Genomic DNA, 57671 nt, shown 5'->3' with positions numbered 1-57671 from the left:
ACAACAAATCATCACTAAACTTAGTTCTTATACCACATTCACTGTATGGGTGCCACCAGTGCATAACATCTCCTTCTTCAAACTGATATGAAGCTGAATAAAGTATTTGATTTTTAGTAATAGACTTATCGAAATATATAATTGACATAACATCTTGTAGCTGATCTCTAAACCCAAAAGCACCTCCACATTGATAAAATGCAGTTCTAGCCCAAATTCTACAACCTAGACTTTGATATAAAAGCCACCCATTTACCATTATGTCTAAACTTCTATCTTCTGTTTTCACTTGTGTTAGTTCTAATTTATCACTCCAATATTTTTTGGACCTTTCTAATTCAATATCTACATTTTCTAACTTTCTAAAATATTTTATTCGCTTTTCTATATCTAATATAGTTTCTTCTGCCCCTAACATTATTGTTATAAATTTTTTTTCAGATTCATTTAATTCAATAGAAGTGATTCCTGCTAAACATGGATTTAACCCTTTTCCACAAGAACTTTCTAATGTAATATTTCTAAGTCCATCAGGTTCTTTAATGTCACCATTATATCCCAAAAAGTTATCCCTATGACCTGTTAATATAGTGTTTTTTTCACTAAACGCAAGATAACATTTGGTCTCCTTAAAATTCTCATTGTAAAAATTATCTGCTGTAATGTATCCATCTAAATTATTTATATTTGTTACTATAGTTCTATATGTTTTATCCCTTACATCACCTAAAACTAATTCACCATAATATCCTAACTTAAAACTTCTTTTCTTATTAGTTGTATTACACAATTTAATTTTTATTATTTTTATATTTTTATCCTGAGGCACAAAAAATGTAGATTCAGTATATATACCTCTATTTTCTTTTACAAATTTTGAAAATCCCATTCCGTGTTTAACAATAACTTCATCATCTTTATCTTCATAAGTTGGTCTAGTAATATTCCAAATCTCATCATTATCACATAAATAAATATTTTCTGCTGATTGGTCTATTACAGAATCATTATTCCATGATGTTAATTTATTTTCTCTACTGTTTTTATACCATGTATAACTAGAACCAACTTCTGATATTATGAACCCAAAATCTTTATTAGCTATAACATTTATCCATGGCATTGGAGTAGGATTACTATTTTTAATGACAATTGTATAGCTTTTTCCATTATCAGAAAAGCCGCCATATCCATTAAAAAATTCTAGGTCTTTTACCATTTTATTTCTAACTAAATTGAATCGTTTAGATTTTTCATATTTTTTTTCGCTTATAATTTTTAATAATATTTGAGGTGTAAGGTCTTTTTTAAATTTACTATGCTTAATTTGTTCAAAAACATCACCATTACCTCCATCAAAATACAATGCAGAAATAAATTTTATTAGATTAAAGTCTTCATCTGATATATTGGATATTATATGAATTCCTCCATCTTTATCTTTTAAATATTCAATTTCATTTTTTACTATTATATTATTTATAGTTTCCATTATAGGCATCTCATAGGAGCTACACTCTCTATTGACTATAACCAAATCTATTTTTAATTTATTTGTAGTAAGATACTTATGACAATCAATTATCTGTCTTAACAAATATAAATGTGATTCTTTATATATCTCTACAACCATTATAGGAATATCACCTGAAATTCCATATTTCCATAAATCTGCTTTTTTGCCTTGTGGTTTTACTATATTTTCAAATTTGTCTTTATTATCTTCTTGCGTTAATACTATATTAGTTAAAAAATCTTGATATAAATTTGCTTGTAAAGTTGTGATATTTAAATTTAAAAGTTGTTGTTGAATATGTTCTTTGCATAGAATTGGTGAACTTTTAATCTTATTAATATCTTTATATTTTTTTATTAAATCCACACATTTAGTTTTATCAAAACTTACAGCACTTATAAAATAGAATTCTATAGTATCCTTACTACCTATTTCAAATCTTCTTCTTAATGAAATTATAGGATCTAAAACTGCCCCAACCGAACTACTTAACTTTTCATTATCTATTAACGCTATTGGTTCTTTTTTATTTCTACATCTTCCTATAAACTTCTCCCTTGAAGTTTCAAATTCTAAGGCGCCTATATTTTCACTATCTCCAATTAAACATTGAGCTACATAAGGGCTTTTTTCTTTTTTGTTTCTAACTCTTCTATTTGCCACAACAATTTCATCATCTTCATAATAATTTGTTTTAATAAATAAATTACCAAAGGCGGGATGTGACAAATCCCCTTCATAACTTTGAAGTACAATTTCACAATAACTTGTTAATTCCAATACTTTCTTTTCATTACCCTTATTGTAAATTTTCACAGCTCTTACTTCCATATTTTCATCTTTATGAATAAAAACAGTTGTCTTTACTAGCATATCTTCATCATTTCTAAAAAATTCTGCTCTATCTAAATAAAAACAAGCACTATATCTTTCATAATCTTCTCTAATTGGTTCATAAGTTGTTGAAACATATCTATCTCTTTTTATTTCTTTTAAATAAAAGAAAACTCCACTACTATTTTCTGGCATAGTGTTTCTATATCTATTTACTAAAATTTCGTCAAACTTAGAGTATCCAAAGCCAGTGCTTGACATAACTAAAGAATAATTTTTATTTGACATAATAGTAAATTTCATTGGATCTTCTAATATATTTTTTACCGTTCTTGGTGGTATTTTCTCTATATGACTACTACTATTTAAAATATCAATATTACCTACATTATACTTATTATCATAGATGATTTTTTTACTTCTTTTTTCTTGAAGCAATAATTCATTAGCTTTAATAATAGGATTTTCATGAAAATATTTCTGTAATATATTTTCATTTAATACATTGTCTATAGCCATAATAGACATACCTAAATGATGTATCATATAACTTTTAACTATTTTTCCATTACTATTCTCTGTTTCAGCCCTATTTTTTGTGTAGTCTACAGCTTCATATAAACCATATTTTCCATATACATCATTTTCTATAAGAATATTTAAATTTTCTATTGCACATTTTTTATTTTCCATTAATGATAATATAGTTGCATAAGGTGCTATTACAACTTCTTTATCGTTATAATTTTTTAATGCTATTTTAGGTACACCAAAAGCTTTATACTGATAGTTTAAATCTTTGTCAAATTCATAATATGCACTTTCTGATATTCCAAAGGGTAGTTTTAGTTTTTTACCATAATCAATTTGATTTTTAAGAGCATATTTATAACTTTCGTCTATAAGCGTATTTTCATAATTTTTCATTACTAATCTTGGCATAAAATACTCAAACATTGTTCCTGACCAAGACATCAATCCTTTATTATTACTTTTTCCACCTAATAATCTTCCAAGACTAAACCAGCTTTCCACTGGTATATCTCTTTTACAAATAGCTATAAAATATGCATTTCTCGCTTCTGAAGCTAAAAGATCATAATAATTGTTAGTTAAACTTTCTTTTTCTAAATCAAATCCAATAGATAATAACCCTCTTTTACTATCATATAAAAATGAGAAATCCATATCTTCACACATTGTTATTATTTTTTCATTTAAACAATTGATTCTAGATATTATTTTATCAACACTAAAATTGGTTTTTAATAATATATCTATGCCTTCTTTACTTGATACTTCTTTTAAAGCTTCCTTAACTATATCTTTATAAGCAGTTATAGGAGAATTCACAAATCTCGTCGTAAGATTTGCTATGGTCATATTGTCATATAATTCTAATTCTTTTATAAATGGAAATACTTCATTTATATATTTAAGTTGCATTTTACAATGATTTATTAATTTATTGCACCAGTAGAACTTTCCTTCTTCATTCCTACCTTCATGTTCACTTAAAAGTTCTTCTGTATTGCAAATTATATTAGAAATCATAGTTTTAAATGTCAATAAATCTTTACACCTATTATTTAAATTATCTTTAACCATAAAATAAAAGTAATGATTACATTCTATATCTTTTATTTCCCCTATAGTTAAATTTAAAATATCTCTTAACCCTAAAATTATTTTTTCCATGATAGGTGTATTTAAATTTTCATTCAAACCTTCATAAGTAGTATACAAATAAGTTATTAAATTTCCACTATCAACTGTAGATACATATTTAGGATTTAAAGCTTTTTTATTTGAGCTATCATACCAATTAAATAAATGTCCTTTATATTTTTCTAATGTGTTTATATTTTCTATTGTTTTTTCTATTCTTTCAGTTGCTTGAATTATATTTATATATCCTAAATCTAAGGCTACTATATTGGAAATTATGCACATTCCTATATTAGTAGGTGATGTCCTATAAGCTAACTTTTTACCTGGGTCCTCCTGATAATTATCTACACCTATATAGTTACATCTTTCATCTATAAAATCCTCAAAATAAGCCCATGTTCTTCTTGAAATTGTTCTTATCAAAATTTCATCTTCATTATTTAAAATATATTTTTTTGTTTTCTTAGGAATACTTATTAAATACGCAATTAATGGAGCCATTATCCAAAGAGCTGTTACTAGTATTAATAAAATATTACTCTGATTTAGCAATACATTTATGAGCAAAATTCCTATTCCTATTAAAATTGATTGAAACATTGTATTTAAATATGTAGTAAAATTTCTTTTTGAAGTTCTCTCTACATAGTCAGAGGTTTGCCATTGTAATAAATTTTTATGAGAAAAATTCTTTCTATATATAGTTCTAATTATGGCATCTAAATTTAAATATGCTTCATAAGGTAAAAAAATCAATATTAATAAAGACCTAAAGAAACTTTCTCTCACTAAAATAAACTCTTCTTTTAAAATAGATCCTTTACTAACGTTTTTTACAAAATTAAATAAATTACTAGGGAATGAAGTAAATGGCCATAAAATAATTAGCATTAGCCAATAACCTACATTTCCTGGCAATATTTTAAACGTTATAAGTATTAAACTTAAAATTAAAAATATTGAAACTAAACTTCTTCTTAAGTTATCTAGTATTTTCCATTTGGAAAGTAAGTTTATATCATCACTGTATAACCAAGGTGTTAGTTGCCAATCTCCTCTAACCCATCTATGTTTTCTTTTAGAATTCGCATTGTAGAAACTTGGATAATCATCTATAAGTTCTACATCACTTACAAGTCCACATCTTAAATAACTTCCCTCTAAAAGGTCATGGCTTAAGACGGTATTTTCAGGAATTTTATTGTCTAAAGTTTTGCAAAATATATCTAAATCATATATGCCCTTTCCTGTAAATATACCCTCTTTAAATAAGTCTTGATATACATCTGAAACTGCTGTAGTGTAAATATCAATTCCACATTCTCCTGAAAATAATTTTGAAAAAATAGTTTTATTGCTACTAGCTAAACTGATACTTATTCTTGGTTGAAGTAATCCATATCCTCTTATAACTTTACCATTAGAACCAATGTATCCTTTATTTAAAGGGTGTGCCAATGTACCTATTAATTTTTTAGCTCCATTCATAGGTAATTTAGTATCACTATCTAGTGTTATTACATATTTAACCTTTCTTAGATTTTTTAAATCTCCACTTATTATTCTAAAAGTTGTTTCTTCATTTCCCATTAAAAGTTGATTAAATTCAACTATTTTACCTCTTTTTCTTTCGTACCCTATATATAAATTTTCACCCTCATTAAATACTCTATGTCTACATAAAAAAAAGAACTGTTCTTTTTTATTTTTACAGTATTTTAAATTTAATTTTTTTACTTCCTCTAATGTAAAATTTACTATGTCATCATCATCTTCTAAATTTAATTTTTTACTATCTTTCAAATCTCCTAAAAGAACAAAAAATATGTTTTCATCTTTATTTCCTAAATAATACTGTTCAATATTTTCTAAAAGTTCTTTTGCTCTTTTTTTATTATTTATTATTGTTGGTATTATGACTGATGTTGAATATTCATAGGGTATATTCTCTAAATTCAATTTAGGTAATGTATACGGCTTATTTATTCTCATAATAGTAAAATTCAACCCTCTTATAGCTACATCACTCATAGGTATAATTAAAAATATAGTTGCTAAAATAATTTTATAAGTATATTCAGTCTTACCTGGTATTGCATAAAGGAAAGTTATTATATTTATTGCTGTAAAAATAAATATAAGTAATAAATAACTTATAACTGCTTTACCTTTTATCATTCTTTTTATTTTTTCAAATCCACTATATTTTATTTTTAATATATCATTTAACTTATCTCTACCCTCATCTATTAAATAATAACCAATATGATTTTTAAATTCTTCCCTTTCGCTTACTTCCTTACACTTCATAGCCTTTTCAGCAATATAACTTTCTCTTATATCATTTTTTAAGGATATAAGAGAAATAATTCTTCTATACTGGTCTTTTGATTGAAAATCCATTTGATTATAAAAGTAATCTTTACTTAGTATTTTCTCTACATTAGAAACTTTTTCAAATACATATCTACAATTTAGCTTTGAAGTTTCTATTAGTGAATTTACTGAATTTGATAATAACATATTTCTTAAATTTTCTTTTTTATAAATATTTATTTCACTTAAAACTGAATTTACTTCTATAGATTTAACTAATTCTTTTAATTCTAATGTTATTTTTTCATCATCTTTACCTGTATCTTTTAAAATTGTTAATAATTTTAGTATAGTTTCTTTATCAACATCTTTATCTTTAATCAATGTATTTATATTCTTTTTTTCTAAGCTTTTATTATATATATCTAAAGCTTTTTCTAAACTGTTAATCTGAGAATAAATTTCTTCTGATAACTTATCTATATATTGTATTATTACTACTTTTATCATAATTGGAAAATACCAAATTTCATCCATTGTTAATTGATTTTCTTTTTCATACTCTTCAATAAACTCTGTGATTGTATTTTCATCAATATATGCTAATCTATCATTTATAAAATTTAAAGCTAAAACATACACTCTTGGAAATCCACTAAATATGCCATCTTTTATTCTTGGTAATTTTTTTAGGTTTTTTCTTTTTAAGCTTTGTTTTAAATTTTTATATTCTTTATGTATTATATATATATTATCAATAATCCATTGACTTCCACTAATAACAGACGCTCTAGGATTATTTTTTATTTTTTCATATACTTTTTTAATATTTTTATAATTTCTGTCCACAGTGACAGTTTTTATTTTTGAATTTAAAGAATAATCTACTGCTGAAGTCTCCAATGCTATCTCTTGAGCAATAATTGTAGCACTCTTACTACTTTTATTTATTTTTATACAATCTTTTAAAAATTTGTATTTATATACTAATTTATTATTAAAATATAAAATTATAAAGGTCAACACTACCAATAATGAAAAAAATATATATATCATAAACTCACTCCTTTATAAACACTATCTTAAAAAAATTATTGACATGTTATAAAGTAATTAATCATTTTCATACTATTCTCATTCGAACCAACTTCTTAATTCACGTATTTATAATAAATTCAACTTGAAATCCTATATTCAAATTAAAATTTGATTGTAATATGAATTAAGTTTATAATTATAATAAAATTTAATATGAAATAGGAGGTAAATAATGTCAAATATACTTGTTATAATTTTACTCTTATTAGCAGGACTACAATTTTTCTTTGCATTTTTCATGCCTTGGAAAAAACTAGCTGATACATTTGAATCTAGTGGAGCTAAAATAAAAAATAAAAATAAATTTATTATGACTCAAAAAATACTTCATTTTTTAGTAGGGGCTTGCGTTTTATTAATAACATATGTTTCCTATAAAAATGATTTTCAACTTAATAAAGTAACAATAACACTTATTATTTCTCTTATGATTTTAGCAATTCTTCCAACTTTAAATAAAAAAATCAATATAAAATTTTAAAAACAAAAAAGCTATCCCATAAGTTATATTTTACCTATTGGATAGCTTTCTATTTTACTAATTATAAATTATAAAACTCTAAAAATGATTTCATAACATAAGTGTGGTCATCCACTCCAGCTAACTCTCTTATAGAGTGCATTGCTAAAGTAGGGTTTCCAATATCAACTGAACGTATATTTATATGAGTTGAATTTATTGGTCCTATTGTTGATCCACCTCTCAAGTCTGAGCGATTAACAAATTTTTGAACTGGAACTCCAGCTTTTTTACAAACCATTTCATATACTGCATCTGAATCTGCATCAGTTGTATATGCTTGATTTGCATTTACTTTTATAACTGGTCCTTTATTTATAAGTGGTCTACTTGTTGGGTCATGCTTTCCTGGATCAGCTGGATGAATAGCATGAGCATTATCTGCTGATATTATAAATGATTTCGCTAATGCTCTAAAAAATTCTTCTCTTTCTTTTCCTAATGATAAAACTATTCTCTCTAAGATATTTGAAAGCATGTCAGAGTCTGCACCTTGTTTTGTTGAACTACCTATCTCTTCATTATCATAACAAACCATTACATTTGTTCCATTAGTTGTTTTAGCATTTATTAATGCTTCTATTCCTGCATGAATCATTTGTAAGTCGTCTAATCTTCCCATAGATATAAACTCGTCATTTAATCCAATTATACTTCCTTTTTCATACTCATATAAATATAAGTCAAAATCTATAATTTCTTCTTTATTAACGTTTAACTCATTAGCTAATACATTTAATAAATAATTTCCTTTTTCAAGTTCTTCATTTACTAATGAAAGTATTGGTAATGTATGCTGTTGAGCATTAATATCAAAACCTTTGTTTACATCCCTGTTCATATGTATTGCCATATTAGGAATTATTAATATAGGTTTTTTCACATTAACTAATTCTGATTTAGGAAAAAGTATATTATCACTTTTTAAAATTACCCTTCCTGCTATAGATAACGGCCTATCAAACCAAGTACTTAATATTGGTCCACCATAAACCTCAGTATTTAATCTAATATAAGAATCTTCAACTGTCATTTCACAGTTTGGTTTTATTCTAAATGTTGGAGAGTCAGTATGTGCTCCAACTAATTTAAATCCATGTTCTTCGATTTCGCCATTACCTACAGTAAAAGCTACTAATGCGGAATCATTTTTAGTTGTATAATACTTTCCACCTTTTTTTAAATCCCATTTAGAACTTTCTGACAATTCAACAAAACCTGATTTTTTTAATTTCCCTTTTACTGATTTAACTGCATGAAAAGCTGTTGGGCTTTCATATAAGAAATCTATAAGTTCTTTTGCAAATTTTATTGCCATAACACGAACACCTCCAAATTCAAATTTCAATTCTAGTATAACATATTAAAAATACCTAAGCATATGAAAAAAGTAATAGTTTAAAATTTAACTATATCCGATTCTTATACAGTTATTAAATGAGAAAATTTAAGGCTTAGTTTAGCTAATAGTTAAGAGATAATAGTTATTCCTTTAATATATCTAATATGTTATAATTTAGTATTGAAATTTTATGGGTATACTAATTTGGGAGGTGCTTTTTTTGTTTTCAGATTTTTTAATTAAAAAATTCGTAAAAAATTATGATGATGTAAAAAATAAAGAAGTAAGAGAAAGGTTTGGTTATCTAGGTGGTTTTATAGGTATCTTAGTAAATTTATTTCTATTTGTAATTAAACTATCTGTTGGACTTATAAGTAATAGTATAGCTGTTATCGCAGACGCCTTTAATAATTTATCTGATGTAGGCTCTTCTGTAATAACTATTTTTGGATTTAAACTTTCTAGTAAACCTGCAGATAAAGAGCATCCATTTGGACATGGACGTATAGAATATATTTCTGCTTTAATTGTAGCTTTTTTAGTTATGTTAGTAGGATTTCAATTTATTTTATCCTCTATAGATAGAATCAAAAACCCAACTACTATAACTTTTGCTTGGATGCCTTTTATATTAATACTAGTTTCTATTTTATTTAAATTATGGCTTAGCATATTTTATAAAAACCTTGGAAATAAAATTAATTCTTCTGCTTTAAAAGCAAGTTCCGTTGATGCTATAAGTGATGCAATTTCGTCTAGTACAGTTGCCTTATCTTTATTTTTATCTAAATTTATTTCTTTTCCTATAGATGGTTATATGGGAATTATAGTTTCTTTAATAATTCTTTATGCAGGATTTAATTTAGTAAAAGATACCTTAGATCCACTCCTTGGCTCTGCCCCTGATGCTGAGTTGGTTGAGAATATACAAAAAGAAGTTTTAAAATATAATGAAATTCATGGTGTTCATGATCTACTAGTGCATAACTACGGGCCAGGAAGGATAATGGCTTCAATCCATGCTGAAGTTCCTTGTGATATCTCTATTATCAAAATACATGAAATAATTGACGCAGCTGAAAAAGAAATTTCAGATAAATTGAATATATTTTTAGTTATACATATGGATCCAATTAACACCAATGATGAGGAAGTTTTAAAGGATAAACTTTTAGTTGAAAACTTATTATTAAAATTTCCTATAATTAAATCCATTCATGATTTTAGAGTGGTAGGTGAAGGCAATATTAAAAATATTATATTTGATGCTGTAATAAACTCTCATGAAAATTTTTCTAAAGATGATGAAAATAATTTAATTGAAAATCTTAATTATGAAATAAAAAAAACTCACTCACATTATAATCTATTAATAACAATTGATAGAGACTATTTGGGAATTTGATTTATTTCTTCATTACAGTCAAATTTATAAGTTTAAATGATAATATATTATAAAGTCATATAACAGTTACTATAACTATTTACTTTCATAATTTTTTTATATGAAAACTTCTCACTTAATAAAGATATAAGGTATATGAAAAGAAATCAGAAGTTTAAATATTAATTTTAAAAATCTGTAGATTTATAGAAATAACAGAAATTATATTTTAGTTTCTGTTATTTTTTTACCTAAAATTAATAATAGTTGTATTTATTTTACAATTAATGCATAAATTAATATAAGAAGAATAATTTAACTATATTGGGTTAACTTATATATATTTAGTGAATATTATATATATAGATAACAAATTTGGAGTGTGGTTTTATGTCAAAGAAACAAAAACATTACTTTTTAGGGGGAAATACCTCAGTAGGCTTTTACTCTCATTATGATTATATTCTTCCTCAAAATGAAGCTAGAAGAATAATATGTATAAAAGGTGGCCCTGGAACTGGTAAATCATCTTTAATGAAAAAAGTAGGAAACTTATTTATAGATAAAGGTTATACTGTAGAGTTTCACCACTGCTCCTCTGATAGCAATTCTTTAGACGGTGTTGTTATTAAAGGCTTAAATATAGCTTTACTAGATGGAACTTCTCCTCATGTTGTTGATCCGAAAAATCCTGGAGCAATTGATGAAATATTAAACATGGGACAGTGTTGGAATGAAGATGGTTTTAAAGAATATCGTGAGAATATATTGGATGTTCAAGATAAAATAAGTAAAAAATTTAAAAGAGCATATAGATTTTTAGCTGCAGCTAGAAATGTATATGAAGATTGGTATACTTTTAATAGAGAAACACTAGATTTTAATAAAGTTAATCATTTAAAGGAGAGCCTTAAAAATGAAATATTCTCAGATGAAATTTCTTCAGTAGGCTTTGATAGACACTTATTTTCAACTGCTTTTACTCCTGGTGGTGTTATAAGCTTTATTCCTAATCTAATAGAAGATGTGGAAAATGTTTATATATTAAAAGGTGCTCCTGGCGTTGGTAAAACTGAAGTATTAGCCTATTTAGCTGATGAAGCGGTAAAACGTGGTCACTATGTAGAAGTACTTCACACCCCATTAATGCCTGAAAAAATTGAGCACATCTTAATTCCTGATCTTAATATAGCTGTAGTTACATCTAATGAAATTAACAAATTAGCTACTCAAGGTATTGTATATGATATGAATAAATTTTTAGATGAAGCATTAATAAAAGCTAATAAAGATGAGATAGAATATGTAAAAAATACTTTCTATATTCTTCTTAACAAAGCATTATCTTGTATCCAACAAGCTAAACACCTTCATGATGATTTAGAAAGCTATTATATTCCTAATATGAATTTTGATAAGATAGATGCTGTATCTAATGAAATAATACAACGTCTACTTCAATATGAAAAAGAATATTTAACTGAAAAGCAATAAAAAAGTTGGTATACATATGGATTTTAAAACTTGAATTTTAATCCATATATTTACCAACGAAGATTTTTATAATAATTTAATATTATTAAGTTAGTGAACAGTGGTTTATAACTTAGGAAACTGACTTTCTGTTTCCTCTAAAACTCTCCACTGTTCACTTTTATTTTTCATGTCAAAACAGTGTTTCCCACTTTAAATTAAAGCTTTTTCTGCTTCCATAGTTGCATTATCGGTTATAACTTTAGGATACCCTAAATATTTTAAAAGTTTTATAGCATTACCTGATTTACATACTCCATTTTTAAGCTTATAATCAAACACTAACCCTTCTTGCTCATCTACATCTTCACAGAAATAGTAACACTCATATTTTTCTTTAGAGACTTCTGTTAGTTCAATATCATGAGTTGCTACTAATGGTATTGCATTTTTATCAATAATATATTTTATTATCTCTCTTGCTGATGCAATTCTTTCTATTGGGTTAGTTCCTCTAAATATTTCATCTACCATGCATAATCCAGTTATATCCTCATCTATACTATTTAAGATTCTAAGCAATGCTTCGCATTCACCTAAATAATAACTTGTTCCAGTATTAACATCGTCAGATACGCTTAAAGATGTTATAACCCTTAATAAACTAGCACTATATTCTTTTGCAACAACTGTATATATAGTTTGTGCAAAAAGCGCATTTATACCTAGCATTCTTAAAAATGTAGATTTACCTGCCATATTAGAACCAGTCAATATAACACCTTTTTTATCTAAAGAAAGTCCATTTGAAACAGCATCTTCTATTAAAGGATGTACACCCTCTACTATCGAAAGTTTCTTCTTTTCATCTACAAAATTAGGTTTGCAATAATATTCTAATCTTTCTCTATAACTAGCTATAGAAATAAGAGCATCTATTTCTCCAACTGTTTTATAAAGTTCTATCAACTTGTCTCTATTTTGTTGTATTGTATCTATTATATCGTAATATCCTCTTATTTTGGTTAAAAACAAGACATTTATATACTCTATAAATACATCTGCCCCTTCACTAGCCATTAAATATGTTGCCTTACGTTCTATAACATTAAAATACTTTATATTTTCTTTTAATATATTTTGATGTTCTAATAACGCACCATTACTCTTAACCTTATTTAACCCTTTTGCACAAGTTATAAGACTTGCAGCATAAGCTATTGAACTTACTTCATCTTCTATTTGTTTTTCAGATTTATAGTTTATAGAAGAGTTTAATGCAAAGCTTCCAAATAAAAATAATAATGCTTTAGCTCCTATAAAAAAGAACATAATTAATGCTACTATTGGAAGTAACGCTGCCAATTTATAAATATATTTCTTTGCTTGAACAATATTAGTTTTACTATTCAATAAACTTATAATGTTTCCTTTTCTTTGTTTTCCAAGTGATAATAATGCTACCTGACTTTCCTCTCTCAACGTATCATTTTCTCTAAATTCTTCAATAATTTTATCACGTTTTAAAAGTTCTTGCACTTTTGTTTTAGGTGTTCTTAATATGTAATACAGAATTTGTTGCCCTGCTGTTGTAATTGCAACATCAATTTTTGAAAATACATCTTTTAAGTCTAAATCACTAGCACTCTGATCATCTAATATGTAGTAATCTTTTTCTTTTAATTCTTCTGGGTGAAATTTTTCAAAGAAATTCTCAATTCTCTTAAAATCCCTTTTTTCATTCTCTCCATAAGGCCATTCTTCTTTTAGTTTTATCATTTTTTCTATTTTTTTATGTTTTCTATAGAAATACATAGTAATAGCTATAAATATAAGAACAACTATAAATCCTATACCATAATACATAGGAGACTTTTCTCTGCCTAAATAAAACGTTCCTACAACGGATCCAAAAGTTATTCCTAAAAAAAACATAAAAATAGTTTTAGCCATCATTAACTTACTATCCATTAATTCTCTCCCCTTCAGTTTTTTATTTCCATGTTCAAATAAACTTCTATTTTAAACTACATATAAATTTTAAAGCTCTTTAAACATCCTATATATCAAAATTAGTTTATACTCTAATTCTAAATTTTTCAAGAAAAAATTATATAAAGCTATTAGTAACTAATACTTTTATAAGGAAACAAGCTCGCATTTAAATTTATTCAATAGCTTCAAAATATTTTTATGCAAAATGTAGCGTTGAATTTGAAGTGATTCGGAGCATGTCTCACTATTTTGGGTATCCAAGTTTTGGAACGAGTAATTTTAAAAGTCAACTTGGAACCCTATACAACAATCAAATTTCGAAATCATATATTTTAAATTATTCAAACTGATTTCTTTGCTTTTTTGTAAAAATATAGATATATAAACTAAATTTAAAACTTGTGTCCCTATATATCATAGTGTATAATAATTTTTCTAATTAAGAAAACTATATATTCACAACCATATTTATAGTGAAATAATATTAACTTAGTCATATGAAAAGAAATAAGAGACCACATGTTCTAAGCATATTAGTCTATTATTTATTTGATTATAACTTATATTAAAGGAGATTTTTTTATGTTTGAAATAATTGAAAGAGATTTAGAGGATATTTTAAAAGAAAAAATTAAAAGTTGCAATTTTGCAATTGAAAATATTGATTCTTTAGAAAGTATAAAACATATGGATAAAGTATATTTATCTAGAGCACAATTTAGACTTACTCTAATTAAGGAATTTAATCATGATGATACCTATGAAGAAGTATTAAAAGATGTTGAGGAAGCCTTAAAGATAAACCCAAACAACTTAAATGGACAAAAGCTAAAAGTAGAAGTTGAAGAATTACTTAAAAATAGTTAAATAAAATTTATACGTTATATTAAACAAAATAACAGGACAAAGATTGCTAAGCATTTTTTTATGTTTTATAAAAAGTTAGAGCTTACTCATATCCGTCTATTAGTAGATTCTATTACTTATATTTAATGCTAAATTTATAATATAATTTTTTCTCATACATTATCTAAAAATAGCTAGTAAAATTTTTATTATTTTACTAGCTAAAATTTAATCAATATTTATTTTTTTATATCAAAACGATCTGCATTCATTACCTTATTCCATGTTGTTACAAAATCTTGTATGAACTTTTCTTTATTGTCATTAGATGCATAAACCTCTGCAACTGCACGCAATTGTGAATTTGAACCAAATATAAGGTCAACCCTTGTTGCCGTCCACTTCACATTTCCTGTTTTCCTATCATACCCTACAAACTTTTCTTTAACATTTGGTAAAGCCTTCCACATGGTATTAATATCAAGAAGATTTACAAAAAAATCATTTGTAAGACATTCTTCTCTATCGGTAAACACCCCCTCCTGTGACTGCTTATAATTAGTGTTCAACACACGCATACCACCAATTAATACTGTCATTTCTGGAATAGTTAATGATAATAGTTGTGCTTTATCTATTAACATTTCATCTGCTGTTACTTCATAGTTATCTTTCATATAGTTTCTAAATCCATCGGCCTTAGGTTCAAGTACATTAAATGACTTTATATCTGTTTCCTCTTGGGTTGCATCCGTACGTCCTGGAATAAAAGGAACAGTTATGTTATACCCTGCATTTTTTGCAGCTTTTTCTATGCCAACACATCCACCTAATACAATAATATCAGCTAAGGAAACCTTTTTATCCTTTGAATGTGCATTATTAAAACTACTTTGAATTTTTTCTAGTACTTTTAATATTTTGTTAAGCCTTTCTGGCTCATTAACTTCCCATTCTCTTTGTGGTTTTAATCGTATTCTTGCCCCATTTGCCCCTCCACGTTTATCTGACCCACGAAATGTTGATGCAGATTCCCATGCTGTTGTTACAAGGTCTGATATTGATAAGCCTGAATCTAAAATCTTTTTCTTAAGCTCTGAAATATTCTTTTTATTAATCAATCTATAGTTAGCTTTTGGGATTGGATCTTGCCAAATAAAGCTTTCTTTTGGAACTTCTGGTCCAAGATATCTTGATATTGGTCCCATGTCTCTATGAGTTAATTTGAACCAAGCACGAGCAAAATCTTCTTGAAACTTTTTAGGATTTTCTAAATAGTCCTTTGCTATTCCTCTATAAATAGGATCATAAATAAGGGCCAAATCTGCCGTGGTCATCATAGGTCTATGCTTTTTTAAAGGATCATAAGCATCAACTACCATATCCTCTTTATCAACATTTTTTGCTAACCATTGATAGGCTCCTGCTGGACTTTTAACTAATTCCCACTGATATTTAAATAATGTTTTTAAGTAGCCCATTGTCCACTTTGTTGGCTCAGCCTTCCATGCTCCTTCAAGCCCACTACCTATTGTATCTGGACCTTTACCAGTTTTATAGCTATTTTTCCATCCTAAACCTTGCTGTTCTATAGGTGCAGCTTCTGGTTCTGGTCCAACATAAGTAGGTGATGCAGCACCATGACATTTACCAAAAGTATGTCCACCTGCTATAAGTGCAACAGTTTCTTCATCATTCATTGCCATACGAGTGAAGGTTTCCCTTACTTCTTTTACTGATGCCTTAGGACTTGGATCTCCATTGGGGCCCTCTGGATTTACATAAATTAAACCCATCTGCACAGCCGCTAAAGGATTTTCAAGTTCTTTATCCTCTTTATCACGTTCATTTCCAAGCCACTTTTTTTCACTTCCCCAGTAAATATCCTCCTGCGGTTCCCAAACATCTTCTCTTCCACCACCAAAACCAATTGTCTTTAGTCCCATAGATTCAAATGCACAATTACCTGTTAATATCATAAGGTCAGCCCAAGATATTTTATTTCCATACTTCTTTTTAATTGGCCAAAGTAAACGACGTGCTTTATCTAAATTTATATTATCTGGCCAGCTATTAAGTGGTGGAAAACGTTGAAGCCCTTGTCCTCCCCCTCCTCTACCATCACCAATTCTGTAGGTTCCTGCACTGTGCCAAGCCATACGAATAAAAAATGGTCCATAATGGCCATAATCAGCTGGCCACCATTCTTGTGAGTCTGTCATCAACTTATATAAATCATTTTTTAGTTCGTAATAATCTAGCTTTTCAAATTCTTCAGCATAGTTAAAATCATTAGACATAGGATTACTTTTCTTACAATTTTGACGAAGAACATTAAGCTTAAGCTGGTTTGGCCACCAATACTCATTAGTGGTTCCTTCTCCTGCTACTGCTTTACTTCTTCTTCCTGTCATAGGACATCTTATTTCTGACATAACATTATCCTTTCTTATATAAATACTATTACAGTAAATTATATAAATATTTAACTATTACTATGCCTTAATTCGTAGATAGTAAATATTAAAATTTTTAGTTATATCAGTACTTTATCCAAAACAATAGACAAAATCTAAAAAGTAGATAATTGCTTAAAATTTACTAATATCAAGTTAATTTATTTCCATGAAAATAAAAACCTTGAATCTACAAATATGTATTTTCAAGGTCTAGTTATATTTTTATAGTTAATAAGACTAATTTATTAATTATAAATATTTATGTACACACTAATATGAAAAATTCTCTAATAAAATTAATTTTAAATCCTTAATTTTTTAATATATCAGATTTTATATAATATACATTACATTTGTCTTTAAAATTATTTTTTCTTAAATTCCTTATTATCTAAAATAATAACCTCTGACTTATCTTCCTTTGCTTCTTTTTTTGTATTATTTACAAGTTTTATAATATCCTTATATGATTTTTTTGCTCCCTTTATAAGCAAAGGTACTCCTATAAAATCAATTTTTAACATCCTAGAAAATAGTCCACCAAAAGTCATTGGTAATGGCACCGTTGGCGACGTATTAGAAAATATAATTTTCTCATTTAATAGATTTTGTTTATTGAGCATAGAAGCTAAATTGTATAATCCTGGAATTAAAACTTTTGAACGTCCTCTACCTACAACATAGACTTCATTTCCATCTTTATCACTACCATAATAAAAAAGTTCTCCACGATTTCCATATACTAACTTATTAAAGTTAGGCAAATTCAAGATTTCATCCTTAGTCGGCTCTCGAGTTTCATCTAGCATTTCTAAGTGATAAGCCATCGCTAGAATAGATGAGTGGGTTCCTCCATAACAGTTGTATATATATATCATTAAAATCACCTAATTTCTTATTTTTAATTTCTTCTAATGATTGTAGTATATACATTAACTATTGGAATTAAACAGTCCTTAAACAATTTTTATACACGTTCTTTAATTTTTCTATAATCCATTACCACTATCAAACCTAATTTCTTTTTAATTCCAGCAGCACAATAATATAACCATATAAAATGCCTGTCTCAACTAGTATAATTATATGATTTACCCAGATCCCCTATATCCTCAGCATTATTATATTCTTCTTTATCCATATATATTTTTCAAGTTATGTTATAATTAGTTAAATTATTACTTAAAATATAACATTCAACACTAAATAATTTTAAGTGGTGTTCAAAGGAGATTGAGATATGAAACTTTGCAATAAAAAAAGCGTGCCTTCATTAGAATAAGCTCAATTAATTTTAAAAGAAGCTGAAAAGTTGAACCCAGGTCCATGGGTAAATCATTCTATATATGTAGCAAAAGCAGCAAGATTAATAGCAGAGAAAACAGATAATCTAGATCCGAACTTAGCATATGTTTTAGGTTTGCTTCATGATATAGGTCGAAGAGAAGGCATATATGCTATGAGACATGGAATAGATGGATACAATTATGCAATTAATAAAGGCTATGATTTAGTAGCAAGAACTTGTTTAAGCCATACAGCATTTAAATATAATAATGAAGTTGTTATTGTAGGAAAATGGGACGGTACAACTGAAGAATATAACTTTGTAAAGAAGTACTTATCAAATACAGAGGAAACAGATTATGATAAATTAATAAAATTATGTGATTACTTATCTCTTCCAAGTGGATTCGTTTTGATAGAAAAAAGAATTGTGGATATGGCATTAAGAGCAGGATTTAATGAATATACAATTCCAAGATGGAAGTCGACCTTTGAAATTTTAAAATACTTTGAAGAAAAAATAGGAACATCTTTTACCGAATGTAAAAGAAAATACTTTTAATTCTTAAAATAAGCAAACTCTATGTCATAAGTTAATGACAATTTTATTATAGAATTAGAATGTAAAATTATTTAATAGAGCAAACTCTTTATTCCATAGCAAAATTCATAAAAAGCCTTAGAAAAACTAATTAGTTATTCTAAGGCTTTCTTCTATTATATTTCTAAAGTTAGATACATATACTGTCCATCTGAAGTAATATCTCCCTCTTTAACTTTTATTTCTTCTTTAAAAAGTGGCCCTGCTATAACTGCAGTATGAAATTCCCCACCTTCTCCACAAGGATCAATCCCTCTTTCTTCAAGTTCTTTCATATAATCAAAAGTAAGTACTTTTCCAAGGTCTTCTTTCTTCATTCCTTTTTTTGTATCAATTGTTATAACCTTAGTTATAAATCCTAAAGAGATAAATTCCTTAACTACTTCTTTGTGATCCATTTTCCAAAGAGGTATTCCAAGCTCAAGTCCTACACTATGAGTAACTCTTTCATGCCAACACTCATTCTCTGGAATATCAATATCCCCAGTTACAAGAACTTGAGCTCCTTGTCCTTTTGCTTCTTTTAATATTCCTACAAATACTTTTTCATAGTTATCCCAATTTGCTGCTCCTATAAAAAGAGGTATTCCTATTGCTTTTGCTTGTGCTTTAAGTACATCTGTAAATAAACTATGAGCTCTTGACCTTTCTCCATCTTCCTCCATCATTACAATAATTCCTAAAGCTGTCCCCTGTTTCATAGCTTTGTATAAAGCTAAAGTACTGTCTTTGCCACCACTATATGAAGCTATAAATTTTTTATTCTTAGCACCATCAATCCAATTCTTCATTACTATACCTCTACTCCTAAATTCATATGTTTTTCTATAATTTTTCTTGTGTGTTAAATATATTTTAGTCTTTCTAAACATTATTAATTAACTTCTATAATTCATTTATAATTAAATTTTCCCTATTTATCTTTAAAAATGAATTATATTTTAAATTATACTATAAAAGATTTAAAATAATATTAAAAATCTTCATTATTTGTGGTACCCTTCCCCATATTAGTAACAAGTAATGTTTTACTTATAATTACATCTTTTTTATATTTACTTATTTGTACTTTGATATTTTTTCAACTTATTATTTAAATCATTTGTATCTACTAAATTCATAACATAAATACTATATCTCATGGCTATAATTGCACATTGAAGTATAATAAATAGTAGCACTCCTAACCAAGGCTCTATTATAGGAAACCATTTAAATATTATTGCTGCTCCAACTATTAATATATTAGTTACTACAGTCCATAAAATTGTATTTTTTCTTTTCTTTTCTTTTGAAAGAATATCATAATTTTTAAAAGAAAAATGTTCTATTATTGCAACTATAAAGGCTACAATACAAGTTTCCAGTAGAGTAAATATACTAATTGTAGTTACTCCTTTAATTAAATTTACTACTGAAATAAAAAATACTATACCTAACGAATATAAAGCCATTTTGGGTTTTACTTGTGATCCAAATTTATAAAATTTATTAAAAGCATTCATTATTAACTACCTCACTTAAATTATTTTCTTTCAAGTTTTTGTCTTAAAATAGGTGCATAATGCCTTGATACAATTACTTTTTCATTACTTTTCAAATAAACTTCAATTCTTCCTGAAGTGTAACTTTTAAGACTTTTTATTTTATGAAGATTTATTATAATAGATTTACTTATCCTTAAAAATCCAACATCTGAATAGCTACTTTCTATTTCAGCTAAATTTAATCCAGTTTGAAATACATCTTCCTTTGTATATACAAATACTTTTTCATCTACAGATTCACAATAAAAAACTGAATCTGGTGATAATAGTATTAATTCACTTTTTTCTTTAAACACACATAACTTTTGTGTTCGTGATTTTAATAAAGATAATATATGAAGCATTTCTTCATCTATGCTTTTGCATCTTAGTATAATTTCATTTTCTTCTACATCTGTATGCTCAACAGTGATTTTCATTATTACCTCCCAAAACTTTAATAAGAATTCTTATATTTTTAGTATATAGATATTAATTTTAATCGGCAATTTTATGTTTCTAAGTTGTATTAAATACCCGGTAAGATACATTTCTACTATGAATTATTACTTTCTTAAGAATAAGAAAAACTACTAGAATTTAATATATCCTAGTAATTTTTTATACTGTTTATTAATAACTTGTAACAATATCAAATCCACTTTATTTATTGTGTACTGCTATTCTAAATTGTTATTATAATAATTACTATTGTTCGTAATTATATAAACTTTAATAGTTCAAAGTAAAAAAAAGAGCTATTGCTCCTCTACCCTTTAGTCAGTTTTGCAATATCCCCTTCTTAATGTACCATTATATTAATTTTAATTTTTTAATTAAATTATATAATTATAGTTGAATCCAGTATCTTTGTTTAACTTTTCCATCATCAATAACTTCATTTTCTAAGATTCCACCATTTTTGATAATGGTATGAGCTGATGCATAATTATTTTTAAAACAAGTAATTAAAACCTTTTGCATTTTTCTTTTTTTGCACTCTTCTAACGCCAAAGCTAACATTTCTGTTGCGTATCCTTTTTGACGTTCACTTGGTCTTATTCCATAACCAATATTGCCACCATATTGTAATAAGTATTCATTTAAATAATGTCTAATATCTATTGCACCTAACAAATATTTTGAATTATTATCAACTAAGAAATAAACATCTGAAGGAACAAACCCATATGGCAACTTTATACCTTTTGAGTTGTTATCAGATTCAATTAAAAATTCCTCAAAAGTATTAGAATTCCCTTTCATAGCTAGTGGAGTTAACTTTTCCTCATTATCTTTAAATTCCTTAATCAAATCCTCCCATTCACATTTATACTCTTTCGTTAATTTAATAAGCTTCATTTTCTTCACCCCTTGTGCCTATACTCTGCTTTATAAATTTCTATTTATTTGTCTTTTATTTCAAACCTATTTTCTTTTTATTGTAACATATTTTGTAAATATCTACTTCTAAACTTATTGTATTTTATTACTTATGATACGATATTTTCACTTACTAAAATAACCTTAACCAATTAATATCAATGGTTAAGGCTATAACCCTCACTTATTTATGATACGGTTCATCTTTTATTATCCTAAACATTAGCTTTTAAATACTGTAGCTATATTCCTATAAAGAAATTTGAATCTATAATTTTAAATTCAACTTCTTAAATTTGAAAAGTTATTTTATAATTAATATAAAAAAGAATCTAATTCTAAATATTTAATAACACTAAATACTTGAAAATAGATTCTTTTACACATTTTTATTCTAAATTAATGACTATATATGAACCATATCATCCATAATAAATTCACCTATACACCACAAAATACGGTCACTTCTAACCTAAAATAACTATTTTTGTATATCATCTACTTTATTCACCTATGGAATTTAATTCATTGCATATATCATCTATTTCGTTATAACTACTTGTTACATCTGTTATGCTACTATTAAGCTCATCAATAGCCGCAAAAATTTCTTCCATAGCAGTTGCAGTGGATTCTACAGCTTCGCTAATATCATTTACTAAACTTAATGTATTTTTCATAGTACTTTCAAGCAGTATAGATTGTGATCCAACATTTCCTGAATAACTTAATACATTAGAAGTATTCTTATTAACATCTTTAAATAGTTTTTTAACATCATTTGTATGCTCATTACATAATTCGATTGACTTTTCTTCTTTTAATATTTCTTGTGCAACTACCTTTGTTTTATTAGATATATTATTCAATATTACTTCTATTTGATTTGTAGATATTTTCGAATCCTCAGCAAGTTTTCTTACTTCTTCTGCAACCACAGCAAAACCTTTTCCATACTCTCCAGCTCTAGCTGCTTCTATTGATGCATTAAGCGCTAATAGATTCGTTTGCTCTGATATTTCTGTAATACTGTTAATAATATTAACTATTTTTGTATTTTCATCACTTAACTCATTTATCATGGATACAACACTTAAAACATTTGTATTTACCTTATTCATTTCCGAAGATAATATATCTACTTTATTATTACCTTCTAATACAACATTTTCAGTTGATTTAGATAACTCCTCCATAGTTTTAATAGCATTCGTAACTTCTTCTACTTTTTCTACTCCACCCTCTATTGAGGATTTCATTCCAATCATTACATCCACTTCTTTGGTTGCACTATTAGCAACGTCACTTGTAGAGCTAGTTATTTCTTCTGCTATTTGTCCTGCTACAGAAATTCCACTTTTTATTTTTTCATTAGTTGTTGTTAAAACTTTTATAGCACTATATATTTTTTCTAATAACAACTCTGCTTTAGATTTAGCTTCTTTAGTAGCTTTATGAGTTTCTTCTAAATCTTTATAAATACTTTTGGTAGTAATGGCATTAATTGATAATATAGCCGATCCTGCTATTATGTATGCTATATAAAATACTAATTCATGGTATTCCACTGAAGCAAATAAGGTTGTCTTATAACCTAAGAAGAAATATACCACAAGTATTATAGCCAAAACTGCTTCAATAATTAATATTCTTAAATCTTGATATACACTCATTAATATAACACCATAATATATCAAAATAAAGTTAGCCCAATTTGGATCTGATATAAACATTACACATATAACAGCAGTGTACATCATTACTGTATAATACATTGTTTGAATAATGCATTTCTTTTTTATTAATATGAAATCGATTATAACTAAAGGTATAGATATTCCAACTAATATTAGTATGACATTCCTATCTACATTTAAAATTTTATCAACAATTGCTCTCAATACTACAGATGCTATAAATCCCACCAGCATAATTTTATTCTTTAATTCTGCGTTTTTTTTATAATCCACTAATACGCCTCCTTACTAAATATACCCTTATTATTATTCGTAATATTGTTATATAGCTTTACCTTATTCAACACTTTTCTGCATAATTTTGTTAATTTACAGAAATATTCTTCGATAATTATAAGTAAACATATTTAACAATAAAGATAAGGCGGAGATAAAATGAATATAAAAATTAAAAACATAGAATATTATCATCCTAAAACAAGTTATTCTAATGAATACTTTTTAAATCATTTTTCAAAACAGGATGTTGATATTTCTGGATTATTAAATGTTACTGGAAGAAATCAGAGATATGTTTCTGAAGATTTTCACGAAAATTCTTTAACTATGGCTATAGAAGCTTGCAGTAAAGTAATAAGTACTGTGAATATAGATGTACAAGATATAGGTTTAGTTGTATTTGTATCCTCTACGCCAGAATATCTATCTCCTACAAATGCTGTTAAAATTCATGAAGCTTTAGGTTTATCTAGAAGTTCAAATGCATATGATATGAATGGTAATTGTTGCGGAATGATTATTGCAATGGATCAAGTCTGTAGAACAATGAAGAGCAATAATAGAATTAAATATAGCCTACTTGTAGGCTCTGACTTAGTAATTAGATATTCAAGAAAATCAGAACCTATTACTTATGCTAATTTTGGAGAATCTGCATGTGCTGTATTACTAGAAAACATAGAAGATAGCATATCAGATTTCATAGATAGTTCATCTTACGTAGACAGCTCATTAAGCTGCTATATAAAATTTCCTCCTGTTGGCTTTTCCAATATATTGCCAGTAGATGGAAATATATCAAAAGATAATAGAATAATAGAATGGGCAGATTTTAATACAGATGAGGCCTTTGCAAGTTCTGTTGACTCAATAAATGAAATATTAAATCGAAATAATTTAACTAAAGATGATGTGAAATTATATTGTCTATCTCAATTTTCAAAGAAAAATATTGATATAATAAGAGATACTTTAGAAGAACCAGAGAAAAAATTTCCATTCGTAGGTGACAGATTTGGATATACAGGTGTTACAAGCCCATTTATGGCCTTATCCGACTCTGTTTCAAATGGTAACATTAAACCTGGAGATCATGTTATTTTATGGACGGTTGGAGCTGGTGTAGTTGCTTCATGCATACTACTTAGATATTAATATAGAGAAACAAGCTCTAATTTAAATTTATTCAATAACTTTAAATTGTTTTTATACAATATAAATTTTTGAATTCTAAGTAGTTCAGAACATGTCTAACTATTTTAGTTATATACTAGCCATCTATAAACTAAAAAAGCTGTAGTTTTATCTACAGCTTTTTAACAGTTCTTATTTAAATGTTATTTATGCAAATCCCTATAGTATTTTGGATATTTATCACTTTTGTTTTTATTACAAATGCTTATTGATTTTTCCTTATTAAGTGGAAGCATACCTTCTGATTGCTTAAATACTTCTTTATTTACCTTCTGAGCAAAGCATCCTATTTTAGGCTTACCAATATAATTTTTCATTTCAATCCAAAGATTTTTTATAGATTCTTCTTTTACATTTCCAAACCTCATAGGTACAAAATCACAAGGATACAATTCTCCTGAAGCACTTATATAGGAATGTTGATTTCCTGCACCACAACCAAATTTTGCTTCACTTTCTGTATACACAAAAGTTGTTATCTTAGGTAAATCACTTCTTTTATTTGCCTTATGTTGTATCTTTATAAGTTTTTCCCTATCACTTTTATTATAAAGCACATTTTCTAATTGCTTTTCAGTTAAAAGGTTTCCACTTAGTATAGGTTCCAATATTTTCACTTCATGAGCACCATTATCTTTTGCAAGTTTAAACAATCTAAACAGTTTTTCTTCATCAAGATTTTCCTTTAATATAACTGTTTGTGCCATTGTATATAATCCTGCCTTATTTGAATTTCTAAGTGCCTCAAGTGCATAATCAAAAGCAATTTCACTGTTTCTATTGTTATTATGTTTCTCTTTATCATAAGAATCTAAACTTATTCCTATACCAAATAGTCCACTATCTTTTAATTTTTTTGCTTTCTCATAACTTAAATTAAAACCACTAGTAAATAAAATTGATGTGCTTCTATTATCTATAGCTCTTATAATATCAAATATATCCTCACGTACTAATGGCTCTCCTCCTGTTATTCCAATAATAGGCACATTCATATTTTGAAGTTCTCTAATAACCTTAATCCATTCTTCCTTTGTTAATTCCTTTTCTGCTGCTCTATTTTTTGCACTGCAATACAGACAATTATTAGGGCATTTATTTGTTATACATAAATACATAGATATTGGTGCAGTTCTTTCAGCATACATTTGCTTTGTAAATATATTTATAGGTTCATCTACCGCTAGGATATTCTGTATAAATGATTTAGTTGGAAAAGGTGGAAAAAAAGTGCTCAATATGTATTTATCCTCATGCTTCACTATCTTCTCTCCCTTTAAAATACCACTCATCATTTTTATGTATTTTAACAGGGTAAAATTCTCATCTTCTTTTAAAATATTATAAATTTCTAATATGTCCTTCAGAACATTTTTATCTATAGCCATTTTTGTCATGATTTTTAAATTATTAATGCTCATTCATTTCTATTCCTTTCTAAAGATACCATATGCAAATTTATGATTTATCTCATACATTCCATTTTTATATTTTTCTTTTTTTATTTTTTCAATTATTAAAGGTTTAACTTCATTATAGTTGTTAAAAATTTTCCTAGTTCCTGCTGCTGCCCCAGTTATATTTAGCCACTGTAAAAGTTCTTCTGGCTCTTTAAAACTAAAGAATACCTCACCTTCTTCTACCTTTAAAGCTTTAAATCCATATTCACTGCACCATTTAACTAATCCCATCTTTCCCTTAGGTAAATTCAATTTTATATCCATAGGTTTAATTACTTCCTTTTGCTTCTCACTCATAACCTTCAAAAAAATACTTTCTATTTTATCTAAGGTTCCTTCAATATTTGTGATTATTGCTAATATACCTTCTTGTTTTAAAACCTTATTAAAAAGTTTTAATAGTTCATTATGATCAAAATAAGAAAGTGCCCAACCAAAAAATATAACATCATATTTTTCATTAGTATTTCTTAAAAATTCAATACCATCACTCTGAATAGCTGTCACTCTAGGATTATTGGTTTTCAAAAGCTTTTCAAGCATTTTATTGGACTGATCTACAGAAGTAATTTTATATTTTATAGATTTATTTAATAAGCTTTTTGTTATGTAGCCTGTCCCACAAGCAAAATCAAGTATTTTTAATTCTTTATCTGTTTCTATGTGCTTTGAATGAATAATATTGTCCGTATATCTACTCATCTCTTTAAGCCAAAAATGATATGTATCTGAAACTTTATCATACTCGTCCTTATAATCATCCCTGCTTACAACTTCCTTTTTTATAAGTTTATATCCAATCTTTGAGTAGAACCATATTTTATTTATCATCTTTTCTCTCCTACAAATATAAAATAATACCCCTTATCATAAACCCTTTGTATGTAAAAACATTCTTCTAGTAAACTCCTAACTTCATCTCTAGTTCTAAAAAACAATCGTCCAAATAGAGTAAATTCAAATGCTCTCAATAATTTTGTTTTTATGTGCTTTCTATTAAAGTCCATCATAACTATCTTTCCGCCATACTTTAATATTCTATTTATTTCAACTATAAGATCTTTTTGTTCTTTAATATGATGGAAAACATCACTTAATATTACTATATCAATAGAATTGTCCTCAAATGGAGTTTTCAGAGCATTTCCCCTTATGCATACCAAATTTTCCCCTTGATTTACCATTGAAAGCATCTTCTCACTTTCATCAAGTACGTATACAGTTTTACAACTATTACAAATATACTTAGCTAACCTTCCAGTTCCTCCGCCTATATCTACAACTACTTCATGTTTATCAATATTTGCAACAGACTTTATTTCTTCATGTTTATATAAATTAAACATAGCCATAAATTTATCATAATACTTGTAAACCTTATCAAAATCTTTTATTTCCTTCATAAGCACCTTTCCTTAGTAATTAATACTATAAATTATTATCAGTGGCTTTTTTAGACTTCTATCTCATACCTGCATTTTAGGTAAATTATGCAAATACCTTTCTACTTTATTATACCGTAGTTATATGCATGTATAGTATATTTAGAATATTCTTATTATTTTTTCAAAAGTTAACCTATATTTTAGATAGTTAGCACAATATTCTATGTTCTAATCATCCGAAGAAGCTGCTGATTTCATCATTTAAAACTGCTAAATTAAAGCTAATATCTCTGACCTTTTATCACACAACATAGAATACTCGGTACTTCAGTGCCGAGATGAATGTGACATAAACTTCTCGTTGAAAATGTAGAAAAGGACTTAAAGAATATAATAAATCTTTATCTATTATATATCATCAGTAACAAGTGAGGTTTTGAACGTTTTATCCTCCTGGGTATTGGTAAACTATTTCACTATAGCTAGTAAGTGGTATTGGATATGTTTAACAGAACCTTATATAAAAAATTCTATTTTCGGGAATGAAACCACTACTTATCAACGTTGCAACGCTTTCTGTATTGCCATACCAACATCCTGCAATAGGAATTAACCCTTGCTGGATAGCAATCTTGCTCAGGTTTATCATTATACTTCTGCCGACACCTTTCCTCCTATGCTGTGGAAGTGTGAAATTGCCTACGTCAACATTTTTTTGATTATTTATCATCTTACCTATACTACCATATCCTAAGGTCTCCTTATTGTTTATGATTTTATAGAACTTGAAATTCCCACCTTCGAAGCAACCTTCCCATTGCTTCTCGGTAAGACTATTCATTAATTCATATTCACTTGGATTTACCTCTTTTACACAATCCATACCATACTCCGCTTCACGTTCAGGCTCTCCATAAATAAAGTTAAATGCCTGCATATCAAAAAATGTTTTAAGTGAATTCATCTTTTCAAATGCGAGTCCAACATAATGTGAGTCATTGCTTGCAACAAGGGCTGCTTCAATCTTAAAATCCTCCATTACTTTATTGAATATTTCTATTGATGCTCGGCGTTTTGAAGGAATCACATAAAATCCTCTTAGCATTTTTCCATTGTCCCATGAAGTTCCAACAGAGAAAAATCCTGATTCTTCACCATTGCAAATGATGAGATATGGTTCTCCTTCAAACATCATCGAATTATGAAAACTGTCATTTTTGTATCCAAGTTCATCAAAGTAGTCTGTATAAAAATTCTGTATTTCATTCCATTTTGTTTTATTTACTGTAATATCGTTCATTTGCTTATTCTTCCTTTCGATTATAAAATTAACCATGATAACCTGACCCATAAGGGCATGATATTCCTATATAAATTACTACTTACCCTATACTTAAAAGTTTGATTAGTTTTATACAATTTATTCCAATTGTAGCATGCTATGTAAGTAGTCGCAACTAAACTTATTATATTTTATTACTTGTGATACAGTATTTTCACCTATAAACATATAAGGTTCCAAGTTGACTTTTAAAATTACTCATTTCAAAACTTGGATATCTAAAATAGTGAGACATGCTCGGAAACACTTAAAATTCAACACTACGTTTTGTATAAAAGTTTTTTAAGTCTATTGAATAAATTTAAATACGAGCTTGTATCCCTATAGCTCTACCCAAGTAATTTCAATACCTAATGCTAAAAACCGCACTTGCTTATGGTACGGTTCGCCTTTCATTATCTTAAATATTAACTTCTAAATATATTAATTTTAACTATTTAAAATATAACATCATTAATATTGATTTCTAAACTTAATAACGCCAAGAAAAAATTTATTTTCTTTGTTTAAGTTTGATACTCTCCTATTTTTATGTTTCTCAAGTAATAACTCAAAGCGATTCCCTAACATCTACGTAGCTATGGATACTTAGTCACAGCCCATCCAATGATGGTGATTCTGCAATTTAGTTATGAAAAATATATAATTTTGAATTAATAATGTTATATCCATTGTTAATTCAAAAGAAAAAGAAGCACCCTATTCAGGTACTTCTTCTTTATTTAGATAATAACTAAGATATAATTTACGTTACGTTTTATTGAACATTCCTTTTAAAACATATTGTATTAAATAATTTTTCGACCTCAATATCATGTGAGTAAAATTAAGCTAAATTGTTCTAAAGTAATATTTTTTATACTGTTTATTAAATTATTTATTATATTTTTATAATAAATAATTTAAATAAGCTATTCATTGAAAATTGAATTAGAAGGTGTTATCGATTTTTATTTAACTTTTAAGCTTAACTTTACACCTACGTTCTCAATATGTTAAGCAAACATTACTCTGTCTGAAAGTTCTTCTTTAAAAGTAATTTTATTAAATTCTTCTATAAGATCATTTTTAGTTAAATTACTTTTTTCTATTTTCCCTATATCAAGAATTGTTTCTCCTCTATGCATCATAAGTAACCTATTTCCAAATTCTATAGCATGATTTAAATTATGAGTTATCATAATTGTGGTAATGTTTTTCTCTTTAACTATATTATTTGTAAGGTTTATAATTGTCTCTGATGTTTTTGGATCTAAGGCTGCTGTATGCTCATCTAAAAGCAAAATCTTTGGTGTATTTAGAGTTGCCATTAGTAACGAAAGGGCCTGCCTTTGTCCTCCTGATAACATTCCTACCTTTGTATTTATCTTATCTTCAAGCCCTAAATTTAATATAGAAAGATAATTTTTAAATTCCTCTATCTTTTTTTTATTAATGCCTAAAGAAAGTCCAAATTTTTTCCCCTTATTATCTGCCAAAGATAAATTTTCTAAGATAGTCATAGATGGTGACGTTCCTTTAGTTGGGTCTTGAAACACTCTACTTATAATTTTTGATTTTTTATGTTCTTTTAAATTAGTAATATCTCTTTCTTCTAAAAATATATTACCTGAATCTAATTCTAAAGCACCAGATATTATATTTAAAAGAGTAGATTTTCCTGCTCCATTACTTCCAACAATAGTTATATATTCACCTTTATTTATTTCTAAATTAAAGTTATTAAAAATACTAGTTTCATTTATTGTTCCTTTATTAAAACCTTTATTTATAGATTTTAGCTTAAGCATTTAAATCACCCCTTTTTCTTAAAGAAAATTTATTTAGCATATTACTATTATTCATAACTATGGCAATAACCACTATTATTGATGTTATTAATTTCAAATCTGTTGGTGGCAAACCTAAATTTAAAGCAATTCCTACACTTAATTTATACAAAAATGCTCCTATTATAACTATTGTAGTTCCTTTTATAAATTTACAATTATTAAAAACAGATTGACCAAGTATGATAGAGGCTAAAGCAATAACTATAAAGCCAGTTCCCATAGATATATCCGAAAACCTTTGATACTGTGCCATTATAGCTCCACTTAAAGCTACAAAACCATTAGATAACATAAGTCCAATTATTTTCATTGTTCCTTTATTTACTCCTAGTGAAGTAACTAATGTATCATTATCTCCTGTGGCCTTTAGTATAAAACCAAACTTAGTTTTGAATAAAACATCCATTAAGAATTTAGAAACTAAAACTATTAATACTAAAATCATTACCATTGGTATATCACTAGAAAATATATTACCTTTATTCATCATGGGAAGATTTGCCTTACCCATTACCCTTAAATTTATAGAATATAATCCTATCATAACTAGAATTCCTGATAAAAGATTAGTTATTTTTAATTTTACATGAAGTATTCCTGTAACTAGACCTCCTATAGCACCTCCTATAAATGCTACTACTAATGCTAAAATAGGATTAGTTCCTTTTAATATAAGTGATGCGGTAATTGCAGCACCCAAACTAAATGTTCCATCTACAGATAAGTCTGGAAAGTCTAATATTGTATAAGTTATATATACACCTAATGCTCCTATAGCAAAAATAAGTCCTTGCTCTAAAGTTCCCATAAATAAGGTCATGTTATTCCCCTCCCTTTATAAGTTTAGCTTTTTTCATTATATCTTCATCAATATTTATAGAAAGCTTTTTTAGCGTATCTTCATTTATAACAAGTTCTGTATCTTCCAAGGTTTTCATAGGTAACTCTTTTATATCTTTTCCTTCCAATACTTCAGCTGCCATAATTCCAGCTTCAAATCCAAGTTTTTTGTAATTAATTCCTTCTGTAATTAATGCTCCACCTTTAACATGAGCTTCTTCTGCTCCTACTATTGGTATTTTTTTATCTATTGCTTTAGAAGATATTATTGGCATAGACGAAGCTATCATATTATCTGCTGGTGTGTATAAAACATCAATTTTATCTAATATAGAATCTAAACCTTGACTTATATCATTTACACTATTTACACCTTTTACAATTACATCTATATTATTTTTCTTAGCTATCTCTTTCAAATTATTTATTTGAATTTCCGAGTTTACTTCACTAGTATTGTATAAAACTCCTATTGTTTTTACATCCTTAACTATTTGTTGTATAAGCTTTAATTGTTTTTCTATAGGTATTGCATCACTTGTTCCTGCAACATTTGTTCCTGACTTGTCCTTTGATTTTACAAGTCCTGCACTTACAGCATCTGTTACCGCTGTAGTTATAATTGGGATATCTTGTGTTGAATTAAAGGCTGATTGGGCTGCGGGGGTTCCAATAGCAAATATTAAATCTTTACTACTTGAAACAAAATTATTAGCTATCATATTAGATGTTGCAATATCGCCTTCTGCATTTTGTAACTCTAAATTAAGATTCTCTTTGTCTTTAAATCCCTTAGAATCTAAGGCTTCTACAAATCCTTCTCTAGCTAAATCTAAAGCTGGGTGAGATGCTATTTGAGATATACCTATGTTCACATTTTTTTCTTGTGATAAAGAATCTCCCGCACCATTTGAACATGCTGAAAATAAAAATATGCTTGTTAAAACTGAACTTAATAAAACTAATTTTTTTCCTACCATACTACCGTCCTCCTAATATTTTGTTTTGTATTTGTGTATGCTTATAGAGAAACAAGCTCCAATTTAAATTTATCCAATAACTTTAAAATATTTTTATATAAAAATATAGTGTTAAATTCTAAATGATTCAGAGTATGTCTCACTACTTTAGGTATCCAAGTTTTGGAATGAATAAATTTAAGAGTCAATTTGGAACCCCATGTGAGTAAAGCTAAGCCACTTTATTCCAATAAAATATTTTTCTTTTAAGCTTTTACTACATTATGTAATAATAAAGAATTTAAATAAGCTATTCATTGAAAATTGATTTAGAAACTCTTATAGATTTTCATTTGATTTTTTTGACCTAATCCAAGGACGGATTAGCCGGTGCACCAGACAAGGACGTCGCTTCTCCGGGTAGTCATAAAAATCAGATAAATATATATTTAGAGTTTCTTTGAAATTTTCACAGACTAGCATTTTAAATTTTTTCATTATTACTTTTTAATACTATAAATTTGGAATTTTTAGGCTTAACTTTACGCCTATGTTTGGAACCCTATAAATACAAAAATCCTCTCCATAAAAGTATATGGAGAGGACTATTAAAATTCCTAATTAACTCACTATTAATCTATATCTCCTACTTATTCTACCATGCTACTATTTAATATTTATGTATTACAAATATAAAAAATTATATTTTAATATCTATACTTCTGTCCTTCTATAATGTTAGTGAATTTATGGTTTCCATTCTACATTTATTTACTATACTTCTAATTCACTATAACATTTCTACTACTGTTCTACTATTTTACATACTACTGTTCTACTATTCTACCTACCAAGATAATCTAAATCTTCCATCCTAGATTATCGCTACTTTCCTGTTAAAAGGAATTATATATAGATTTTTCATTTATGTCAACTATATAAATTATATATTTGCTATAGATCTATGTCCAAGTCCTATTACTACTTCATTTAAATGAAGTACACCTATACTAAGGAAAATACATACACTTACATGCTCTCCTTGCCTTGCAACGCCAATTTTACCACCTACATTAAGACCATTTGCCTTATCTGAGACCTGCATTATTGCCTCTCTAGTAGCTCCTGCAATTGCACCTTCATGAATATGACAATCTTTAATTATTCCAGTTCTCTTAGACGCAACTAAAGCCCTTTCTATAATTTTTAGAATAGATGTATTTAAATTTCCACCAATATCTACTGCTACAGCTAAAACATTATCTTTTTTAAACTCCTCTATAAGTCTTTCCTCTTCTGCTCTTGAGGATATTGCCATTTTTACAGAAGCTTTTGCTATATCTACACTATTTTTTTCTTTCATGAAAGAACCTCCTAAATAAGTTATTATATTACATACTTTTATTTTAATAATTCTACAACTCAAAAATAAACTCTTATATTTTACAACCTATTATATCACTAATCTTATATTCTTAATTTAAAAATATGTAATTATAATAGATAATATTAAGACTAAAAATACTCCTTCTATAAAAAATAATGTGATTTTCTACTACTTTTTATATATAATATCAAAATTTCTTTGATATTATATATAGTATTAAGCCTATAAAAAATAACCCATATATTATAAAAAATATTTTTGAAAATTTATTTGCAACTTTCTCCATCTCTTTATGTTCTTCTCTATTTAATTTTTTCTTCGGATAAAGTCCTATAATTAATGAAATAGTTATAAAATTAATCATCATTAATAAAGTGTCCAATCTAATTAAACTTGACTCATTTGTAAAAATTTTAACTTTTAAAAATCCTGTAATAATAAAAATAATACTTGCTGCTATTGATAAATAACATATACCATTTAAAATTTTAATATTTTTAACCTTTAATTGTATTCTCATACCTTTCATATAAAGAAAATATAATATTAAATATAATACACAAAGAATGTTAATAAAAATCATTACTACATGTAAATTTAAATTAATACTTCCTACTGTAGCCTTATAATATATATATGCCATTATCAATACAATGATTGATATATTTGAACCTTTCAAAGCATAACTTTGGGCTTCTTGCTCCAATTCATCCTTATCCATAACCATACAAATAATATAAATAGCTACAAACATTGTAGATAAAAGCACATGCAGTTGAAAATAAATCAGTTGTAATTTATCCATTATTATCTCCCCCTAAAAACTCAAAAACTTCATCAACTGTTTTATCAAAATAATTAGCGATTGAAAAAGCAAGTTTTAATGAAGGATTAAAAGTACCCCTTTCAATTTCTGATATTGTACTTCTATTAACCCCTAAATCAATAGCTAAATCTTCTTGTGTAATGTTACGCTCAATTCTTAATAATTTTATTTTTGTATTAAAGATTTTTCCTCTTCTAACCATAAAACCCCTCCTCCAATTGGTATTATATACTATTTGTTGTATATATACAACATTATTGTGTTTATACACGTTATTTTTCAGTATATATACAACATTTTTCTCAATATATTTAACTTTTAATAATAACTTTCTACAAATTTTTATATCTGTTTTACAAAAATATATACATACTTACTGCTTTGATATACGTGAAAAATAAAGAAATATTATTTTTTATAAAAAGTATAGGAATAGGTAATGGCAATAAAATATTTTATTGCCATTACCTATTCCTCAAATATAAAAATTATTTTTATTGGTATTCTTATTAATTTTTATGCATTATTCTCATCACATTTCTTGCGATAGGTGATACAATAAGTAGTTCCAAAAATAGAACTACACAAAAATTACGTGGCCAGCAAATTGGAAACTCTTTAATCACTTCCATATTAAACCCTAATGCTAAAATTCCACCTACAATCGTCATAATAATAGACATTCCAATTACAGTAAAAAATGTTCTAAATAAAATGTTAGCATTTAAACTATCTGTTGGAGAAGCAAAAATCTTCACTAATTTATCAGCTATATTTCCAACTATAAAATTTTCAAACATCATAGCAATTATGAAAACTACTGGAAATATTTTCAACGATGTAGCCACAGATGTTACAGATACTCCACCCATGCTGATAGAAATATTCATAGTTGCCATAAAAAATGCTGTCAATGCACATATAATACCTCCATAAATTAATCCTTCTTTCCCATTCCTAGGCATACATTGATTCATAATATCCTCCTTTGTTTTTTAATAAAAAATGCATTGTACGACGACAAGTGGTATGACCGTCGGTACAACGCATTGACTTTTATAAGTATAACATAATTATTTTTTCTGATGTAATACCCTAATTTCATTTTTTTATTTATTTATTTTTTATACATTTAACAAGCAACAATTTCTTTAATCATAAATTCTCTTCCACATAGCAAATCCCAATCATTTTCTCCACAGTATGAACATTTCCCTTTGCTTTGAAGGATATTAAAAACTTTATTACATTTTTTACAAATCCCATTACCAGGTAGTATCTCAATTTCTAATTTTGTATCTTGTAATAAAGTTCCATCTACTGCTGCTGGGTAACACGCTTTAACATATCTTGGAATCATTGATGAAAGTTCACCAATTTGAATAACTAATTTATCTATTTTGGTTAATCCATTTTTTTGTGCAAAATTTTCAACAGTCTTAACTACTTGTAGTAAAACTCCAACTTCATGCAAATTACCCCACCACCCCTATGTCAACGTTTATCGGGAGCATTTTCACTAAGGAAAATAGATTTTAATTTTCTTACTGGTTTTTTCACAGCAATTCTTACCTTACGTTTAAGTGCATGTTTAATGATTATAGGCTTAAGCTCTGAAAGATCTACACTAGCACTATCATAAACTCTTTCCAACTTAATTGCATCATATTTGCATTTTGTAGTACAAACACCACAACCTACACATTGATATTCATCTACAACTGTAGCACCACAACCAAGACAACGTTCAGTTTCTTTTTTCAATTGCTCTTCTGTAAAAGTACCACGTAAATCCTTAAATGTTTCTTTTGATCTATTTTCACCTATATGCTCTGCTCTTTGTCTTGGCATCCTATCATATCCTCCAAGATCAAGATTATTTTTATCTAAAGGACGATAATCTCTCTTTGTACGTCCTAAAATTAGACTTTGTCCAGGATGAACATAACGATGAATTGAAATTGCACCTTCTTTACCTAAAGCAATTGCATCTATAGCAAATCTAGGTCCTGTGACAGAATCTCCACCAGCAAATATATCTGCTTCATCTGTTTGTAAAGTAACTTGATCTACTTTTATTGTATTATTAGGATTTAATTGTACTTTAGTATCTTCTAATAATTCGCCCCAATCTATTCCTTGACCTACTGAAATTATTACATTTTCTGCTTCAACTACTTTTGTTTCATTTTCATCGAATTTTGGGCTAAATCTTCTGTTCTCATCAAATACTGAAATACATTTTTTAAATTCTACGCCAACTACTTTTCCATTTTCCTGAAGAACTCGTTTTGGTCCCCATGAATTATTAATGGAAATTCCCTCTGATAATGCTTCTTCAATTTCTTCTTCAAGTGCCGGCATTTCATCTCTACTTTCTAAACAATACATATTTATATCGGAAGTATCAATCCTTGTGGCAGTTCTTGCAACATCAATAGCAACATTACCTCCACCAATCACAATAACTTTTCCTTCCATTTTTAAATCTTCACCTAGATTTATTTCTCGTAAAAATTCTACTCCGGTTATTACACCTTCAGCCTCTTCTCCTTCAATACCTAAACTTCTTCCCTTTTGAGCACCAATTGCAAAATAAAATGCTTCAAATCCTTCATTTCTTAAATCATTAAGTGTTACATCCTTTCCCACTTCAATATTAGTCTTAAATTCAACACCTAATTCTTTTAAAATATCAATTTCTGCATTAACTACATCTTTTTCTAATCTAAAAGATGGAATTCCAAATTTCAACATACCACCAAGTGATTTTTGTCTTTCAAATACAGTTACTTTATAACCATCAATAGCCAAATAAAAAGCACATGAAAGCCCTGAAGGACCAGCACCTATTATAGCAATTTTATTTTCATATTGATTTTTAACCTCTGGCACATATCGAAACTCTTTATTCAAATCTTGTTGTGCAATAAATTTTTTAATATCATCTATAGCTATAGGATCATCCACATCTCCCCTTGTGCAAGCAGATTCACATTTTCTTGGACATATACGACCACACACTGCTGGGAAAGGATTTTCATGCTTTATAAGTTCTAGTGCCTCTGTATATCTCCCTTGAGAAGCCAATTTTATATATCCTTGAATACCAATATGTGCAGGACATTCTGCTTTACAAGGGCTTGTACCAGTATCTACAACTACTTTTCTATTAATACGATAGTCTATATTCCACTTATCTGGTCCCCATTCTGTATCATAAGGTAATTCACGTTTTTTTTCTAAAATAGGAGTTTTCATGCACAGCTTTTGTCCTAATTTTAATGCGTTAACTTGGCAATTTTCAACACATTCTCCACAAGCTACACATTTATCTTTGTCTACTTTTGCAATGTAATTTGAACGTATCATATCTGTATTTAAAAACATTTCTGCAGTTCTTAAGGACAAACAGGAACATCCACAACAATTACAAATAGCATGAGTTTTTCCTGGTCCTTCTGTATTTGGTATTTGATGCACTAACCCATTAGCTTCTGCCTTTTTTATAATTTCAAAAGCTTCTTCACGAGAAATTTTTCTTCCTCTACCTGTTCGAATGTAATATTCTGCTGCATGTCCCATTTGAATGCACATGTCTTCCTTTAAATGTCCACAGCCTTCCCCCATAACTTCTCTTGCTGTACGACAAGCACAGTCAGAAACAGAAAAAATTTCATTTTCATTAAGATATTTAGATACTTCCTCATATGATGCTCTTCTTGTTTCTGCTTCAATAGATTGTTCAATAGGAATAACTCTCATAAGACCTTTACCTACTGGAAAATTCCCTGCTGTTTTTGGTCCTCTTACTCTTCCATATGCCTCAAAAGCTTCAGCAATTTGAGGATGTTTTTTTACATTTTCCTTATTATTGACCATCATTTCCATAACACCAGGAATCCAAGTTTCAAGCCAATATTTATCAACACCATCTATTTCATTAACAAAGCATACCCCAACAACTGCTAAGTCCCATAAAAGTTTTGATGTTTCCTCTACAGATTTTCCACATAATTTAGCCACTTCTTCTGCACTTTTAGGTTTTCGTAATTCTAAATAAATTCCTACCTCGGCCATTTCATCTGAAACAACAGGTTCTAAAATAATATATTCAGGATCTTTAGGCTTAATTTCTGATTTTGAACCACGTTTTGATCTGTTTATGTGATTTGCAAGATCCAATACCTTTTCCTTTACCATATATATCCCCCTATCTCAAAGCTCAATATATTCCTATTTTTCTTTCCAATTTTTCACTTCAGTACGTATCCAATCAACCCACTTATCAATTCCTTCTCCTGTTTTAGCAGATATAGGAATAATTTTTATATTTGGATTTAATTTCAATGCACATTTTTTAACTTTTTCTAAATCAAAATCAAAATAATCCATAGCATCAATTTTATTGATTAACAAAACATCAACAATTGAAAACATAAGTGGATATTTTAATGGTTTATCATCACCTTCAGGAATACTTAAAATCATAGCGTTTTTTGATGCACCAGTATCAAATTCTGCTGGACATACTAAATTTCCTACATTCTCTAATATTGCAAAATCAATATCTTCAGTTCCTAATCCTTCTAATCCTTGTTTAGTCATATCTGCATCTAAATGACACATTCCACCGGTGTGTAATTGAATCACTTTTGCGCCGGTCTTAGATACTGTGTTAGCATCTACATCTGAATCAATATCTGCTTCCAAAATACCAATTTTCATCTCATCTTTTAAAACATCAATAGTCTTTACAACAGTTGTAGTTTTTCCTGAACCTGGTGATGACATTAAATTTAATAAGAAAGTTTTATCTTTTTTTAATTCCTTTCTAAGTAGCTCAGCCTGTTTGTCATTGTCTTCAAAAACACTTTGTTTAATTTCAATAATCTTATAAGTATCCATAATTCTTTTTACCCCCAATTTTATCCCATTTTTATTTCTTATTTTTTATATTTAAGTAATAAATAAACATTACTGTATAAAAATTGTACCATTAAATACATATTAACGAAACAAGCTTTATATACTTTTAATTTATAATAAAAACACAGAATAGAAGTATTCTGTGTTTTGCTTATTTATATCTAACTTTACTTAATCATCTACAAGATTTTTAGTGGCAGGACTTCCTATTAATCTTCCTTTATAATCAAATCTTGATCCATGACATGGACAATCCCATGTTAATTCATCTGCATTCCAATGAAGTTGACATCCTAAGTGAGCACATTTTGTTGACACTACAAATTCTTTTCCATCATTGTTTTTGTAAACCCCAACCTTTTCTCCATTATATTCAACAATTCCAGCATGACCATTCTTAATATGTTCTATCCTACTGCTTGGAGTATATATTTTTTGTGCAATGAAATTTTTAGCTGTTTCACCTATATCTTTAGTAATATTGTTTATTGATGATAACAAATCAAATCTTTTAGGAGAAAATATTTCTGAAAAATCGTTTTCTTTTTCTAATATCATATCTGAAATTATCATAGCTGACACCATAGAGCTTGTCATTCCCCATTTATTAAATCCTGTAGCAACATATATATTAGGTGTTTCATCAGAATATCTTCCTATATAAGGTATTCCATCAACAGTTATACAATCTTGGGCTGACCAATGATACTTTTCTTTTGACTCTGGATATAATTCTTTTGCAATTCTTCTTAATTCATCATAACTTCCACCAATTTCATTTTCTCCTGTCCTTTGCCCTATACCTCCTAATAATAGTAAATCCTTATAATTTCTAAAGGAATATCCATCTTTATTAATATCTATATACATACCCTCAACATCACTTGCGTTTTCTAAAGCTAAAACATAAGATCTTTCTTGATGCATTTTTAAAAAATAATATCCAGGTACATTCATTATTGGATAATGTGTTGCTACCACTATATTATTTGCAGTTATATCCCCTCTATTTGTAATTACCAAATTTTCTTTAATTTCTAATGCCCTAGTATTTTCATAGATAATTAAATCCTTTGAAATGTCCTTTAAAAATTTAAGTGGATTAAACTGCGCTTGATTATTAAATTTAATAGTTCCATCAACTTTAAAAGGAAGTTTAGTTTCTTCTACAAACTCTGCATTAATACCAAGTTTATTAGCCGCTTCTACCTCTTCTTTAAGACCATCTATTTCATTTAGAGAATACGCATATGCTGACTTTTCTTCAAAGTCACAATCTATTTTCCTTTCTTCTATAATTTCTTTATACCTTTTTATAGCAAGTTCGTTTGCCTTTGCATATTGCTTAGCCTTTTCTTCACCAAATTCTGATATTAATTTATTATAAATTAAGCGATGTTGGGATGTTATTTTTGCAGTAGTATTTTTTGTGTTTCCACTTACTACTTCAGCTGCATCAATTAAAACCACATCTCTACCTTCTTGCTTTAACATATATGCTGTTAATATTCCTGCTATTCCAGCACCAATAATTAAAATATCAGTTTTTATATCTTTTTCTAGAACTTCTCTTCTTTTAAATTTACAACTTTCACTCCATACCGATTTCATAGAATCACCTCATTTTTAGTGTTCCATTTGTAAAATAATATATACAAAGTGAATGTTATAATTTTTAAGCTTGTATATCAAACTATTGTTCCGAGTTCCCCTTTAAAATTATTCATTTCAAAACTTGGATACCTAAAATAGTGAGCCATGCTCCGAATCACTTAAAATTCAATACTGCATATTGATGAAAATAACTATAAACTTAATTCTGACTTAAATGTAATAACAGCATTTCCTGAAATTTTAACTTCTACTGGATTTTTATATTCTATTTTTACTTCAACCTCTATAACGCCAGGTCGACCTATTGCTTCACCCTGCTTTGCTTTAAATTTAAATACCTTATTATTATGTTTAACAAAATTATTATAAACAAGATATGCTCCTAATGGACCATTTGCATTTCCTGTTACTGGATCCTCGTTAATTCCTATTGCTGGTGCAAACATCCTACCATGTATCAAAATATCTTTTTCTTCAGGATTAATTGTAAAAACATAATATCCATTACATTTTATAATGTTACTTAATTTAACTAACTCATTATAATTAGGTTTCATGTTATTTAATGTGTAAATGCTTTTTATACCAATCATAACTTTTGAATGTCCTGTTGAAACAATTTGTATTGGATAAAATTCTATTAAATCATAATTATTAATATTAAGTGCTTTTATAAGCTTTTTCTTATTTTCTCCATTAATAATATCCCCAAATTCAATCTTTCCTTGTGTCATAATAACTTTATAATCATCATTTTCACTTACTATATCAACTGGTAAAATCCCAGCACCAGTTTTTTGATAAACCCTTGAAGGAACAAGTTTATTTTCAATAGCACGTGCATAATGGGCTGCTATAGTTGCATGTCCGCATATTGGAACTTCATTTGTTGGCGTAAAAAATCTTATGTGAACATCAAAATCATTATCATTTGAAGAAAATATAAATGCTGTCTCAGAATTGTTAAGTTCCCTAGCTATTTTTTTCATATCATTTTCTGTTAATCCATCAGCATTGGTTATGACTCCAGCTGGATTTCCTGCAAACTTTTCTTTTGTAAATGAATCAATTTGATATAAATTATATTTTTTATCCATAAACTTCCCTCCAATTGTAACTACTATTAAAACCACTGTATTCTATTTTTTATTTTTCTTTAAAATTGATATATCATTTTTAATTCTAAATGGATTGATAAAAATCCATGTAAAACTTAAACTAAGCAACAATGAACTTTCAAAATCACTTAATATTAGAAAAGACACTATTGCTATTCCTAATATTAGAAGTATTATATTTAATATTAACCTCTTTTTTATATTTCCCACATTTACCATATTATTCATATTTTATACCTATTCTCCCCATATTTATACTTAAATTATGACTTGCTTTATAATTTAAATCAATACAATAGGTTTATTATATATACTTTCACTGTTTTAAACTAAAAATAAAAAGACTATATTAAAAAATATTTTTTAATATAGTCTTAATTGAATTTCTACATTATTAATCTACTTGTTTAATCCATCTATGGTATTAATTAAAGTTTCTGTGTTAGCTGCAAAAACATTATTAATAAATAGTACTTGATTTATACCATTATCCTTAACTAACTGATTTAAACTTCCATCATAATAACGAGAATCTATAACTATTACTTCTTTATAATCTGGAACCAAAAATGGTACAAATGCATTACCATAAGACTCTTTTACTACTACTATTTTTTTATCACTTTTTGCATTCTTATTTTCAATTTTTATTTCTGGAAAATCACCATGCAAAAATACTGAATATGCATTTACTCCTTCTGCATAATCTGCATATAGACTACTTTTTAACGGGTTGTCCATATCATTTTCTTCATATCTATAAACTTGATAATCATAAGGTATTTTATAATAATCTACCGTATCTGGGTTGTTTTTTAGTTTATTATCTTTAGTTTGAGCATACAATGTTCCTAAAAATCCATCTACTGTGAACTTTTCATATTCTTTCAGGTTTATTGGAGTAAATCCTGCTTCTTTAGCAAATGATGTATACGCATAATATGCTCCTAGAGATGTCCAATGATGATCTGTGTTAAAATATATGTACTCATCTTTATGTTTTTCTAATTCACTATAAGCATCTATAGTTTTTACATTTTTGTCCATGCCCTTATAAATATTATCTATGGACTCTTTTTCAGAATTGCTCATATCCTTATATTTACTTGGAAGTGCAAACTCAACATGAGTTGGAACAACCATATTATATACTTGTACATCATTTCCTAAATTCTTAGCATGTTTTGAAATTGTATTTATGTATTTTTCACTTTCTTCCTTACTACCACCAAAAATCTCTAAGGCCATATCACCTAAAGTCACAATTGAACCAGATTTTTCTGCAATTTCATCTCCTTTTTGTGAATCATCCTTTGAAGTATTTTTTGTATCTTCCTTTTTTGAATCTGCTATTTTATTACTTTGTCCTGTTTTTTCTACCTTTTCTTTATTTCCACAAGCTACTAATGAAGTAACTGATATAGCTACCAATGTAACAGCTATTATTTTTCTTATGTTTTTACTCATAATTTATTCTCCTATCTTTTTCATTTTTATTTATATAATTTTATTTCTTCTTCTCCTTCTCTAAGTCCCTTTAAACTATCAACATAGGAATCAATTGATAATAACTTATCCCTAAATGGAAAAGTATCATTATAAAAACTCTCTATCTGTGAAAAATATTTTCCTTTCATAATTTCCTCTAAAGAAAACTTTGGGTATTTTGTTAAAGCTCTTTTTTCATCTTCTGATATAGTTTTTTTAGGCATTATTATTGAACATAAGGATAATGTTAATATTATTAATGCAAATACAAAAATATTTATTAATTGCATCTTTTTTATTATTTTATTTTTTCTTTCATTTTCTTTTTCACAATCAAATTTCATTTTTTCCTCCTTAAAACCTAAAATATAAGAAAGGATTATAACTATCTCCAATTAGCATAGCTGTTGATAAAATTAGTATCATTACATTAATTATTACAACTAATATTGTTAGGATATATTCTCTATCTTTTTCTAATATTTTTCTTTTTATATAGGGAAGTATAGGAGTTGTTCCTATTAACGCTAATATAATCCAAAATATATTATTAACAATTTCTAGTTTCGTCTCAGTATTAATAATTGAATTATTGCTTAATCCAAACATTATTCTTAAATATTTAATGCTATCTGTTAAGTTTGTAAAATAAAATATTGTCCAACCAATAACAATAACTATCAAAAGATATATGTGACTAACTATTTTAGGTATTCTATTTAGTATTTTTAATATGAATTTTTTCTCAAAATATATTATTATTCCAAAATATAATCCCCAAACGATAAAGTTCCAACTTGCGCCATGCCATATACCTGTTAAAAGCCAAACAATAAATAAATTAGCAACCATATTTTTCTTGTTTCCACCTAAGGGAATATAAACATAATCCCTAAAGAAGCTACCTAAAGAAATATGCCACCTTCGCCAAAATTCTGTTGCTGACTTTGATATATATGGATAATTAAAATTTTCTAAATATTTAAATCCAAATATTTTTCCAAGACCTATTGCCATATCTGAATATCCTGAAAAATCAAAGTACATTTGAATAGTAAACATTACAATTCCAAGCCAAGCCCCTACTACTGTTAAATCATATAAATTTGAATTCATATATTGCTCTACTAACTTACCTGCTACATTTGCAATCAAAACTTTTTTTCCAAGTCCTACTATAAATCTATTTATACCATCATTTATGTTAGCTATAGAGCTTTCTCTATAGTCTATTTCATCCTCTACTTGAGAATATCTAACTATTGGACCTGCTACTAATTGAGGATATAATGATATATATAGTAAAAACTTATAGTAACTTTTTTGAGCCTTTACATGACCTTTATACACATCTACTGTATAGGAAATAACATGAAATGTATAAAAAGATATTCCTAAAGGAAAGGGTATGTCAGGTATCTTTATTGCAAGATTAAATAATTCATTTATATTTTCAAAAATAAATGCAGTATATTTAAAAATTAATAATGAACATAAGTTTATTATTATAGAGTATATTAACCATTTTTTAGATTCCTTTGTATCCTTATTTTTTTCAATAAAAATTCCTGCGTAATAGTTTATTATAGATGTGAATAAAAGTAATATTATCCATTTAGGTTCACCCCATGAATAAAAAATAAGAGAAAATACTAATAGTGTTATATTTTTAGCTTTTATATCCTTTACCAAAAAATAAATTAATAGATTTAGTGGTAAAAATAGATAAATGAATAATGTATTTGAAAATACCATGTTTCACCTCCTGATTTTATGTAACAAAATATTTTTATCATTGTTTTGTTACATAAATATTACGTAAATATAATTTTTTATATTTTTAAGCAATGTTTATAAAAATAAAAAACCCTTACCTGCATATTTAATACAAGTAAGAGTTTTGTTAAATTTAAAAATTAATGCTTAATATCTTTATTGATTTAAAACTGCTTTTATAAAACCTATTAAATCATTTTAAAGAATTCTTATCTTATTGACTGTGGAAAATTAAATATATTACAAGGATCATATTTTCTTTTTACAACCCTTAATTCACATGCATTTCCACCATAATATTCTTTTTCATAATTTTTTAATGGACTATATGGGAAATTAACAAAAAAACCTTCCGTTATAGTTTTTATATAACTTAATCTAGAGGCAACCCATATTTTATTTTCTTCTGCATAAATTGGATTCTCCCAGACTGACTGTATTCCCATAATATAATTAGCATCTCTATAATAAAAAGCTGTCTCATGCTTTCCTTTGTCTTTAACAGCTCCTCCTAACCCATAAAAAGTAATTGCAGCATAAACTGAACCTTTTGCTCTTTCTTGAAGAGATAATGCTAATTTTAATAATTCTTCTTTTGAATATAACCTGTTTACAAATCTACCTGTAGATTTAAATTTCTCACTGTCAGGATAATTAGTGCCTACTTGCCTTATAGCATTTATAAATGTTGTATACTCAAAATTAGCTATAGCTTTTGGTAAAACTAGAAATGGCTTTAATATTATTTTTAATTCTTCCTCTGTTCCATAGAACAATCCAAAGAAATATGATGCTATTCCTTCTTCAGAAGAATTATAAAAACTAGCCCTCATGTTTACTCTCCTATCTAAATTTTGATATACTTTTTGAAACACATCCATAATATTTGCCTGTTCTAATGCCGTATTTTTTGGATAATATATTGTAAATAACGTAACCTTATTTATCTTAGGTGGTAATTTAAAGGTTAATGATGTTACTACCCCAAAATTTCCATCACCGGCACCTCTTAATGCCCAAAATAAATCCCTATTGCAATTCTTGTTAGCAATAATTACTTTTCCTTTATAGTCTACAAGTTCCACTTCCACTAAACTATCAGTACCTAATCCAAATAATCTACAGGATAATCCCCAGCCTCCGCCTAATGCATAACCAGCTACCCCAACAGTGGGACATGTTCCTCCTGGAAATGGGTAACCCCTTAATCCTAAGAATTCATAAAGCTCTCTATTTTGTACACCTGCTTCTATTGTCACAGTATTACTGCATTCATCTATACTTATTTTTTTCATTCTACTAATATCAATTACTATTGCACAATCACCAATTGAAAATCCTTCGTAATTGTGTCCACCAGATCTAATTCTAAATTTAAAGTTATTTTTAACACAAAATTTCAAAGCAAATATAACATCATTTCTATTTATACAATATAATATAGCTATTGGATATCTTTGTATTGCTCTATTCCAAACTTGTCTATCTTCATTATAATTAATATTGTTTGGAGTTACTATTTCACCATTAAAGCATAAATCCTTAGCTAAATTCATTATACCCATCCTTTATAGTAGAATATTTTGATTTAGGGATATGAAAAAAAATAAAAGACCAAAGATTCGAAGCATATTTGGTCTATTATTTATTTGATTATGCCTTATATAAATCCATCTACTACTATTATAATATATGATTATTTTTTAAATTAGTTTCAAAATCAACATACATAGTATTTAACATATTATTTTTTATAATTTCCTTATTTAAATTAATCCAACTATCACACTTATCTAAAATAATAGCATCACTAGTTATAACGCAATCTAATGATTCTAATACAGTATCAACATTATTGATTGTTTTCGCTTCAACCTGAAAATTATAATCCCTTAGTAGTTCTAATATTTTAAGTTTTAATCTTCCTGAATTTGAAACCGGTGAGTCTAAATAGAAAATAGCTTTTTTTATTTTATATTTCTCTAATATATTTCCAATAAGTTTAATTGCTAATTCACTTTTATCTATAATTTTATATGTACCACGAAGCCCAGCTAAATCTCTTATTGTGCCATCCATACAATTTAATATTACTGAATTAGATAATGCTACTTCTAATGTGATTACTGTATTAAACCCATCAATATTTACAATTTCACCTTCTAATTTATTAATAGCTATTTCTTTTGCTTTTCTATTTTCTACTGACCTATCTGAAGAAATTCCCCTAACTATTGAAAGTCTTTGCCTTTCAGATAACAAATAATGATTTCCTATAAAGGTAGAACTTCCTTTTATATTGTAACTTCTATTAAGAAGATATCTTAAGTCCTCACCTGCTTTATATAATTTATTAATACTGTTTTTACTAAACTCTTCTTCGTCTTTTGGTACATATCCTCTTCTAACACTTTTACTCATAACTTATAATGCTCCATCCTATAAATAATTTATTTCTTATTAAATATTATAGGAAAAAAATTTTATATAATACATCCTTAATTTAAAGAAATATAAATATGGATTTCTTGATTTTCCATATCATTGCTATTATTTTGATATTCCTCAAAATCACAAGAATATTTTCTATCTAAATTCATTTGCCACAGTTCATTCCAAAATTCCTGTACTGATTTTTTAACATCACCTTTTATAACAAATTTAGCATATTTCCCACCTGGAATTTTTCTACTTACTAATGGGGATTCTAAATTATCACTTTTAATAACTTCAGAACAAATTAAAAAATTATAAGGGTTTGTAAAATCCCCTTGGTAATCTGTATATACTGCAATAAATTTTTTATTATTTCTATTTTTTATTTTTTCATAATATGCTTTTGCTAAAAATTTTCCCCACATTTCCCCTATATCTTTAATAGCTCTACCATTTTCATTAGTGGTTTCCTTTATTAAACCTACTACCTGTTTTTCAACTAAGTTAACAATTTCATACTTCATAAAAAACTCTTCTCCTTAACTACTTTTTATTAAAGTATAATCTATGAAATATGACACCATTATGTCATATTCAAAATAAAAATACTCCATAATATAGATTTTTTAATCATCTATAGGGTTCCAAGTTGACTTTTAAAATTATTTGCTCCAAAACTTGGACACATTAAATAGTGAGATATGCTCGGAAACACTTCAAATTCAACACTATATTTTGTATGAAAATATTTTAAAGCTATTGAATAAATTTAAATGCGAGCTTGTTTCCCTATATCTTACAGAGTATTTTTTTCTTTTTAAATATAAGCTATTTATTCATAAACCCCTTTATATACTAATAGACTTTTCCCTGTATTGTTTGATTATCTTCTAAAAATTCAATGATATTCAATGCTAACTTGTAACCATATATTGTATTTTAAATTATAATACAATACTTTCATCTATTTAAAATACAAATATTATTTTACATTTTATTGAATTAATTGTATTATTTTCTCGAAAAGTAATTTTATTTATATATTAATTAGGGGTTTAAATATGAAAAAAAGAACAATCGTTGCATTATTATGTATTTCTTTAATAGGTTCTTCAATTGTAATCATTCCAACTAAAGCAGTTGCAAAAACTAACACTTCTTATAACGTATCTTTACCTACTAAAGATACATTTATAAATGCAAAGGAAGATTTTAAAATTTTTTCCAATTCAGTTGATGCATTAACTGGAGAAGCTAATTTAAATATAAAATTTAGTAAAGAAGAATTTAATTCTACATTAATTATATTAGATAATAACCGTGAAATATTTAGGAGTAAAATACTCCCTAATACCTCTGAATTAAATTTACCTATTAAACTTAATTCTTATGGCAATCACAATATAAAAGCTTTTATTGGAATATGTGCACCAAATTTCGATGCATATTCTATGAGTAATGAAATAGATTTAGGTTTTTTTAATCCTAAAATAGAAAAATCAATAAATTTACAATATAATTACTCAAATAATCAATTTACAGCAAAGCTACCTACTTCTGAATATAATTGTCAATTATATGTATATGACAATGGAGTTTTGTCATATAAAACTAAACTTAATAGACCAACTGATAATGTTTCTTTTTCTTTACCATCAGAAACTTATGGTAAGCATGAAATAACTGCTTATCTTGGTATTGTTGCAGGTTCATATGATTATAATCCTATGTTAGCTAGCAATGCTTTTGCTTTTTATAAATAATATTTTTAAATTTTAAATAGCTACTTCAACATATAAATAAATTATATATTGAGGTAGCTATTTATTTTTTATTTATTAATATACACTTTTAATAATATGTATTTATTTTATTTAAATATTCTATCAATCTGCTTATTATTAGTATATTTGTATTATTACTCATATCTAGTCTATTTGGATCTATTTTTATGTTTATAACCTCACCTATACCTTTATCTTCTAGTATGTTTTTATGTTTTTTATATATTATTTCAGTTAATTCAATTATGTATTCTCGTTCATTTTTTTTACTGTGTAAATTTTCTTTATTAAATTTAAAAAGAGTGTTTAAATAATTATCTGCAGCCATATCTACCTGATATAAATAATTATATTTTTTCAATTTAGTACTATATTTTTTTAAGTGAAATCCACCTGATATTACATCAATGTCTTTTTCTAAGGTTTTTAAATTCACACTTAATTCTTGTAAATTTGTTTTAAAGTTATCATATTTTTGTTCAAATACTCCTTTAGAATTTATTAAAGACTCTATATTTAACAACAAATCTTTGGATATATTCATCAAAGAACTTTCTACTATATCGCCTAAATTTATTGGTAAAATCAGTTCATTTACAATTATTGCAATGATACCCCCTATCAATATAGAAACAAATCTACCAACTATTCCAACTATATCACTACTAATATAAAGTATTAATGCACCAGCTGCACAACTTACTACACTAATTTTCCCATTCAAATTAAACTTATCATATGTAACAATTATTACAAAAAATACAATAGGCAATCCATATAAACTTCCTTTAAATATTGGATGCATTATAGCAGTTAATAAAAATGCATATACATTTGCTAAAAACCTCTTTTTAAAGTATCCTCTTGAACTAGAGGCTGATGGATAAGATGCCAAAAGCAGAAAAATTGTAAGTGCCATAGTAGATGCCTCTGCATACCACACTATGTTACTAAGATATATAGCTATTAATCCTGCAATACAAATTTTGATGGCCTTTATTACTTCTCCATTCAAACTTTTTCTTAACCTCATATATAAAAATTCACCTACCTTTCTTTTTAATAGAAAAATAATTTTTAGCATTAACCATACTTTTCTCTTTTAATATATTCTCTACATTTAATATAACTAATATTTATTTTTCTCTCGAAAGTTAATATTGTCTATTTAAAAATTTAAAATCCATAAACACACTAAAATTTCAATTTGTTTTACTACATTATACCATTAAGTTATTTTTCAATATTAATATTGTTAATTTTCTAATATTCTATAAACTTTTAAATTTTTACACTCACTAATCTACTTAAATAAATTTATGTAAGAATTTTTATAACCCTAAAATATAAAGATGAGCTTATATAAGTTATATTTTGTATTCTAGAGTATACTTACATTTACTTTAAAACTTATTTGTTTTCCAAATAAAAAAATCTAAGATTAATATTTTACAAAACAAAAACTACCTTAATATAAAGCTTTAATACTTAATATTAAGATAGTTTTTTAGTTATTTATTTTATTTTGTTCATATCATTTATATTTCTTTTAAACGTATAATAAGTTGATAAAAAATAACTTGCATATATTATAATTATTATAAAAAATGCTACTCCTATATTAAAAACAAAAGCTTCATCCCCTATATATACATTCATTTGATTTAAAAATATATTTATATAATAATATATAAATATTATAAATTCTACAGTAGATACTATTATAGGAAGTAAAAAGTAAAATAATATTTGTTTAAATATTATTTTATTTACTTCTTTTTCTTCTATTCCAAGCTTCTTTAAAATATTAAATCTACTTTTATGCTCTATTGAGTCTATCAATTGCTGCAATGCAAGTACTGTAAAGCTTATCATAAGTAATACTGTTCCAAGATATACTCCTAAAATTTTCATGGCCAATGTTACATTTAATATTTCACTTACCTCTGCAACCTTTATTCTTGTCATCGATACATTAGGTGACACCTCTCCATTATTATACTCCTGTAATATATCTTTATATTCATTTTTACTCCAATTTGGAATATATTTATTTTCTAAATTCAATGCCTCTTCATAACTAATCTTTTTATTGGTGTTTACAAAGAAATCTACACTAGCTAAAGTTAATTTTTCACAATAACTATCTGGTAATATAAACAGCATATCATTATAATAGCTATATATCCCTTCTCCTATTGAATCCTTATAATAACCATGACTACTTATTTTTAAATTATTTCCATGTGCATTAATTACATTGTTCTCTTGTATATATTTTTCTATATCTAAATCATTAATCATTTTAGCACATTGTATAGTAAATTCATTGTCTTTAAGCGTAATTTTTTCATATCCCAACATAGTTCTTAACTTATTAAAATCACTTAATTTAATAGCTAATATAGGCATTTTTGTTTTATCTTTTATATAAAAATCTTCTTCTTTCAAAAAATATTTTTCAACTTCACAACACTCTTTAACACCATAGTTCTGTTTTTCTAAATATAACTCTAAAGATTTATAATTGGGAATCTTAATATCATTAATATCTCTTAATTTAACATAATTACTGTTTATAATTATATCAAAGGGAATTCTATATTCTAAATACCCTAAACTCCATTGAGATAATAATAACGTTAATGTAAAACTTAGTGCTGCACCTAAAAATGTTATAGATGTTGTTGCCATTAACATAGGTGCTGTTTTAATTTTTGATACTAAAGATCCTATTAAAAATAAATTTGTTCCTTCATATCTAAAATTTATCCATCGATTTTTAACTATTATAATAATATATGCTATTGAATAAAACAAAGCATATGTCGCTAATATAAATGTAATTAATCCTACCAACATATATATTTTTTCATATCCATTTATATTATTGGGATTCTGTATAACTTTTAAAATTTTATATACTGAATAACCACAAATAACATAAAATACACAAGCTAGTATAAATAACAATATATAAACTGTTTTTCCTCTTTTAAATTGAAATTCAATTCTTTTTTCAGCATTTATCATATCAATAAGTTTAACTTTACTTAAACTTCGTATATTAAAAATACCAATTATACAAAACATCGCTAAAAAGAATATAACTGTAATTAATACAGTGTCTGTATATAATCTAAGAGAAAATGTAAGTTGTTGTTTAGCTGTTATTAATATTAATGCAGTAACTACCTGAGAAAATAACATACCAATAAAAATTCCTATGCCAACTGATATAAGTCCTATAAATAATGTTTCTATAAAAAACATTACTGCAACATTTCTCTGTTCTGCTCCTAATAATATATATGTTGCAAACTCTTTTTGCCTTCTTTTTATCATATATTTATTTACATATCCTATAAGCAATATAAGTAGTGCTGTAATTATATATGTAACATATTTTAATATTACTGTCAGCATTTCAAAATTATAAGAATCCTCAGTTATAAATTCATAGTCACTACTGGATAATGACATAAACGCATAGAATAAACTTACGCATAATGTTATTGTTATAAAATATATTAAGTAATCTTTTATTGAGCGTTTCCCATTATTTATTGCAAGCTTAGCGTACATCTCTTATATCTCCTCCAAGTAATGCCACAACATCAAGTATTTGATTGAAAAATTGTTTTCTATTACTTTCCCCTTTTATTAATTCAGTAAAAATTTTTCCATCTTTAATAAATAAAATTCTATCACAATAACTTGCAGTAAAAGAATCATGAGTTACCATCAAAATCGTTGACCCTAAATTTTTATTTAAACTTGAAATCATTTCTATTAACAGTTGTGCTGATCTTGAATCTAATGCTCCAGTAGGTTCATCAGCCAAAATTAATTTAGGATCAGTTATTAATGCCCTAGCACATGCACAGCGTTGTTTTTGTCCACCGGATGCTTCATAAGGATATTTTAAAAGTATATCTTCTATTCCTAATTTTGTAGCAATATCTCTCACTTTTTCATCTATGTTATCTTTTTTACATTTATTAATCGTTAAAGCTAATGCTATATTTTCATGAATATTCAATGTATCTAATAAATTAAACTCTTGAAATATAAATCCTAAATTTTCTCTTCTAAATTTAGCTATATTTTTTTGATTTATTTTAGTAATGTCATCACCATTTATATAAATATGGCCTGAACTAACCTCGTCAATTGTTGATATAGTATTTAACAATGTAGTTTTTCCTGATCCTGAAGGCCCCATAACTCCAATAAATTCTCCCTTTGAAATATCAAAACTTATATCATCAATAGCTTTAACAACATTACCACTTTTCCCATAATATTTTTCTATATGTTTCACTTCTAGTATTTTTTCCATTATTTTCACCTCTATATTATTTTAACTAAAATTCTACTATCATAAATAAATTTAACATTACTTATATATGACAATTTTGTAACATAAAAACTCCTATACTATTAGTATAGGAGTAATTCATTACAGCTAAAATTTCCTCGTGGAAATACTATAATTACTCTTGTATATTCACTTACTTTTGATTCTATTGATATATCTAAACCTAATTTATAGGCTAGCTTTTTACACAAGTATAATCCAATGCCTGTAGAGTTATTACCTTTTCTTCCTTTTTCTCCTGTGAACCCTTTTTCAAAAACACGATTTATCTCATTTTGAGGAATGCCTATACCATTATCCTCTATAATTAATTTAAGTCCATGCCTTATATCTTTTGTATATACTTTTATTATTGGTAAATTTTTATTTCTATATTTAATGGCGTTTACTATTACTTGATTTATTATAAATTCCAACCATTTACTATCACAATAAACATTCTTATTCACACCACTTAGTTCAACTTCTATGTTATTTAATATAAACATTTGCTTATTTCTTATAATAACTTGATTTATGCATTTTTGTAATGATATTTCCCTTATTAGATAATCTTTATCTACCTCTTCACTTCTTGCATAAAATAAAGTTTGTTCTACAAATCTATCTATATTGTCTAATTCATGCAATACTAGTGAAGAATTTTTAGTTCTATTATTTTCTTCAATAAGCTTTATTGCAGAAATATGTGTTTTAACTTCATGAATCCATTTTTCAATATATTCTTTATACTCCTTTTGAACACACTTGCTCAAATTTATTTCTTCTAGCATAGATTTACTAGATTCTCTCATTAAATTATAATAAAATTTTCCTACTATATCACAAGGTTCCTCTATAATCTCACCAATTAAATATTTTTTATCTAAACTATTAATTACTTTTAATATAGTATTAAAATATAACTTTTTTCTTTTATAATCATATAAAAATAAAAAAATACATATAAGTACCCACATAGTAATTATTACTTTTATAACTTCAAAAGTATTTCCTACGCTAAATAAAAATATTATTAAAACCATAAGCAATACAATATTTAAAAACAGTATACCTATTCGTTCTTTTAAATAATCATTTAAGTTCATACCATATATCCTTGTCCCCTCTTAGTTTTTATAAAATCTTTCACCCCTATATCTTGAAGCTTGTTTCTTATTCTTGTCATATTAACAGTTAATGTGTTGTCACTTATAAATAAAGCACTCTCCCACAAATATTCCATAATTTCTACCCTAGATACTATCTTTCCTTTACTGTTTAATAAACAATGTATTATTTTAAACTCATTTTTAGTAAGTTCAATGCTATTCTCTTCATTTTCTATAGTACTAGTTAATATATTAAGCTTTAAACCTTTGTACTCTATAACTTCTATATTTCTTTCATTAGGATATGCTCTTTTTAAAATTGAATTTATTCTTGCTAATAAAATTTGAGTATTATATGGTTTTGTTATAAAATCATCCCCGCCTAAAGTAATACTCATAAGTTCATCAACATCAGTGTTTCTACTTGTTACAAATATAATTGGTACTTTTGAAAAATTACGTATTTCAGTGCATATTTTAAAACCATCATTATAAGGTAAACCGATATCCAATAAAATTAAATGTGGATCTTTCTCTTTAACTGCTTTAGGAATTTCATCAAAATCTCTTTCTTTAATTGCTTTATACCCATTAATATTTAAAATATTTGCTATTTCATTTTGTATTTGTTCATTATCTTCAACTATCATTATATTAAACATATTCTATACCCTTACACCTTAATTAAAATATTAATAATAATTATACATTAAATATATGAATTTATAAAATTTTACAAAACAAAAACTACCTTAATATAAAGCTTTAATACTTAATATTAAGATAGTTTTTTAGTTATTTATTTTATTATGCTTTTTTAACAAACTCAGATTTTAGTTCCATAGCTCCAAAACCATCTATTTTACAATCAATGTTATGATCCCCATCGACTAAACGTATGTTTTTTACTTTTGTACCTATTTTTATAGATGATGATGCTCCTTTTACTTTAAGGTCTTTAATTACAGTTACAGTATCACCATCATTTAAGATATTTCCATTTGCATCTTTTACAACTTTTATATCTTCACTATTTTCTTTTTCTGATTCTAAATTCCACTCATGAGCACATTCTGGACAAACAAAAAGACTTCCATCCTCATAAGTGTATTCTGAATTACATTTTGGACAATTTGGTAAATTAGACATAATTTAGTTCCTCCGTTCGTTATTTCAAATCTTAATATATAAAATTCCCCTTAGTTTTTTCAAAAATTTAATTTATTATAGTGTTCCAAGTTACCTTTTTTGACTATTCATTTTAAAACTTGAATAATCTAAAAGTCATGCAAGCTCCTAATTAATTAAATTCAAATTATAGCTTGTTTCCCTATAAATTTGTGTTAATTTGAAATTTAGAAAAAACATATATCATTTTATCATATGTTTATATATATTAGCATAATATTATCATATTTACAAACAACTTTAGAAAAAGTTGCAAGCTATGATTTAGTCATAACCACCCGTAAAACGGGTGGCTTGCTCAAGCCCTATAAGGGCGTATTACTTCCAACACCTAAATGGTGTTAGCTTTCATTTCATTCAAGCCATTGTGGACTGATTACTTAACTATACCCTTAAAAGGGTTCTCTAATTCTT

46 protein-coding genes (1 of these 46 running past the window's edge) are annotated in these 57671 nt (G+C 26.7%); 7 read left to right on the top strand and 39 right to left on the bottom strand.

All coding sequences use genetic code 11. The features are described from left to right. Positions 1–7393, bottom strand: partial view of a GH36-type glycosyl hydrolase domain-containing protein gene (locus tag ACYUE0_RS10260; RefSeq protein ID WP_460270458.1) — the 5' portion only. The gene continues 1178 nt to the left of window position 1, outside the view; the window shows 7393 of its 8571 coding nt (coding positions 1–7393); its start codon is at positions 7391–7393; the stop codon falls past the left edge of the window. Positions 7394–7607: 214 nt separating this feature from the next. Here ACYUE0_RS10260 and ACYUE0_RS10255 point away from each other — a divergent pair, with 214 nt between their 5' ends. Next, positions 7608–7916: a hypothetical protein gene (locus ACYUE0_RS10255; protein WP_199869067.1), complete on the top strand. Its 309-nt coding sequence runs from the start codon at positions 7608–7610 to the stop codon at positions 7914–7916. Between the two features lie 61 nt (positions 7917–7977). On the opposite strand, the gene ACYUE0_RS10250 is transcribed toward ACYUE0_RS10255, so the two are convergent. Beyond that, positions 7978–9273: a M18 family aminopeptidase gene (locus tag ACYUE0_RS10250; RefSeq protein ID WP_460270457.1), complete on the bottom strand. Its 1296-nt coding sequence runs from the start codon at positions 9271–9273 to the stop codon at positions 7978–7980. 244 nt (positions 9274–9517) lie between these two features. Here ACYUE0_RS10250 and ACYUE0_RS10245 point away from each other — a divergent pair, with 244 nt between their 5' ends. Together ACYUE0_RS10245 and ACYUE0_RS10240 are read left to right on the top strand one after the other, a co-directional pair. Further along, positions 9518–10702 carry a cation diffusion facilitator family transporter gene (locus ACYUE0_RS10245; protein WP_460270456.1) on the top strand — a complete coding sequence of 395 codons (1185 nt, stop codon included), beginning with the start codon at positions 9518–9520 and terminating at the stop codon, positions 10700–10702. A 369-nt stretch (positions 10703–11071) separates the two neighbouring features. Then, positions 11072–12175, top strand: coding sequence for a PRK06851 family protein (locus ACYUE0_RS10240; RefSeq protein ID WP_199869064.1), 1104 nt, complete (start codon positions 11072–11074; stop codon positions 12173–12175). Positions 12176–12367: 192 nt separating this feature from the next. On the opposite strand, the gene ACYUE0_RS10235 is transcribed toward ACYUE0_RS10240, so the two are convergent. Then, positions 12368–14125 carry a MutS-related protein gene (locus ACYUE0_RS10235; RefSeq protein ID WP_460270454.1) on the bottom strand — a complete coding sequence of 586 codons (1758 nt, stop codon included), beginning with the start codon at positions 14123–14125 and terminating at the stop codon, positions 12368–12370. Positions 14126–14731: 606 nt separating this feature from the next. Here ACYUE0_RS10235 and ACYUE0_RS10230 point away from each other — a divergent pair. Continuing rightward, positions 14732–15016 carry a hypothetical protein gene (locus ACYUE0_RS10230; RefSeq protein WP_061994152.1) on the top strand — a complete coding sequence of 95 codons (285 nt, stop codon included), beginning with the start codon at positions 14732–14734 and terminating at the stop codon, positions 15014–15016. Positions 15017–15234: 218 nt separating this feature from the next. Here ACYUE0_RS10230 and katG read toward each other — a convergent pair whose 3' ends face one another. Continuing rightward, positions 15235–17430 carry a catalase/peroxidase HPI gene (gene katG, locus ACYUE0_RS10225; protein ID WP_460270453.1) on the bottom strand — a complete coding sequence of 732 codons (2196 nt, stop codon included), beginning with the start codon at positions 17428–17430 and terminating at the stop codon, positions 15235–15237. Positions 17431–17819: 389 nt separating this feature from the next. Beyond that, entirely contained in the window at positions 17820–18332 is a 513-nt protein-coding gene (locus ACYUE0_RS10220) for a DUF3189 family protein (RefSeq protein ID WP_460270452.1), read from the bottom strand. A gap of 434 nt (positions 18333–18766) precedes the next feature. On the opposite strand from ACYUE0_RS10220, the gene ACYUE0_RS10215 reads away from it, so the two are divergent. Further along, entirely contained in the window at positions 18767–19303 is a 537-nt protein-coding gene (locus ACYUE0_RS10215) for an HD domain-containing protein (protein ID WP_460270451.1), read from the top strand. A 155-nt stretch (positions 19304–19458) separates the two neighbouring features. On the opposite strand, the gene ACYUE0_RS10210 is transcribed toward ACYUE0_RS10215, so the two are convergent. The 5 genes from ACYUE0_RS10210 to ACYUE0_RS10190 form a co-directional block, all read right to left on the bottom strand. Then, entirely contained in the window at positions 19459–20133 is a 675-nt protein-coding gene (locus ACYUE0_RS10210; RefSeq protein WP_460270450.1) for a Dph6-related ATP pyrophosphatase, read from the bottom strand. A 264-nt stretch (positions 20134–20397) separates the two neighbouring features. Continuing rightward, positions 20398–20847: a hypothetical protein gene (locus ACYUE0_RS10205; protein ID WP_460270449.1), complete on the bottom strand. Its 450-nt coding sequence runs from the start codon at positions 20845–20847 to the stop codon at positions 20398–20400. A gap of 20 nt (positions 20848–20867) precedes the next feature. After that, a complete protein-coding gene (locus tag ACYUE0_RS10200) occupies positions 20868–21308 on the bottom strand; it encodes a LytTR family DNA-binding domain-containing protein (protein WP_061994162.1) in 441 nt (146 codons plus the stop codon). A gap of 409 nt (positions 21309–21717) precedes the next feature. Then, the gene (locus tag ACYUE0_RS10195) at positions 21718–22230 is read right to left on the bottom strand and encodes a GNAT family N-acetyltransferase (protein WP_061994163.1); all 513 of its coding nucleotides are present in this window, start codon (positions 22228–22230) and stop codon (positions 21718–21720) included. A 524-nt stretch (positions 22231–22754) separates the two neighbouring features. Further along, entirely contained in the window at positions 22755–24221 is a 1467-nt protein-coding gene (locus ACYUE0_RS10190) for a methyl-accepting chemotaxis protein (protein WP_061994164.1), read from the bottom strand. Between the two features lie 162 nt (positions 24222–24383). On the opposite strand from ACYUE0_RS10190, the gene ACYUE0_RS10185 reads away from it, so the two are divergent. Further along, positions 24384–25382 (top strand): 3-oxoacyl-[acyl-carrier-protein] synthase III C-terminal domain-containing protein, encoded by a 999-nt coding sequence (locus ACYUE0_RS10185; protein WP_460270448.1) that lies wholly within the window; start codon positions 24384–24386, stop codon positions 25380–25382. Positions 25383–25564: 182 nt separating this feature from the next. Here ACYUE0_RS10185 and ACYUE0_RS10180 read toward each other — a convergent pair whose 3' ends face one another. The 23 genes from ACYUE0_RS10180 to ACYUE0_RS10070 form a co-directional block, all read right to left on the bottom strand. Further along, positions 25565–26842, bottom strand: a complete 1278-nt coding sequence (locus ACYUE0_RS10180) for a radical SAM/SPASM domain-containing protein (RefSeq protein ID WP_460270447.1) — start codon at positions 26840–26842, stop codon at positions 25565–25567. 6 nt (positions 26843–26848) lie between these two features. Beyond that, the gene (locus ACYUE0_RS10175; RefSeq protein WP_010294394.1) at positions 26849–27712 is read right to left on the bottom strand and encodes a class I SAM-dependent methyltransferase; all 864 of its coding nucleotides are present in this window, start codon (positions 27710–27712) and stop codon (positions 26849–26851) included. Next, on the bottom strand, positions 27709–28284 hold the full coding sequence (locus tag ACYUE0_RS10170) for a class I SAM-dependent methyltransferase (protein ID WP_460270446.1): 576 nt from the start codon (positions 28282–28284) through the stop codon (positions 27709–27711). Before ACYUE0_RS10170 ends, ACYUE0_RS10175 begins: the two co-directional genes overlap by 4 nt. Before the next feature lie 487 nt (positions 28285–28771). Next, on the bottom strand, positions 28772–29566 hold the full coding sequence (locus ACYUE0_RS10165) for a hypothetical protein (RefSeq protein ID WP_460270445.1): 795 nt from the start codon (positions 29564–29566) through the stop codon (positions 28772–28774). A 1037-nt stretch (positions 29567–30603) separates the two neighbouring features. After that, entirely contained in the window at positions 30604–31398 is a 795-nt protein-coding gene (locus tag ACYUE0_RS10160) for an ABC transporter ATP-binding protein (RefSeq protein WP_460270444.1), read from the bottom strand. Then, complete coding sequence (locus tag ACYUE0_RS10155) at positions 31391–32260, bottom strand: ABC transporter permease (RefSeq protein WP_460270443.1); 870 nt, start codon at positions 32258–32260, stop codon at positions 31391–31393. The genes ACYUE0_RS10160 and ACYUE0_RS10155 overlap by 8 nt, the downstream gene beginning before the upstream one ends. A gap of 1 nt (position 32261) precedes the next feature. Then, positions 32262–33260: an ABC transporter substrate-binding protein gene (locus ACYUE0_RS10150; RefSeq protein ID WP_010294398.1), complete on the bottom strand. Its 999-nt coding sequence runs from the start codon at positions 33258–33260 to the stop codon at positions 32262–32264. A gap of 922 nt (positions 33261–34182) precedes the next feature. Continuing rightward, entirely contained in the window at positions 34183–34602 is a 420-nt protein-coding gene (locus ACYUE0_RS10145; protein WP_061994172.1) for a HutP family protein, read from the bottom strand. A 211-nt stretch (positions 34603–34813) separates the two neighbouring features. Then, positions 34814–35431: a hypothetical protein gene (locus ACYUE0_RS10140; RefSeq protein WP_460270442.1), complete on the bottom strand. Its 618-nt coding sequence runs from the start codon at positions 35429–35431 to the stop codon at positions 34814–34816. Continuing rightward, entirely contained in the window at positions 35424–35654 is a 231-nt protein-coding gene (locus ACYUE0_RS10135; protein ID WP_061994174.1) for a helix-turn-helix transcriptional regulator, read from the bottom strand. The genes ACYUE0_RS10140 and ACYUE0_RS10135 overlap by 8 nt, the downstream gene beginning before the upstream one ends. A gap of 307 nt (positions 35655–35961) precedes the next feature. Continuing rightward, positions 35962–36429 carry a DUF2798 domain-containing protein gene (locus ACYUE0_RS10130; protein ID WP_460270440.1) on the bottom strand — a complete coding sequence of 156 codons (468 nt, stop codon included), beginning with the start codon at positions 36427–36429 and terminating at the stop codon, positions 35962–35964. 155 nt (positions 36430–36584) lie between these two features. After that, positions 36585–36926: a hydrogenase maturation nickel metallochaperone HypA/HybF gene (locus tag ACYUE0_RS10125; protein WP_061994176.1), complete on the bottom strand. Its 342-nt coding sequence runs from the start codon at positions 36924–36926 to the stop codon at positions 36585–36587. 20 nt (positions 36927–36946) lie between these two features. Continuing rightward, a complete protein-coding gene (locus tag ACYUE0_RS10120) occupies positions 36947–39655 on the bottom strand; it encodes an FAD-dependent oxidoreductase (protein WP_460270439.1) in 2709 nt (902 codons plus the stop codon). A gap of 33 nt (positions 39656–39688) precedes the next feature. Then, positions 39689–40360: a hydrogenase nickel incorporation protein HypB gene (gene hypB / locus ACYUE0_RS10115; RefSeq protein ID WP_199869030.1), complete on the bottom strand. Its 672-nt coding sequence runs from the start codon at positions 40358–40360 to the stop codon at positions 39689–39691. 192 nt (positions 40361–40552) lie between these two features. Continuing rightward, positions 40553–41992: an FAD-dependent oxidoreductase gene (locus ACYUE0_RS10110; protein WP_460270438.1), complete on the bottom strand. Its 1440-nt coding sequence runs from the start codon at positions 41990–41992 to the stop codon at positions 40553–40555. A 194-nt stretch (positions 41993–42186) separates the two neighbouring features. Beyond that, a complete protein-coding gene (locus tag ACYUE0_RS10105) occupies positions 42187–43092 on the bottom strand; it encodes a PhzF family isomerase (RefSeq protein WP_460270437.1) in 906 nt (301 codons plus the stop codon). A gap of 42 nt (positions 43093–43134) precedes the next feature. Then, positions 43135–43341 carry a hypothetical protein gene (locus ACYUE0_RS10100; protein WP_460270436.1) on the bottom strand — a complete coding sequence of 69 codons (207 nt, stop codon included), beginning with the start codon at positions 43339–43341 and terminating at the stop codon, positions 43135–43137. A gap of 171 nt (positions 43342–43512) precedes the next feature. Then, the gene (locus tag ACYUE0_RS10095; RefSeq protein ID WP_460270435.1) at positions 43513–44580 is read right to left on the bottom strand and encodes a DHHW family protein; all 1068 of its coding nucleotides are present in this window, start codon (positions 44578–44580) and stop codon (positions 43513–43515) included. A gap of 26 nt (positions 44581–44606) precedes the next feature. Beyond that, a complete protein-coding gene (locus ACYUE0_RS10090; RefSeq protein WP_460270434.1) occupies positions 44607–44945 on the bottom strand; it encodes a DHHW family protein in 339 nt (112 codons plus the stop codon). Positions 44946–44955: 10 nt separating this feature from the next. Next, on the bottom strand, positions 44956–46356 hold the full coding sequence (locus tag ACYUE0_RS10085; RefSeq protein ID WP_460270433.1) for an MBOAT family O-acyltransferase: 1401 nt from the start codon (positions 46354–46356) through the stop codon (positions 44956–44958). A gap of 230 nt (positions 46357–46586) precedes the next feature. Beyond that, a complete protein-coding gene (locus tag ACYUE0_RS10080) occupies positions 46587–47933 on the bottom strand; it encodes an FAD-dependent oxidoreductase (protein WP_460270432.1) in 1347 nt (448 codons plus the stop codon). Positions 47934–48060: 127 nt separating this feature from the next. Next, entirely contained in the window at positions 48061–48798 is a 738-nt protein-coding gene (locus ACYUE0_RS10075) for a DUF434 domain-containing protein (RefSeq protein ID WP_460270430.1), read from the bottom strand. A gap of 77 nt (positions 48799–48875) precedes the next feature. Next, positions 48876–49337: a GyrI-like domain-containing protein gene (locus tag ACYUE0_RS10070; RefSeq protein ID WP_460270429.1), complete on the bottom strand. Its 462-nt coding sequence runs from the start codon at positions 49335–49337 to the stop codon at positions 48876–48878. A 537-nt stretch (positions 49338–49874) separates the two neighbouring features. Between ACYUE0_RS10070 and ACYUE0_RS10065 the strand changes: the two genes are divergently transcribed. Then, positions 49875–50576, top strand: a complete 702-nt coding sequence (locus ACYUE0_RS10065; protein ID WP_460270428.1) for a hypothetical protein — start codon at positions 49875–49877, stop codon at positions 50574–50576. An 88-nt stretch (positions 50577–50664) separates the two neighbouring features. Here the strand turns inward: ACYUE0_RS10065 and ACYUE0_RS10060 are convergent, their stop codons facing one another. The 6 genes from ACYUE0_RS10060 to ACYUE0_RS10035 form a co-directional block, all read right to left on the bottom strand. After that, positions 50665–51630 carry an aromatic acid exporter family protein gene (locus ACYUE0_RS10060; protein ID WP_460270427.1) on the bottom strand — a complete coding sequence of 322 codons (966 nt, stop codon included), beginning with the start codon at positions 51628–51630 and terminating at the stop codon, positions 50665–50667. Between the two features lie 482 nt (positions 51631–52112). Beyond that, positions 52113–54182 carry an ABC transporter permease gene (locus tag ACYUE0_RS10055; protein WP_460270425.1) on the bottom strand — a complete coding sequence of 690 codons (2070 nt, stop codon included), beginning with the start codon at positions 54180–54182 and terminating at the stop codon, positions 52113–52115. Continuing rightward, positions 54172–54939 (bottom strand): ABC transporter ATP-binding protein, encoded by a 768-nt coding sequence (locus ACYUE0_RS10050; RefSeq protein WP_061994190.1) that lies wholly within the window; start codon positions 54937–54939, stop codon positions 54172–54174. The genes ACYUE0_RS10055 and ACYUE0_RS10050 overlap by 11 nt, the downstream gene beginning before the upstream one ends. Positions 54940–55040: 101 nt before the next feature. Next, complete coding sequence (locus ACYUE0_RS10045) at positions 55041–56066, bottom strand: sensor histidine kinase (protein WP_460270424.1); 1026 nt, start codon at positions 56064–56066, stop codon at positions 55041–55043. After that, positions 56063–56731 (bottom strand): response regulator transcription factor, encoded by a 669-nt coding sequence (locus ACYUE0_RS10040; protein WP_061994192.1) that lies wholly within the window; start codon positions 56729–56731, stop codon positions 56063–56065. Before ACYUE0_RS10040 ends, ACYUE0_RS10045 begins: the two co-directional genes overlap by 4 nt. A gap of 145 nt (positions 56732–56876) precedes the next feature. After that, a complete protein-coding gene (locus ACYUE0_RS10035) occupies positions 56877–57218 on the bottom strand; it encodes a zinc ribbon domain-containing protein YjdM (RefSeq protein WP_460270423.1) in 342 nt (113 codons plus the stop codon). Between the last annotated feature and the right edge of the window lie 453 nt (positions 57219–57671).

The sequence above is a fragment of the Clostridium sp. CTA-19 genome, assembly GCF_054767855.1.
Note: the sequence above shows the minus strand (reverse complement) of the source record. Positions and strands in the feature narration are given on the sequence as shown.

Excerpts from the sequence above, each read along its gene's own strand:
- ACYUE0_RS10220 (WP_460270452.1), bottom strand. The coding sequence starts at position 18,332 with ATGATATATATATACAACTGTTATGGAGGAACCCACTCATCTATTCTA.
- ACYUE0_RS10140 (WP_460270442.1), bottom strand. The coding sequence starts at position 35,431 with ATGGATAAATTACAACTGATTTATTTTCAACTGCATGTGCTTTTATCT.
- ACYUE0_RS10255 (WP_199869067.1), top strand. The coding sequence starts at position 7,608 with ATGTCAAATATACTTGTTATAATTTTACTCTTATTAGCAGGACTACAA.
- ACYUE0_RS10160 (WP_460270444.1), bottom strand. The coding sequence starts at position 31,398 with ATGCTTAAGCTAAAATCTATAAATAAAGGTTTTAATAAAGGAACAATA.
- ACYUE0_RS10120 (WP_460270439.1), bottom strand. The coding sequence starts at position 39,655 with ATGGTAAAGGAAAAGGTATTGGATCTTGCAAATCACATAAACAGATCA.
- ACYUE0_RS10040 (WP_061994192.1), bottom strand. The coding sequence starts at position 56,731 with ATGTTTAATATAATGATAGTTGAAGATAATGAACAAATACAAAATGAA.
- ACYUE0_RS10070 (WP_460270429.1), bottom strand. The coding sequence starts at position 49,337 with ATGAAGTATGAAATTGTTAACTTAGTTGAAAAACAGGTAGTAGGTTTA.
- ACYUE0_RS10205 (WP_460270449.1), bottom strand. The coding sequence starts at position 20,847 with ATGAATGCTTTTAATAAATTTTATAAATTTGGATCACAAGTAAAACCC.
- ACYUE0_RS10175 (WP_010294394.1), bottom strand. The coding sequence starts at position 27,712 with ATGATAAATAAAATATGGTTCTACTCAAAGATTGGATATAAACTTATA.
- ACYUE0_RS10060 (WP_460270427.1), bottom strand. The coding sequence starts at position 51,630 with ATGAGGTTAAGAAAAAGTTTGAATGGAGAAGTAATAAAGGCCATCAAA.
- ACYUE0_RS10150 (WP_010294398.1), bottom strand. The coding sequence starts at position 33,260 with ATGGTAGGAAAAAAATTAGTTTTATTAAGTTCAGTTTTAACAAGCATA.
- ACYUE0_RS10075 (WP_460270430.1), bottom strand. The coding sequence starts at position 48,798 with ATGAGTAAAAGTGTTAGAAGAGGATATGTACCAAAAGACGAAGAAGAG.
- ACYUE0_RS10130 (WP_460270440.1), bottom strand. The coding sequence starts at position 36,429 with ATGAATCAATGTATGCCTAGGAATGGGAAAGAAGGATTAATTTATGGA.
- ACYUE0_RS10090 (WP_460270434.1), bottom strand. The coding sequence starts at position 44,945 with ATGAAATTTGATTGTGAAAAAGAAAATGAAAGAAAAAATAAAATAATA.
- ACYUE0_RS10080 (WP_460270432.1), bottom strand. The coding sequence starts at position 47,933 with ATGAATTTAGCTAAGGATTTATGCTTTAATGGTGAAATAGTAACTCCA.
- ACYUE0_RS10110 (WP_460270438.1), bottom strand. The coding sequence starts at position 41,992 with ATGAAATCGGTATGGAGTGAAAGTTGTAAATTTAAAAGAAGAGAAGTT.
- hypB (WP_199869030.1), bottom strand. The coding sequence starts at position 40,360 with ATGGATACTTATAAGATTATTGAAATTAAACAAAGTGTTTTTGAAGAC.
- ACYUE0_RS10135 (WP_061994174.1), bottom strand. The coding sequence starts at position 35,654 with ATGGTTAGAAGAGGAAAAATCTTTAATACAAAAATAAAATTATTAAGA.
- ACYUE0_RS10185 (WP_460270448.1), top strand. The coding sequence starts at position 24,384 with ATGAATATAAAAATTAAAAACATAGAATATTATCATCCTAAAACAAGT.
- ACYUE0_RS10085 (WP_460270433.1), bottom strand. The coding sequence starts at position 46,356 with ATGGTATTTTCAAATACATTATTCATTTATCTATTTTTACCACTAAAT.
- ACYUE0_RS10065 (WP_460270428.1), top strand. The coding sequence starts at position 49,875 with ATGAAAAAAAGAACAATCGTTGCATTATTATGTATTTCTTTAATAGGT.
- ACYUE0_RS10100 (WP_460270436.1), bottom strand. The coding sequence starts at position 43,341 with ATGAATAATATGGTAAATGTGGGAAATATAAAAAAGAGGTTAATATTA.
- ACYUE0_RS10095 (WP_460270435.1), bottom strand. The coding sequence starts at position 44,580 with ATGAGTAAAAACATAAGAAAAATAATAGCTGTTACATTGGTAGCTATA.
- ACYUE0_RS10050 (WP_061994190.1), bottom strand. The coding sequence starts at position 54,939 with ATGGAAAAAATACTAGAAGTGAAACATATAGAAAAATATTATGGGAAA.
- ACYUE0_RS10235 (WP_460270454.1), bottom strand. The coding sequence starts at position 14,125 with ATGGATAGTAAGTTAATGATGGCTAAAACTATTTTTATGTTTTTTTTA.
- ACYUE0_RS10240 (WP_199869064.1), top strand. The coding sequence starts at position 11,072 with ATGTCAAAGAAACAAAAACATTACTTTTTAGGGGGAAATACCTCAGTA.
- ACYUE0_RS10250 (WP_460270457.1), bottom strand. The coding sequence starts at position 9,273 with ATGGCAATAAAATTTGCAAAAGAACTTATAGATTTCTTATATGAAAGC.
- ACYUE0_RS10210 (WP_460270450.1), bottom strand. The coding sequence starts at position 20,133 with ATGAAGAATTGGATTGATGGTGCTAAGAATAAAAAATTTATAGCTTCA.
- ACYUE0_RS10035 (WP_460270423.1), bottom strand. The coding sequence starts at position 57,218 with ATGTCTAATTTACCAAATTGTCCAAAATGTAATTCAGAATACACTTAT.
- ACYUE0_RS10230 (WP_061994152.1), top strand. The coding sequence starts at position 14,732 with ATGTTTGAAATAATTGAAAGAGATTTAGAGGATATTTTAAAAGAAAAA.
- ACYUE0_RS10105 (WP_460270437.1), bottom strand. The coding sequence starts at position 43,092 with ATGGATAAAAAATATAATTTATATCAAATTGATTCATTTACAAAAGAA.
- ACYUE0_RS10155 (WP_460270443.1), bottom strand. The coding sequence starts at position 32,260 with ATGACCTTATTTATGGGAACTTTAGAGCAAGGACTTATTTTTGCTATA.
- ACYUE0_RS10195 (WP_061994163.1), bottom strand. The coding sequence starts at position 22,230 with ATGAAGCTTATTAAATTAACGAAAGAGTATAAATGTGAATGGGAGGAT.
- ACYUE0_RS10145 (WP_061994172.1), bottom strand. The coding sequence starts at position 34,602 with ATGAAAGAAAAAAATAGTGTAGATATAGCAAAAGCTTCTGTAAAAATG.
- katG (WP_460270453.1), bottom strand. The coding sequence starts at position 17,430 with ATGTCAGAAATAAGATGTCCTATGACAGGAAGAAGAAGTAAAGCAGTA.
- ACYUE0_RS10170 (WP_460270446.1), bottom strand. The coding sequence starts at position 28,284 with ATGAAGGAAATAAAAGATTTTGATAAGGTTTACAAGTATTATGATAAA.
- ACYUE0_RS10055 (WP_460270425.1), bottom strand. The coding sequence starts at position 54,182 with ATGTACGCTAAGCTTGCAATAAATAATGGGAAACGCTCAATAAAAGAT.
- ACYUE0_RS10180 (WP_460270447.1), bottom strand. The coding sequence starts at position 26,842 with ATGAGCATTAATAATTTAAAAATCATGACAAAAATGGCTATAGATAAA.
- ACYUE0_RS10200 (WP_061994162.1), bottom strand. The coding sequence starts at position 21,308 with ATGAAAATCACTGTTGAGCATACAGATGTAGAAGAAAATGAAATTATA.
- ACYUE0_RS10045 (WP_460270424.1), bottom strand. The coding sequence starts at position 56,066 with ATGAACTTAAATGATTATTTAAAAGAACGAATAGGTATACTGTTTTTA.
- ACYUE0_RS10165 (WP_460270445.1), bottom strand. The coding sequence starts at position 29,566 with ATGAACGATATTACAGTAAATAAAACAAAATGGAATGAAATACAGAAT.